The organism is Streptomyces sp. NPDC056628 (assembly GCF_042792555.1).
Lineage (GTDB): Bacteria > Actinomycetota > Actinomycetes > Streptomycetales > Streptomycetaceae > Streptomyces.
Map to the genome: position 1 here is coordinate 66469 of NZ_JBHTWG010000015.1, position 55878 is coordinate 122346.

Annotated in this window: 52 protein-coding genes and 1 pseudogene (2 of these 53 cut by a window edge); 21 read left to right on the forward strand and 32 right to left on the reverse strand. The window is 72.7% G+C overall.

The features are described 5' to 3' along the window. Positions 1-138: the final stretch of an alpha-mannosidase gene (locus tag ACFRAC_RS19825; RefSeq protein ID WP_382925299.1), read on the forward strand. Its footprint begins 2910 nt before the window's first position; only the last 138 of its 3048 coding nucleotides appear in the window; its start codon lies off the left edge, out of view; the stop codon is at positions 136-138. Between the two features lie 198 nt (positions 139-336). Here the strand turns inward: ACFRAC_RS19825 and ACFRAC_RS19830 are convergent, their stop codons facing one another. Together ACFRAC_RS19830 and ACFRAC_RS19835 are read right to left on the reverse strand one after the other, a co-directional pair. After that, positions 337-2019, reverse strand: a complete 1683-nt coding sequence (locus ACFRAC_RS19830; protein WP_382925301.1) for a carbohydrate binding domain-containing protein — start codon at positions 2017-2019, stop codon at positions 337-339. A 130-nt stretch (positions 2020-2149) separates the two neighbouring features. Beyond that, the gene (locus tag ACFRAC_RS19835) at positions 2150-3277 is read right to left on the reverse strand and encodes an ATP-grasp domain-containing protein (protein ID WP_382925302.1); all 1128 of its coding nucleotides are present in this window, start codon (positions 3275-3277) and stop codon (positions 2150-2152) included. 272 nt (positions 3278-3549) lie between these two features. Here ACFRAC_RS19835 and ACFRAC_RS19840 point away from each other — a divergent pair, with 272 nt between their 5' ends. Then, positions 3550-4422, forward strand: coding sequence for a metallophosphoesterase family protein (locus tag ACFRAC_RS19840; RefSeq protein WP_382925304.1), 873 nt, complete (start codon positions 3550-3552; stop codon positions 4420-4422). After that, the gene (locus ACFRAC_RS19845; protein WP_382925306.1) at positions 4419-5093 is read left to right on the forward strand and encodes a 4'-phosphopantetheinyl transferase; all 675 of its coding nucleotides are present in this window, start codon (positions 4419-4421) and stop codon (positions 5091-5093) included. Before ACFRAC_RS19840 ends, ACFRAC_RS19845 begins: the two co-directional genes overlap by 4 nt. A 17-nt stretch (positions 5094-5110) precedes the next feature. On the opposite strand, the gene ACFRAC_RS19850 is transcribed toward ACFRAC_RS19845, so the two are convergent. The 3 genes from ACFRAC_RS19850 to ACFRAC_RS19860 all read right to left on the reverse strand — a co-directional run bounded on the left by ACFRAC_RS19850 (position 5111) and on the right by ACFRAC_RS19860 (position 6683). Then, positions 5111-5341 carry a hypothetical protein gene (locus ACFRAC_RS19850; RefSeq protein WP_062665447.1) on the reverse strand — a complete coding sequence of 77 codons (231 nt, stop codon included), beginning with the start codon at positions 5339-5341 and terminating at the stop codon, positions 5111-5113. Between the two features lie 129 nt (positions 5342-5470). Continuing rightward, positions 5471-5995, reverse strand: coding sequence for a toxin-antitoxin system, toxin component (locus ACFRAC_RS19855; protein ID WP_382925423.1), 525 nt, complete (start codon positions 5993-5995; stop codon positions 5471-5473). 37 nt (positions 5996-6032) lie between these two features. After that, positions 6033-6683, reverse strand: coding sequence for a helix-turn-helix transcriptional regulator (locus ACFRAC_RS19860; protein ID WP_361341698.1), 651 nt, complete (start codon positions 6681-6683; stop codon positions 6033-6035). Positions 6684-6906: 223 nt separating this feature from the next. On the opposite strand from ACFRAC_RS19860, the gene ACFRAC_RS19865 reads away from it, so the two are divergent. From ACFRAC_RS19865 to ACFRAC_RS19900, 8 genes and pseudogenes are all read left to right on the forward strand, one after another. Next, entirely contained in the window at positions 6907-7569 is a 663-nt protein-coding gene (locus ACFRAC_RS19865; protein ID WP_382925308.1) for a hypothetical protein, read from the forward strand. Positions 7570-7635: 66 nt separating this feature from the next. Beyond that, positions 7636-7968: pseudogene (locus ACFRAC_RS19870) on the forward strand (FCD domain-containing protein); the annotation flags it as partial. Between the two features lie 44 nt (positions 7969-8012). After that, positions 8013-9011 carry a LacI family DNA-binding transcriptional regulator gene (locus tag ACFRAC_RS19875; RefSeq protein ID WP_382925310.1) on the forward strand — a complete coding sequence of 333 codons (999 nt, stop codon included), beginning with the start codon at positions 8013-8015 and terminating at the stop codon, positions 9009-9011. A 142-nt stretch (positions 9012-9153) separates the two neighbouring features. Further along, complete coding sequence (locus ACFRAC_RS19880; RefSeq protein WP_382925312.1) at positions 9154-10503, forward strand: ABC transporter substrate-binding protein; 1350 nt, start codon at positions 9154-9156, stop codon at positions 10501-10503. Between the two features lie 6 nt (positions 10504-10509). Beyond that, positions 10510-11466: a carbohydrate ABC transporter permease gene (locus ACFRAC_RS19885; protein ID WP_382925314.1), complete on the forward strand. Its 957-nt coding sequence runs from the start codon at positions 10510-10512 to the stop codon at positions 11464-11466. Continuing rightward, positions 11463-12323 (forward strand): carbohydrate ABC transporter permease, encoded by an 861-nt coding sequence (locus tag ACFRAC_RS19890; RefSeq protein ID WP_382925315.1) that lies wholly within the window; start codon positions 11463-11465, stop codon positions 12321-12323. The genes ACFRAC_RS19885 and ACFRAC_RS19890 overlap by 4 nt, the downstream gene beginning before the upstream one ends. A gap of 51 nt (positions 12324-12374) precedes the next feature. After that, positions 12375-13976, forward strand: a complete 1602-nt coding sequence (locus ACFRAC_RS19895; RefSeq protein WP_382925317.1) for a glycoside hydrolase family 13 protein — start codon at positions 12375-12377, stop codon at positions 13974-13976. A 45-nt stretch (positions 13977-14021) separates the two neighbouring features. After that, the gene (locus tag ACFRAC_RS19900; RefSeq protein ID WP_382925318.1) at positions 14022-16199 is read left to right on the forward strand and encodes a discoidin domain-containing protein; all 2178 of its coding nucleotides are present in this window, start codon (positions 14022-14024) and stop codon (positions 16197-16199) included. Here ACFRAC_RS19900 and ACFRAC_RS19905 read toward each other — a convergent pair. The 8 genes from ACFRAC_RS19905 to ACFRAC_RS19940 form a co-directional block, all read right to left on the reverse strand. Further along, a complete protein-coding gene (locus ACFRAC_RS19905; RefSeq protein WP_382925320.1) occupies positions 16168-16980 on the reverse strand; it encodes an ABC transporter ATP-binding protein in 813 nt (270 codons plus the stop codon). The genes ACFRAC_RS19900 and ACFRAC_RS19905 overlap by 32 nt on opposite strands. A gap of 20 nt (positions 16981-17000) precedes the next feature. Then, the gene (locus tag ACFRAC_RS19910; protein WP_382925321.1) at positions 17001-17780 is read right to left on the reverse strand and encodes an ABC transporter permease; all 780 of its coding nucleotides are present in this window, start codon (positions 17778-17780) and stop codon (positions 17001-17003) included. Beyond that, positions 17777-18550 (reverse strand): ABC transporter permease, encoded by a 774-nt coding sequence (locus tag ACFRAC_RS19915; protein ID WP_382925323.1) that lies wholly within the window; start codon positions 18548-18550, stop codon positions 17777-17779. The genes ACFRAC_RS19910 and ACFRAC_RS19915 overlap by 4 nt, the downstream gene beginning before the upstream one ends. 13 nt (positions 18551-18563) lie before the next feature. After that, positions 18564-19532, reverse strand: a complete 969-nt coding sequence (locus tag ACFRAC_RS19920; protein WP_382925324.1) for an ABC transporter substrate-binding protein — start codon at positions 19530-19532, stop codon at positions 18564-18566. A 74-nt stretch (positions 19533-19606) separates the two neighbouring features. Beyond that, on the reverse strand, positions 19607-19783 hold the full coding sequence (locus ACFRAC_RS19925) for a hypothetical protein (RefSeq protein ID WP_382925326.1): 177 nt from the start codon (positions 19781-19783) through the stop codon (positions 19607-19609). Continuing rightward, entirely contained in the window at positions 19780-20718 is a 939-nt protein-coding gene (locus ACFRAC_RS19930) for a PDR/VanB family oxidoreductase (RefSeq protein WP_382925328.1), read from the reverse strand. The genes ACFRAC_RS19925 and ACFRAC_RS19930 overlap by 4 nt, the downstream gene beginning before the upstream one ends. Further along, complete coding sequence (locus ACFRAC_RS19935; protein ID WP_382925330.1) at positions 20715-20885, reverse strand: hypothetical protein; 171 nt, start codon at positions 20883-20885, stop codon at positions 20715-20717. Before ACFRAC_RS19935 ends, ACFRAC_RS19930 begins: the two co-directional genes overlap by 4 nt. Then, complete coding sequence (locus ACFRAC_RS19940) at positions 20882-21952, reverse strand: Rieske 2Fe-2S domain-containing protein (RefSeq protein ID WP_382925332.1); 1071 nt, start codon at positions 21950-21952, stop codon at positions 20882-20884. Before ACFRAC_RS19940 ends, ACFRAC_RS19935 begins: the two co-directional genes overlap by 4 nt. A gap of 241 nt (positions 21953-22193) precedes the next feature. Here ACFRAC_RS19940 and ACFRAC_RS19945 point away from each other — a divergent pair, with 241 nt between their 5' ends. Further along, a complete protein-coding gene (locus ACFRAC_RS19945) occupies positions 22194-24245 on the forward strand; it encodes a phosphocholine-specific phospholipase C (RefSeq protein ID WP_382925334.1) in 2052 nt (683 codons plus the stop codon). Positions 24246-24256: 11 nt separating this feature from the next. Here ACFRAC_RS19945 and ACFRAC_RS19950 read toward each other — a convergent pair whose 3' ends face one another. Continuing rightward, positions 24257-25264 (reverse strand): hypothetical protein, encoded by a 1008-nt coding sequence (locus ACFRAC_RS19950; RefSeq protein WP_382925336.1) that lies wholly within the window; start codon positions 25262-25264, stop codon positions 24257-24259. Then, complete coding sequence (locus tag ACFRAC_RS19955; protein WP_382925338.1) at positions 25261-26079, reverse strand: phosphatase PAP2 family protein; 819 nt, start codon at positions 26077-26079, stop codon at positions 25261-25263. Before ACFRAC_RS19955 ends, ACFRAC_RS19950 begins: the two co-directional genes overlap by 4 nt. 233 nt (positions 26080-26312) lie before the next feature. On the opposite strand from ACFRAC_RS19955, the gene ACFRAC_RS19960 reads away from it, so the two are divergent. Further along, positions 26313-26927, forward strand: coding sequence for a TetR/AcrR family transcriptional regulator C-terminal ligand-binding domain-containing protein (locus ACFRAC_RS19960; RefSeq protein ID WP_382925340.1), 615 nt, complete (start codon positions 26313-26315; stop codon positions 26925-26927). Positions 26928-27074: 147 nt separating this feature from the next. Here the strand turns inward: ACFRAC_RS19960 and ACFRAC_RS19965 are convergent, their stop codons facing one another. Continuing rightward, entirely contained in the window at positions 27075-28025 is a 951-nt protein-coding gene (locus ACFRAC_RS19965) for a DUF2510 domain-containing protein (protein ID WP_382925342.1), read from the reverse strand. Positions 28026-28380: 355 nt separating this feature from the next. On the opposite strand from ACFRAC_RS19965, the gene ACFRAC_RS19970 reads away from it, so the two are divergent. After that, entirely contained in the window at positions 28381-31050 is a 2670-nt protein-coding gene (locus tag ACFRAC_RS19970; RefSeq protein ID WP_382925344.1) for an ATP-binding protein, read from the forward strand. A 6-nt stretch (positions 31051-31056) separates the two neighbouring features. Here ACFRAC_RS19970 and ACFRAC_RS19975 read toward each other — a convergent pair whose 3' ends face one another. Genes ACFRAC_RS19975 through ACFRAC_RS20005 form a run of 7 tightly spaced genes read right to left on the reverse strand, consistent with a single transcriptional unit; the run spans position 31057 to position 37142 of the window. Then, positions 31057-31848 (reverse strand): SDR family NAD(P)-dependent oxidoreductase, encoded by a 792-nt coding sequence (locus tag ACFRAC_RS19975; RefSeq protein WP_382925346.1) that lies wholly within the window; start codon positions 31846-31848, stop codon positions 31057-31059. Between the two features lie 48 nt (positions 31849-31896). Continuing rightward, positions 31897-33030 (reverse strand): 3-oxoadipate enol-lactonase, encoded by a 1134-nt coding sequence (pcaD, locus tag ACFRAC_RS19980; RefSeq protein WP_382925348.1) that lies wholly within the window; start codon positions 33028-33030, stop codon positions 31897-31899. Next, complete coding sequence (gene pcaB / locus ACFRAC_RS19985) at positions 33027-34325, reverse strand: 3-carboxy-cis,cis-muconate cycloisomerase (protein ID WP_382925350.1); 1299 nt, start codon at positions 34323-34325, stop codon at positions 33027-33029. Before pcaB ends, pcaD begins: the two co-directional genes overlap by 4 nt. After that, the gene (gene pcaG, locus ACFRAC_RS19990; RefSeq protein WP_382925424.1) at positions 34322-34894 is read right to left on the reverse strand and encodes a protocatechuate 3,4-dioxygenase subunit alpha; all 573 of its coding nucleotides are present in this window, start codon (positions 34892-34894) and stop codon (positions 34322-34324) included. Before pcaG ends, pcaB begins: the two co-directional genes overlap by 4 nt. A 36-nt stretch (positions 34895-34930) precedes the next feature. Next, complete coding sequence (pcaH, locus tag ACFRAC_RS19995) at positions 34931-35704, reverse strand: protocatechuate 3,4-dioxygenase subunit beta (protein WP_382925352.1); 774 nt, start codon at positions 35702-35704, stop codon at positions 34931-34933. Beyond that, positions 35701-36360: a CoA transferase subunit B gene (locus tag ACFRAC_RS20000; RefSeq protein WP_382925354.1), complete on the reverse strand. Its 660-nt coding sequence runs from the start codon at positions 36358-36360 to the stop codon at positions 35701-35703. Before ACFRAC_RS20000 ends, pcaH begins: the two co-directional genes overlap by 4 nt. Continuing rightward, on the reverse strand, positions 36360-37142 hold the full coding sequence (locus tag ACFRAC_RS20005) for a CoA transferase subunit A (RefSeq protein ID WP_382925355.1): 783 nt from the start codon (positions 37140-37142) through the stop codon (positions 36360-36362). Before ACFRAC_RS20005 ends, ACFRAC_RS20000 begins: the two co-directional genes overlap by 1 nt. Before the next feature lie 215 nt (positions 37143-37357). On the opposite strand from ACFRAC_RS20005, the gene ACFRAC_RS20010 reads away from it, so the two are divergent. After that, positions 37358-37822, forward strand: a complete 465-nt coding sequence (locus ACFRAC_RS20010) for a MarR family winged helix-turn-helix transcriptional regulator (protein ID WP_382925357.1) — start codon at positions 37358-37360, stop codon at positions 37820-37822. Between the two features lie 34 nt (positions 37823-37856). Here the strand turns inward: ACFRAC_RS20010 and ACFRAC_RS20015 are convergent, their stop codons facing one another. Continuing rightward, positions 37857-38858: a DUF3048 domain-containing protein gene (locus ACFRAC_RS20015; RefSeq protein ID WP_382925358.1), complete on the reverse strand. Its 1002-nt coding sequence runs from the start codon at positions 38856-38858 to the stop codon at positions 37857-37859. Positions 38859-39063: 205 nt separating this feature from the next. Here ACFRAC_RS20015 and ACFRAC_RS20020 point away from each other — a divergent pair, with 205 nt between their 5' ends. After that, positions 39064-40254, forward strand: a complete 1191-nt coding sequence (locus ACFRAC_RS20020) for a zinc-dependent alcohol dehydrogenase (protein WP_382925360.1) — start codon at positions 39064-39066, stop codon at positions 40252-40254. A gap of 32 nt (positions 40255-40286) precedes the next feature. On the opposite strand, the gene ACFRAC_RS20025 is transcribed toward ACFRAC_RS20020, so the two are convergent. Beyond that, positions 40287-41357, reverse strand: coding sequence for an ATP-dependent DNA ligase (locus ACFRAC_RS20025; protein WP_382925362.1), 1071 nt, complete (start codon positions 41355-41357; stop codon positions 40287-40289). Between the two features lie 74 nt (positions 41358-41431). Here ACFRAC_RS20025 and ligD point away from each other — a divergent pair, with 74 nt between their 5' ends. Further along, positions 41432-42481, forward strand: a complete 1050-nt coding sequence (gene ligD / locus ACFRAC_RS20030) for a non-homologous end-joining DNA ligase (protein ID WP_382925364.1) — start codon at positions 41432-41434, stop codon at positions 42479-42481. Here the strand turns inward: ligD and ACFRAC_RS20035 are convergent. Both ACFRAC_RS20035 and ACFRAC_RS20040 read right to left on the reverse strand, forming a co-directional pair. After that, positions 42468-44669 carry an OmpL47-type beta-barrel domain-containing protein gene (locus ACFRAC_RS20035; RefSeq protein WP_382925366.1) on the reverse strand — a complete coding sequence of 734 codons (2202 nt, stop codon included), beginning with the start codon at positions 44667-44669 and terminating at the stop codon, positions 42468-42470. The genes ligD and ACFRAC_RS20035 overlap by 14 nt on opposite strands. Next, positions 44666-47143, reverse strand: a complete 2478-nt coding sequence (locus ACFRAC_RS20040; protein WP_382925368.1) for a ThuA domain-containing protein — start codon at positions 47141-47143, stop codon at positions 44666-44668. The genes ACFRAC_RS20035 and ACFRAC_RS20040 overlap by 4 nt, the downstream gene beginning before the upstream one ends. Positions 47144-47322: 179 nt before the next feature. On the opposite strand from ACFRAC_RS20040, the gene ACFRAC_RS20045 reads away from it, so the two are divergent. Then, positions 47323-48351 (forward strand): multicopper oxidase domain-containing protein, encoded by a 1029-nt coding sequence (locus ACFRAC_RS20045; RefSeq protein WP_382925370.1) that lies wholly within the window; start codon positions 47323-47325, stop codon positions 48349-48351. A 95-nt stretch (positions 48352-48446) separates the two neighbouring features. Beyond that, the gene (locus ACFRAC_RS20050; protein WP_382925371.1) at positions 48447-49484 is read left to right on the forward strand and encodes a LacI family DNA-binding transcriptional regulator; all 1038 of its coding nucleotides are present in this window, start codon (positions 48447-48449) and stop codon (positions 49482-49484) included. A gap of 56 nt (positions 49485-49540) precedes the next feature. Here ACFRAC_RS20050 and ACFRAC_RS20055 read toward each other — a convergent pair whose 3' ends face one another. After that, positions 49541-50323 (reverse strand): VOC family protein, encoded by a 783-nt coding sequence (locus ACFRAC_RS20055; RefSeq protein ID WP_382925425.1) that lies wholly within the window; start codon positions 50321-50323, stop codon positions 49541-49543. A 226-nt stretch (positions 50324-50549) separates the two neighbouring features. Here ACFRAC_RS20055 and ACFRAC_RS20060 point away from each other — a divergent pair, with 226 nt between their 5' ends. Continuing rightward, positions 50550-50819: a WhiB family transcriptional regulator gene (locus tag ACFRAC_RS20060; RefSeq protein WP_361354930.1), complete on the forward strand. Its 270-nt coding sequence runs from the start codon at positions 50550-50552 to the stop codon at positions 50817-50819. 23 nt (positions 50820-50842) lie between these two features. On the opposite strand, the gene ACFRAC_RS20065 is transcribed toward ACFRAC_RS20060, so the two are convergent. From ACFRAC_RS20065 to ACFRAC_RS20080, 4 genes are all read right to left on the reverse strand, one after another. After that, a complete protein-coding gene (locus ACFRAC_RS20065) occupies positions 50843-51817 on the reverse strand; it encodes an acyl-ACP desaturase (RefSeq protein ID WP_382925374.1) in 975 nt (324 codons plus the stop codon). Positions 51818-52036: 219 nt separating this feature from the next. Then, complete coding sequence (locus ACFRAC_RS20070; RefSeq protein WP_382925376.1) at positions 52037-52663, reverse strand: dimethylarginine dimethylaminohydrolase family protein; 627 nt, start codon at positions 52661-52663, stop codon at positions 52037-52039. Between the two features lie 131 nt (positions 52664-52794). Next, positions 52795-54420, reverse strand: a complete 1626-nt coding sequence (locus tag ACFRAC_RS20075) for an ABC-F family ATP-binding cassette domain-containing protein (protein WP_382925378.1) — start codon at positions 54418-54420, stop codon at positions 52795-52797. Between the two features lie 317 nt (positions 54421-54737). Then, positions 54738-55154, reverse strand: coding sequence for an SsgA family sporulation/cell division regulator (locus ACFRAC_RS20080; RefSeq protein WP_382925379.1), 417 nt, complete (start codon positions 55152-55154; stop codon positions 54738-54740). Positions 55155-55403: 249 nt separating this feature from the next. On the opposite strand from ACFRAC_RS20080, the gene ACFRAC_RS20085 reads away from it, so the two are divergent. After that, positions 55404-55878: the beginning of a WD40/YVTN/BNR-like repeat-containing protein gene (locus ACFRAC_RS20085; protein WP_382925381.1), read on the forward strand. 614 nt of this gene lie beyond the right edge of the window; the window shows 475 of its 1089 coding nt (coding positions 1-475); it begins with the start codon at positions 55404-55406; its stop codon lies beyond the right edge, outside the window.

The following is a 55878-nucleotide window of genomic DNA, read 5'->3' on the forward strand; positions in this document are numbered from 1 at the left end:
TTCCCGCTGGCCGGTGCCCAGATCACCGACCTGCTGGAACGGCCGCTGGAACCGGTCGCCGCGGACGGCGGGGTGCCGGTCTCCCTGCGTCCCTTCCAGGTGCTGACCCTGCGTCTCCGGCGCGCCGAAGGGCACTGAGAACGCACCTTCGGGCCGGCCGGCAGCCACCCCCGTGACAGCGCCGGCCGACCCGAAGCCCCCGTGCTCCCCCCGTATCCCCCGTGGTTCCCCCGTACGGACCCCCCGTTGGCCTTGCTCAGTGTCATGAGCGCGCGGGGGGCCGTCTGATACACCCACGCCGGAAGATTTCTCCCCCCGGCGTGGGTGGTCGGTGTCTCAGCCGGTGAAGCCGGCCGTGATGGACGTGAACTGCCAGGTGCTCTGGCTGATGCCGGAGCAGTTGCTCGTCACACCGCCGCCCGGGCAGGACCGGTCGCGGTTGACCGACCAGAAGGCGAGCCGCGCGATGTGCCGGGAGTTCGCCCAGTCCCGGATCTGCGTCCAGGTCGCGGGCGAGGTGAGCTCCTGCTGGTCGGAGAGCCCGTTCATGCCGGAGATGCCGAGGTGCGCGTAGGCGGTGGCGTCGTCCCAGCCGAACGTGGACTTCAGCTTGGTCTTCAGCCCCTCGGCCGCGTTCACGGTGCTGCCGTACATGTCGGCTCCGCCGCCGAAGTCGAACGGCATGATCGTGAAGACGTCGATGTCCGCGTTCAGCGCCTTGGCCTGCTCGATCAGCCGGTTGCCCCAGTACGTGGGCCCGGTGGTGGAGGTGCCGAAGGTCAGGATCGTCCGCAGCCCCGGGTTGTTCGCCTTGACGATCTTCAGGGCGTTCAGGATCCGGTCCTGCACCGTCGCGTTCTCGAACTCGTCGGTGTTCTCGATGTCGACGTCGATCGCCTTCAGCCCGTAGGCGTCGATGACCTTCTGGTACGCGCCCGCCAGCGCCTCGGCGGAGGAGCAGTTCGGCCCGAGCTTGTTGCCGCTCCAGCCGCCGATGGACGGGACGATGTCACCGCCGGCGGCCCGGATCGAGTTGATGACGCTCTGGTCGTTGCCGCCGGTCAGCGCGCGCTGCCCGTCCCAGGCCGGGTTGCAGCCGCCCGAGGACAGGACGAACGCCATCGTGTACCACTTGACCCCGGTCGCGCTCATCACCGACGTCGCGCTCGGCGGATCGCCCCAGCCCAGGTACAGATAGGGCGCGGCCTGCTTGAAGCCGGTGCCGCCCCCGCCGCCCGCGTCGGTCGTGACGGAGACGGAGCCGGAGGCCGCAGAGACGTTCCCGGCCGCGTCCCGTGCCTTCACCGTGAATGTGTAGGCGGTGCTGGGCGACAGCCCGCCGACCGTCGCGCTCGTCCCGGAGACGCTGAGCACCTGGGTCGAGCCGCGGAAGACGTCGTAGCCGGTCACGCCGACGTTGTCGGTCGAGGCGTTCCAGGTCAGCGACACGCTCGTCGAGGTCTTGCCGGTGGAGCGCAGGTTGCCGGGGGCGCTCGGCGCCTGCCCGTCCGAGCCGCCGCCGGGCCCGTCGAGGCCGATGTCGTCGGCGTAGTAGGTGCCCTGCCCGTACCAGCCGTGCAGATACACCGTGGCGCTGGTCTGGGAGGCGCCGGTCGTGAAGGTGAGCGACAGCCTGGCGTACGCCGACGGCGACGACGTCCAGGTGGAGGAACCGCCGTCCACGCCGAGGTAGACGTAGGAGCCGCGCACCCAGCCGCTGAGGGAGTAGGTCGTGTTCGGCTGGACGGCGACGCTCTGCGAGCACCGGGCGTTGTCGCTCGAACTCGCCGCCCCGGCCAGCGCCCTGGACCCGCCGTGCACGGGCGAGGAGACCACGGAGCCGAGGTTGCCGGTGCAGGACCACGGGGAGAGCCCGCCCGACTCGAAGCCGGGGTTGGACAGGACGTTGGCCGCGTGAGCGGTGCCGGGCAGGGCGACGGCCCCGGCGACCGCGAGAGCCGCCGTGCCGACGAGGGCGAGGACACGGCGTCTGAGCCGTGCGAGAGGTCGGTTGCGCACGTCATCTCCCTGGAAAAGGTGGGGTGTTCGGGAGTGCATAGATGCTGAGAGGTGCGCTGACCAAGTTGGTATGGACCAATTCCCCTGTCAAGGACCGGCGCGGGGATTGGTCCATACCGCTGGTGTGTCTCTACAGGGGCAGGGCCGCCCCGGTCGTGACGGATCCGGGCTGTGCCGGTGCGGGCACCGCCGGCAGCAGGGGGGCCTCCGCCTCGGTGCGCTGCTGGGGGATCGACACCGGGCGCAGCGGGCGCGGACCCGCCACCACCGTGTAGTCCTGTCCCAGGAACGGCGGGGTCACGACGCCCGGGTCCTCACCGAGCGCCAGTTGCACGGCGAGCCAGGGCACGTTCACCCCGCACAGCGACAGCTGGTGCAGGCCGCCCGCCGGGCGGGTGTTGACGTCCATCAGCACCGGGGTGTCGCCGAACATCCGGAACTGGATGTTGGACAGGTGGTGCAGCCCGAAGCCCTCCGCGACCAGTCGCGCCGGCTCCAGCCACTGCTCCTGGAGCGTGAAGCCGCGCCGGCGCCCGTTCTTGACCCGGCCGATCGCCAGCCGGACCCGGTTGTCCGGCCCGGTGAGGCAGTCCACCGACACCTCGGGCTGCTCCAGGCGCGGCATCACCAGCCAGTCCACCGGCTCCTCGGACCGCCGCAGCGCGTCCAGGACGAGATCGAGCTGGACGTACGGCGTCGGGAAGCCGCTCAGATGCGTCAGCGAGAAGGGGGAGCGGGTGATCATCCGGAAGCCGACCCCGCCCGCGCCGGACGCCGGCTTGAAGCACGCCCGGTGCCCGCCGGCCTCCAACTCCTCGACGGCGGCGAGCAGTTCGTCCGCGTCACGGACCCGGTGCCACGGCGGCACCGGCACGCCGACCGCCTGGACGGCCTCGTACGCGATCACCTTGTCCTGGAAGACGGCCACGGCCTCGGGCGGCGGCGCCAGCAGCGCCGTGCCGATCGCCTCGAACTCCGCGCGGTGCGCGACGATCGCCGCCTGGTGCAGCCGGGGCACGAAGACGTCGATTCCGCGGCGCCGGCACTGCGCGAGGGCGTACTCGACGTACCCGGCGGGGGACAGGCCCTCGGGCTCCAGCTCCGCGGTGTCGGCGGCGGCCAGCACGGGGGAGTCGGCGTCCCCGTGCGTCGCATGGATCTCCACCGCCCGGTCGCTGGGATTTCTGCGGAGCTGATCCATGAAGAACACGTTCTCCGCGTACGTGCGGTTGAGCCAGACGCGTACGCGAGAGACCATGCAGGGCCGTCCTTTCGGGGGGGGCGGGCAGGGCGAAGCGGCCCGTGCCCGGGCAGGGAGGAGGGAGGTACACCGAACCGCCCCTGGCGAAGGGGGTCGCGGCGGTGGTGTCGGGGCGATCATACGACTTTCAAAGGGTGTCGCGTGCAACGTACGTGTTACGGATTCCCCCACCGTCCACGCGTGCGGGGGCGGTCCGGCCGGCCCGCCCTTGTCCCGGGTGCACGCTCTGTGTTCTCGTGGTGTCCTTCGGGTGATCGGAAGGGGCGAGGGTGACGTCGACGGCCGCGCGGACCGGGCGGTTGCTGGCCGTCAGCGACCTGCACATCGGGTACGACGAGAACCGCGCCCTGGTGGAGGGGATGCGCCCCGGTTCCGACGACGACTGGCTGCTCGTGGCCGGGGACGTGGCGGAGACCGTCGCCGACGTCACCTGGGCGCTCAAGACGCTCGCCGGCCGCTTCGCCAGAGTGGTCTGGGTCCCCGGCAACCACGAGCTGTGGACCCACCCCAGGGACTCCGTCACCCTGCGCGGCGCCGCCCGGTACGACCATCTGGTCGAGGTGTGCCGGGACCTCGGCGTGACCACCCCCGAGGACCCCTACCCCGTCTGGGACGGCCCCGGCGGCCCGGTCGCCGTCGCCCCGCTGTTCCTCCTGTACGACTACTCCTTCCTCCCCGAGGGATGCGCGACCAAGGAGGAGGGCCTCGCGTACGCGCACGGGACCGGCGTCGTCTGCAACGACGAGTACCTGCTGCACCCCGACCCCCACCCGACCCGCGACGCGTGGTGCGCGGCCCGGGTCGCCGCGACCGAACGCCGGCTCGCCGCCCTCCCCGAGGACCTGCCCACCGTCCTCGTCAACCACTACCCGCTGCACCGGCACCCGACGGACGTGCTCTGGTACCCCGAGTTCGCGATGTGGTGCGGCACCGCCCTGACCACCGACTGGCACCGCCGCTTCCGCGTCGAGGCCATGGTGTACGGCCACCTCCACATCCCCCGGACCACCTGGCACGAGGGCGTCCGCTTCGAGGAGGTCTCGGTCGGCTACCCCCGCGAATGGCGCCGGCGCCCGGAACCACCGGGCCGGCTGCGGCCCGTGCTGCCCCGCGACGAGGACAGGGAGGACCCGGCCCGTTGATCGAGGACCTGCTGACCCCGGCCACCGTCGGCGTCGAGGCGTACGGCGACGAGGAGCACCCGCCGCTCTACCCCGAGGAGGAGGCGGTCGTGGCCCGGGCGGTGGCCAAGCGCCGCCGCGAGTTCGCCGCCGCGCGCTCCTGCGCGCGCCGCGCCATGGAGAAACTCGGGGTGCCCCCGCGGGCCGTGCTGCCGGGTGAGCGCGGTGCCCCCGGCTGGCCGCCCGGCCTGGTCGGCAGCATGACCCACTGCGACGGGTACGCCGCCGCCGCGCTGGCCCGCACCGGCGACCTGGCCTCGCTCGGCATCGACGCCGAGACCCACCAGCCGCTCCCGGACGGGGTGCTGGCCGCCGTCGCGCTGCCCGGCGAGGCGGAGCGGCTGCGCCTGCTGGCCGCCGGGCACCCCTCGGTCCACTGGGACCGGCTCCTCTTCAGTGCCAAGGAGTCCGTCTACAAGGCGTGGTTCCCCCTCACCGGGAAGTGGCTGGACTTCTCCGAGGCCGACATCGACGTCCTCGCCGGGGACGGCGATCCGCGCGGCGGCCGGTTCAGCGCCAGGCTCCTCGTGCCCGGCCCGCTGGTCGGCGGACGCCGGCTCGACCGGTTCGAGGGGCGCTGGACGGTCGGGCGGGGGCTGGTGGCGACAGCGGTGAGCGTGCCGCACGCCTGACCCCCGCGCCTGCGGCGTCAGGGCTCGGCCGGGCACCAGGTGCGCAGCAGGTGGAAGAACTCCTCCTCGTGGCCCGTCAGTCCCGCGTCGGCCAGGGCCTGTTCGGCCTCGGCGAGGACGGCGGGCGGCACGACGGGTGGTCGGCCCGGTCCGGAGGCACCGTCGAACGCGGCTCGCACGGTGTGCAGGAGCCGCAGGTAGGCCTGGACGGCGGTGCGCTCGCGGTCGGTCAGTACGGCGGTGGGCATCGGTCGGCTCTCCCCGGGTCGGTGTCGTCGCGCCCCGCACGGCGTGGCGCCACCCACCAGCTTGCCGTCCGCCACTGACAACGGGTCCGGCCCGGCCGTCCGTTCGCCCGGCCGGCGCGGGTCAGGGGGTCAGTTCTGCGGACCCAGGTAGCCAAGCGACGCCTCGATGCGGCCCGCCAGATGGTCCCGCTGCCCTCGCGCCGAGGAAACCGCCAGCCAGGTGCGGCACTTGCTGGCCAGCAGCAGGCCGAAGCTCTCGGCCTCCTTCTCCTCCGCCTGGTCGAAGTGGTTGCGGGCGGCGACCTTCAGGACCGCCGAGCGCAGATCCGCCTCGCTGCCGAGCAGCCGGGCCGCCACGGAGGCGCCCTCGATGCTGTGGCGGCAGTGGCCGGCCTTCATGTGCCACAGCTCGTGGCCGAGGATCACCAGCTGGTGGTCGGGCGCGGTGCGCTCCTCGATCACCACGAGGTCCTGGTCGGCCATGTCGAGCCACAGCCCGCTCGCGGTGCCCGGCGGGAAGGCGGCCGTACGGAAGTGGACGGGGCGGCCCCGGCGTCTGCCCATCGCGTCGCACAGCGCGCCGTACAGCCTCTCGGGCGCCGCGGGTGCGGGAAGCGACAGCTCCGCGACCAACTCGCCGCACAGGCGGCGCATTTCCCTACCGATGCCCAATGGTCTCCCGTTCCTCCGGTCACGACTCGGGCCGCTTGACGCTCTCCAGGAGCATGTCCAGCCACTCGGCGACCTTGTCGCGGTGCTGGTCGGTGGGGAGCTGGGCGGCCCGCCAGGCGATGCCGCGCACACCGTGGTCCTGCAGGAGCCGCTCCAGAGGGTCCTCGGCGGCCTGGGCCGCCTCGCGCTCCGCGAGTCTCTGCAGCAGGTCCTGCTCGGTGCGCTGGAGCGCGCCGGCCAGCGCCTCGGGGTCCTCGGCGGTCAGGAAGCCGGCGTGCACCCGGAAGAAGCGCTGGATGGCGTCGCAGTGCTCCATGGTGGGCCGCCGGTCGCCGTTGATGAGCGCGCCCGCCTGCTGGCGGGACATGCCGGCGCCGTCGGCGATCTCCTGCTGGGTGTACCTGCGGCCGTTGGGCTTCAGGCGGGTGCGCCGCAGGAGGTCGAGCCGCTGGAGGAACCGGGCCTGCACATCGGGCTCACCCGCGGGCCGGCCGCTCAGCAGGGCCTTGACCACCGGCTCCGGGACGCCGGAGGCGACGGACAGCCGGCCGGTGTCGAAGACCTCCGTGTGCGGCACGTCGAGCCGGTCGGCGAGCGCGGCGACGCGGGCGACGACGGCGGGCAGCGCGGCCGTCACCGTGGCGCCAGGGCCCTCGAAGCCATCCGTCACCGACAGATCTCCTACGTCTCTCACAGGCTTCTCACAACCTGTTGCCGTGAACTCGACGAAGATTACCGGGTGGTTCGAACGCGCATCCAGGTTCCGCCACAACTGTGGCCAATTTCAGCCGTCAACCGGCGGGGAATGCCACGATAGTTGACATGGCTCGGGCGCGGGCACCAGGATCGGGACGCCGCGTGAAGGCCGCATAGGCAAGAGGGGTGACCTCCCGATGGCATATCAGGCAGGTGGGCAGCGGTTCGTACCGCGGCCCGTCCCCGACCGGCCCGAGGCCCAGGCGTATCTCCGGGACTACGCCGTCCTCGTGGAGGCCGTGCCCTTCCCGTCCGTCGTCGTGGACCACCGCTGGGACGTCGTCCTGGCGAACAGCGCTTTCGCGTCACTTTTCAGCGCCGTGGGCCCCCACCCCAGCGCGATGCCGCACGAGAACCTCCTGCGGTTCGTCCTCTTCCACCCGGACGCCGCCGCCGTCCTCGGCGACCACGAGTCCAGCTGGTGCCTGCCGATGCTGGCCCACTTCACCGACGCCCTGGAGCGGCACGGCCACGACCACGCGCTCCAGGCCGTCCGCCGGGACATCGCCCAGGACCCCCTCATGGAGGCCGCCTACCGGCAGGGCCTGCCGCACTGGATCCGCGCGGTGGGGGAGCGGGCCGTCGAGGAGGACGGCGCGGTGCGCCCGCTCCACCACCCCGACCCGCGCTGGGGCGCCACCGAGTGCCGGGTGGTCGACGAGACACCCGCGACCCTGCGGGAGCTGGGGTACACGCGGCTGACGCTGGTGCTGCGCGAGGCGCGCCGCGAGCGGGTCAGGGCCCGCGGGGCGCGTCGTGACGCCTCGTATCTCCGTGTGGTGCGCGCGCCCGAGGACTGATCGGGGCACCGTCGGCGTTCAGGTCGCCGACGGCGCCCCGTCAGCACACCCCGCCCCGGGGCCGCCGGGCTGGTCGACACGGTGCCCGACAAGGGGTTCCGGGTCACCGCGGTGTGCGAGAAGCAGCTCGACGAGTACACGCACGTCCGCGCGCTCATCGAGATCCCGACGGTCGTGGAGCTGGCCGCCACCGCCGACGCGGTGTCCCTGGAGGCGCTGCGGCCCGCCGCCCGGGAGCTCGTCCGGGCGGCGGTCGCCGGTGACCTCATCGCGCACGTGGAGGCCGACACGCGCCTCCACCTCGGTCTGCTCGCCCTCGCCGGGAACGCCCACCTCGCCGAGGTCGTCCGGCACCTGGGCCACGTCCGCGGCCTGTGGGCGGCGCGCGACGAGGAGTGACCCGTACGCAAGCAGTTTGCAATTCTTGCGCTATTCTTGCGTCCATGACGCGACGACTTGCTGAAGTGGCGAAGAAGGTCGGGGTCAGCGAGGCCACGGTCAGCCGGGTGCTCAACGACAAGCCCGGTGTCTCGGAGGCCACCCGGCAGGCGGTGCTCTCCGCCCTGGACGTGCTCGGCTACGAGCGCCCCACCCAGCTGCGCGGGGAACGCGCGCGTCTGGTCGGCCTGGTGCTGCCCGAGCTGCAGAACCCGATCTTCCCGGCGTTCGCCGAGGTGATCGGCGGGGCGCTGGCCCAGCTGGGACTCACCCCCGTGCTGTGCACGCAGACCAAGGGCGGTGTCTCCGAGGCCGACTACGTCACGCTGCTGCTGCAGCAGCAGGTCTCCGGGGTGGTCTTCGCCGGCGGCCTGTACGCGCAGGCGGACGCGCCGCACGACCACTACAAGGAACTCGCCGACCGCAACATCCCGGTGGTGCTGGTCAACGCGGCCATCGAGCACCTGGGCTTCCCGGCCGTCTCCTGCGACGACGCCGTGGCGGTGGAGCAGGCGTGGCGGCACCTGGCCTCGCTGGGCCACGAGCGCATCGGGCTGGTGCTGGGCCCGGGCGACCACGTGCCGTCGGCGCGCAAGCTGGCGGCCGCCCGGGGGATCGCCGCCGAGCTGCCCGAGGAGCACGTGGCGCGGGCGATCTTCTCGATCGAGGGCGGGCACGCGGCCGCCTCCCGGCTGATCGACCGGGGCGTCACCGGCATCATCTGCGCGAGCGACCCGCTGGCCCTCGGCGCTGTACGGGCCGCGCGGCGCAAGGGACTCGGCGTCCCGTCGGAGATCTCGGTCGTCGGCTACGACGACTCGGCGTTCATGAACTGCACCGAGCCCCCCCTTACCACCGTCCGCCAGCCGATCGAGGCCATGGGCCGGGCGGCCGTCGAGCTGCTGAACGCCCAGATCGCGGGCACTCCCGTCCCGGCGGAGGAGCTGCTCTTCGAGCCCGAGCTGGTGGTGCGCGGCTCCACGGCGCAAGCGCCCCGCCGCTGACCTGCGGCCCCGCGCGAAAGGACGTCATCGGCAACCGAGGTGCTGTCTAAAAATTGCAAATCTCGCGCGACATCTTGCGCATGGATGTCGACGGTGCTTGAGTGTGCGGCGCCCACCGCTCCATGCCCAGAGGGGTCCACCGATGAGAAGCACCGGGTTCCGCCGTACCTTTGCCGCGCTGAGCGTCTGTTCGCTCGCCCTCGCCGCGTCCGCCTGCGGTTCGGGCGGCGACGACTCGGCGAGCGGCAAGACCCGCATCACGGTCAACTGCATGCCGCCCAAGAGCGCCAAGGTCGACCGCAGGTTCTTCGAGCAGGACGTCGCCGACTTCGAGCGGCAGAACCCGGACATCGACGTCGTGCCCCACGACGCGTTCCCCTGCCAGGACCCGAAGACGTTCGACGCCAAGCTCGCCGGCGGGCAGATGGAGGACGTCTTCTACACGTACTTCACCGACGCCCGCCACGTGGTCGACATCGACCAGGCGGCCGACATCACGCCGTATGTCAAGGAACTCAAGAGCTACGACACCATCCAGCAGCAACTGCGTGACATCTACACCGTCGACGGCAAGGTCTACGGCGTCCCGCGCACCGGCTACTCGATGGGCCTGATCTACAACAAGGCGCTCTTCGCGAAGGCGGGCCTCGACCCCGACAAGCCCCCGGCCACCTGGGACGAGGTCCGCACCGCGGCCAAGAGGATCGCCGGCCTCGGCGGCGGCACCGTCGGCTACGCCGACTACAGCGCCCAGAACCAGGGCGGCTGGCACTTCACCGCCGAGCTGTACTCGCAGGGCGGCGACGTCGTCAGCCCCGACGGCAAGAAGGCCACCGTCGACTCGCCCGAGGGCCGCGCCGTCCTGCGGGCCCTCCACGACATGCGGTGGAAGGACGAGTCGATGGGCAGCAAGCAGCTGCTCGTCATCAACGACGTCCAGCAGATGATGGGTTCCGGCAAGCTCGGCATGTACCTCGCCGCCCCCGACAACATCCCGATCCTCGTCAAGGAGAAGGGCGGGAACTACAAGGACCTCGCCCTCGCCCCCATGCCCGGCGGCAAGGGCACCCTCATCGGCGGCGACGGCTACATGTTCAGCAAGAAGGCCAGCCCCGAGCAGATCCGCGCCGGCCTGAAGTGGCTCGACCACATGTTCCTCACCCCCGGCGACGGCTTCCTCGGCGACTACGCCCGCGCCAAGAAGAACGACGCGCCCGTGGGCCTGCCCGAACCCCGCCTGTTCACCGGCGCCGCCGACGCCAAGGACCAGGAGGTCAAGAAGGCCAACGCCAACGTCCCGGTGGAGAACTACCAGGCGTTCCTCGACGGCAACCAGAACCTGGACATGAAGATCGAGCCGCCGAGCGCCCAGCAGATCTACTCGGTCCTCGACGGTGTCGTCTCCGCCGTCCTCACCAAGGAGGACGCCGACATCGACCAGCTCCTGGAGGACGCGTCCGGCAAGATCGACGGAATCCTGGACCGGGGCTGACGCACCATGACCGACACGGCTCAGCGACGGACCGTCGCGAAGGTCGCGGTACGCCCCGTGCAGGCGCCGCCCCCGGCAGGGGACCGGAGGCGGCGCCGCCTCGCCGACCAGGCCCGCGCCTACGGCTTCCTCGTCGGCGGCCTCGTCTGCTTCGCCCTGTTCTCCTGGTACCCGGCGATCCGCGCGGTCGTGATCGCCTTCCAGAAGTACACGCCCGGCGGCGAGCCCGAGTGGGTCGGCACCGCCAACTTCACCCGCGTCTTCAACGACCCGGAGTTCACAGCGGCCTGGCGCAACACGCTCACCTTCACCGTGCTCGCCCTGCTGATCGGCTTCGCGATCCCCTTCGTGCTCGCCCTGGTCCTCAACGAACTCCGGCACGCCAAGGCGTTCTTCCGGGTCGTGGTCTACCTGCCGGTGATGATCCCGCCGGTGGTCAGCGCCCTGCTGTGGAAGTGGTTCTACGACCCGGGCACCGGCCTCGCCAACGAGGCGCTGCGCTTTGCGCACCTGCCGACCTCGAACTGGTCCAACGGCGCCGACACCGCGCTGGTCTCCCTGGTCATCGTCGCCACCTGGGCCAACATGGGCGGCACCGTGCTCATCTATCTCGCGGCGCTCCAGTCCATCCCCGGAGAGCTGTACGAGGCCGCCGAGCTCGACGGCGCGAACCTGCTGCAACGCGTCCGGCACGTCACGATCCCGCAGACCCGGTTCGTGATCCTGATGCTGATGCTGCTTCAGATCATCGCCACCATGCAGGTGTTCACCGAACCGTTCGTGATCACCGGCGGCGGCCCGGAGAACGCCACGGTCACCGTCCTCTACCTGATCTACAAGTACGCGTTCCTCTACAACGACTTCGGCGGCGCCTGCGCCCTGAGCGTGATGCTCCTCGTGCTCCTCGGCGCCTTCTCCGCCGTGTACCTGCGACTGACCCGCACCGAAGGGGAGAGCGCATGAGCACCCGGACCCTCCTCTCGCCGGCCGCCCTGGCCCGGCCGCGCGGCAAGGCCGCCTACTGGACCGTGTTCACCGGCACCGTCCTGCTGTTCGTGATCGCGTTCCTGTTCCCCGTCTACTGGATGGTCACGGGCGCGATGAAGTCGGCGGACGAGGTCGCCAGGACCCCGCCGACCCTGGTCCCGGAACGCTGGCACGTCAGCGGCTACACCGACGCCTGGGACCTGATGCAGCTGCCCACCCATCTGTGGAACACCGTCGTCCAGGCCGCCGGCGCCTGGCTGTGCCAGCTGGTGTTCTGCACGGCCGCCGCCTACGCGCTGTCCAAGCTGCGGCCCGCCTTCGGCAAGGTGATCCTCGGCGGCATCCTCGCCACCCTCATGGTCCCCGCCCAGGCGCTCGTCGTGCCGAAGTACCTGACCGTGGCCGACCTCGGGCTGCTCAACGACCCCGTGGCGATCTGGCTGCCGGCCGTCGCCAACGCCTTCAACCTCTACCTGCTCAAGCGGTTCTTCGACCAGCTCCCGCGCGATGTGCTGGAGGCCGCCGAGATGGACGGCGCCGGCCGGCTGCGCACCCTGTGGTCGATCGTGCTGCCGATGTCCCGGCCGGTCCTCGGCGTGGTCTCGATCTTCGCCCTGGTCGCCGTCTGGCAGGACTTCCTCTGGCCGCTGATGGTGTTCTCCGACACCGACAAGCAGCCCATCAGCGTCGCACTCGTCCAGCTGTCGCAGAACATCCCGCTGACCGTGCTCATCGCCGCGATGGTCATCGCGAGCATCCCCATGGTCGCGATGTTCCTCGCCTTCCAGCGGCACATCATCGCGGGGATCGGCGCGGGCAGCACCAAGGGCTGACGTCCCCCACCCCCGGACGCCCTGCCCCCTCCCGACAGAAAGGGCCACACCGTGGCACAGTCCCGTCCTGCCGCCGCACCGTGGTGGCACTCCGCCGTCATCTACCAGGTCTACGTCCGCAGCTTCGCGGACGGCGACGGCGACGGCACCGGCGACCTCGCGGGCGTCCGCGCCCGGCTGCCGTACCTCGCCGAACTCGGCGTGGACGCCCTGTGGTTCACGCCCTGGTACGTCTCCCCGCTGAAGGACGGCGGCTACGACGTCGCCGACTACCGGGCCATCGACCCGGCCTTCGGCACCCTCGCCGAGGCGGAGAAGCTCATCGCCGAGGCCGGTGAGCTCGGCATCCGCACGATCGTCGACATCGTGCCCAACCACGTCTCCGACCAGCACCCCTGGTTCCGTGCCGCGCGTGAGGCCGGACCCGGCAGCCCCGAGCGCGAGCTGTTCCACTTCCGGCCCGGACGCGGCCCCGACGGCGCCCTCCCGCCCAACGACTGGCCGTCGGAGTTCGTCGGCTCGACCGACCCCGTCTGGACGAGGCTGCCCGACGGCGAGTGGTACCTGCACCTGTTCACCCCCGAACAGCCCGACCTCAACTGGGCCCACCCGGCGGTCCGGCAGGAACACGAGGACATCCTGCGGTTCTGGTTCGAGCGGGGGGTGGCCGGCGTCCGCATCGACTCCGCCGCACTGCTCGCCAAGGACCCGGAGCTGCCCGACCTCGCCTGCGCCCCCGACCCGCACCCCTACGTCGACCGCGACGAGCTCCACGACATCTACCGCTCCTGGCGCGCCGTCGCCGACGCGTACGACGGCGTCTTCGTCGGCGAGGTCTGGCTGCCCGACCCCGAACGCTTCGCCCGCTATCTGCGCCCCGACGAACTGCACACCGCCTTCAACTTCTCCTTCCTGTCCTGCCCGTGGGACGCGGAGCGGCTGCGGACCTCGATCGACACCACCCTCGCCGAGCACGCCCCGGTGGGCGCCCCCGCCACCTGGGTGCTGTGCAACCACGACGTCACCCGCACGGTCACCCGGTACGGCCGCGCCGACACCGGCTTCGACTTCGCCACCAAGGCGTTCGGCACCCCCACCGACCTCGCCCTCGGCACCCGCCGCGCCCGCGCCGGCGCGCTGCTGTCCCTGGCCCTGCCCGGCTCCGTCTACCTCTACCAGGGCGAGGAACTGGGCCTGCCCGAGGCGGACATCCCGCTCGACCGGATCGAGGACCCGATGCACGCCCGCTCCGGCGGCACCGACCCGGGCCGGGACGGCTGCCGCGTGCCGCTGCCCTGGGCGGCCGGGGAGCCGTACGCGGGCTTCGGCGCCCAGGCGGAGCCGTGGCTGCCGCAGCCCGAGGGCTGGGCCGCGTACGCCGCCGACCGCCAGGCCGCCGACCCGGGCTCCATGCTCACCCTGTACCGCCGGGCCATCGCCCTGCGCCCGGAGCTCGGCGACGGACCGCTGACCTGGCTGCCGTCGCCCGACGGTGTGCTCGCCTTCACCCGGACCCCCGGCACCCTGTGCGTGGTCAACCTGTCGGACACCCCCGCCGACCTGCCCGCGCACCGCGAACTCCTGCTGAGCAGCGGCCCGCTGGACCCCGACGGCCGGCTGCCCCAGGACACCGCGGTCTGGCTGCGCGCCTGAGCCCGCGTCCCGCTGTCCCGCACCCCCCCACGAAGGGATCAGCCCATGCACCCCACCCGCACGAGTGTCAGGCTCATGCCAGTGGCGGTGGCCGTCGCGCTCGCCGCCGGCCTGGTCACCGCCACCGCCCCCGCCGCCCACGCGGCGGCCGGCGCCGACCTCCCGTTCACCTCCGTCGAGGCCGAGTCCGCCACCACGACCGGCACCACGATCGGCCCGGACGTCACTCAGGGCACACTCGCCTCCGAGGCGTCCGGACGCAGGGCCGTACGCCTCGGCGCCGGCCAGCGCGTCGAGTTCACCGTCCCGCGCGCGGCCAACGCCGTGAACGTCGCCTACAGCGTCCCCGACGGCCAGTCCGGGACGCTCGACGTCTACGTCAACGGCCAGAAACTCTCCCGCACCCTCGCGGTCACGTCGACGTACTCGTACGTCGACACCGGCTGGATCACCGGCTCGAAGACGCACCACTTCTACGACAACGCGCGGCTGCCGCTCGGCCGGGACGTGCAGGCCGGCGACAAGGTGGCCTTCCAGGCCACCGGCGTCCAGGTCACCGTCGACGTCGCCGACTTCGAGCAGGTCGCCGGCGCGGCGGGACAGCCCGCCGGATCGGTCTCCGTCGTCTCCAAGGGGGCCGACCCCAGCGGCCAGGGCGACTCCACCCGGGCCTTCCGGGACGCCATCGCCGCCGCCCAGGGCGGGGTGGTGTGGATCCCGCCGGGGGAGTACCGGCTGACGTCGTCGCTCAGCGGCGTGCAGAACGTGACCCTCCAGGGGGCCGGGCACTGGCACTCGATCGTGCGCTCGTCCCGCTTCATCGACCAGACCGGCTCCTCCGGGAACGTCCACATCAAGAACTTCGCCGTGATCGGCGAGGTCACCGAGCGCGTCGACGCCAACCCCGACAACTTCGTCAACGGCTCGCTCGGCCCGAACAGCTCCGTGTCCGGCATGTGGCTCCAGCACCTCAAGGTGGGCCTCTGGCTGACCGGCACCAACGACAACCTCGTCGTGGAGAACAACCGCTTCCTCGACATGACCGCCGACGGCCTCAACCTCAACGGCAACGCCCGCGGCGTGAAGGTCCGCAACAACTTCCTGCGCAACCAGGGCGACGACGCGCTCGCCATGTGGTCGCTGAACGCGCCGGACGTCGGCAGCAGCTTCGAGAACAACACCATCACCCAGCCGAACCTCGCCAACGGCATCGCCATCTACGGCGGCACCGACCTCACGGTCCGCGGCAACCTGATCTCCGACACCAACGCGCTCGGCAGCGGCATCGCCCTCTCCAACCAGAAGTTCCTCGACCCCTTCCACCCGCTGTCCGGCACCATCACCATCGACGGCAACACCCTGGTCCGCACCGGCGCCATGAACCCCAACTGGAACCATCCGATGGGCGCCCTGCGGGTCGACTCCTACGACAGCGCCGTCGACGCCCAGGTGCGCATCACGAACACCACCATTACCGACAGCCCGTACAGCGCCTTCGAGTTCGTCTCCGGCGGCGGCCGCGGGCTCGCGGCGAGGAACATCACCGTCGACGGGGCGACCGTCCGCAACACCGGCACGGTCGTGGTCCAGGCCGAGACGCCGGGCGCCGCCACCTTCCGCAACGTCACGGCGACCGGCGTCGGCGCCGCCGGTGTCTACAACTGCCCCTACCCGGCCAGCTCCGGCACCTTCACCCTCACCGACGGCGGCGGCAACTCCGGCTGGAGCAGCACCTGGTCGGACTGCTCGGCCTGGCCGCGGCCCGGCCAGGGCAACCCCGACCCGGACCCCGGCCAGTCCGGCAACCTCGCCAAGGGGCGCCCCGTCACCGCCACCGGGTCCCAGGACGTCTACACGCCCGGCAAGGCCGTCGACGGTGACGCCGCCACCTACTGGGAGTCCGCCAACCACGCCTTCCCGCAGGCCCTGACGGTCGACCTCGGCTCGGTCCGGACGGTCCGCCGGGTGGTGCTGAATCTGCCCCCGTCCGCGGCCTGGGAGGCCCGCACCCAGACCGTCACCGTGCTGGGCAGCTCGGACGGCTCGGCGTACTCCACGGTCGTCGGCGCCGCCGGTCACCGCTTCGATCCGGCCACCGGCAACACCGTCACCGTCCCCCTGCCCGCCGGCACCACCCTGCGCCATCTGCGGCTCTCCGTCAGCGCCAACACCGGCTGGCCGGCGGCCCAGTTCAGCGAGGTGGAGGCGTACTCGACTTCGTGAGCGCGTCCGGGACGTCCCCGCGCTTCGCCGCCTGGATCTGCTCGTACACCCGGGTGCGCAGGCCGGCGAAGCGCGGGTCCACGCGGGTGTGCAACTGGTCGCGCCCGGCGGGCAGATCGACCGTGAGCTGCTCACGGACGACGGTCGGGGAGGCGGACAGCACGATCACCCGCTCACCGAGGTAGACGGCCTCGTCGATGTCATGGGTGACGAAGAGGATCGTCATGCCGCGCTCCCGCCACAGCCCTCGCACCAGGTCCTCCAGATCGGCCCTGGTCTGCGCGTCCACGGCGGCGAACGGCTCGTCCATCAGCAGCACCCGGGGCTCGTACGCCAGCGCCCGCGCGATCGCGACCCGCTGCTGCATCCCACCCGACAACTGCCACGGGTAGGCGCCGGCCGCGTCCGCGAGCCCCACCGACTCCAGGGCGTCCCGCACCAGCGCCCGGCGCCGGACCTTGCCCAGATCCTTCTGCCGCAACGGCAGTTCGACGTTCTCCCCGACCCGCATCCACGGGAACAGGCTGCGCCCGTACTCCTGGAAGACGAACGCCATCCCGGGCGGCGGCCCGTCGACCCGCCGCCCCTCCAGAAGCACCTCGCCGCCGGTCGGCGTGAGCAGCCCGGCCACGCACTTCAGCAGGGTGGTCTTGCCGCAGCCCGACGGGCCGACGAGACAGACCAGTTCGCCCGGATCGACGGTGAAGGTCAGGTCGCGTACCGCCTCCACCCGCCGTCCCGAGCCCTCGTAGACCTTCCGCAGACCCCGTACGTCCAGCATGGAACGCCCTTTCTGGAGGTTCACGGCGACCGCCGGGCCGAGGCGCGCAGACCGTGGTACCAGCCGAGCACCCGCCGCTCGACCAGCCGGAAGAGCATCGACAGCACGACGCCCAGCATCCCGAGCACGAGGATGCCGGTCCACATGTCGGGGATCGCGAAACCCCGCTGGAACTGGACGACGGTGAACCCGAGCCCGTTGCTGGCGGCGAACATCTCGCTGATCACCATGAGGATGATGCCGATCGACAGGGCCTGGCGCAGCCCCGCGAAGATCTGCGGGCTCGCCGACGGCAGCACCAGGCTCCGCAGCCGGGCCACCCCCGTGATCCCGTACGACCGCGCCACCTCCGCCGTCACCGGGTCCACCGCGCGTACGCCCTCGACGGTGTTCAGCAGGACCGGCCAGACGCAGCCGCTCGCGATCACCGCGACCTTCATCGTGTCGCCGATCCCCGCGAACAGCATGATGACCGGCACCAGCACGGGCGGCGGCACCGCGCGCAGGAACTCCAGGACCGGTTCGCACACCGCCCGCACCCGCCGGTGGGAGCCGACGAGCGTGCCGAGCGCCACCCCGGCGACCGCCGCCAGGGCGTAACCAGCCGCCAGCCGCCAGACGCTGGGCAGCACGTCGCCGCGCAGCCGGTCCGGCGTCCACACGTCCGGGAACGCCGTGAGGATCGTCCGCAGCGGCGGCCAGTACACGTCCGTGCTGCCCGCGGACGCCACCCACCACACGGTGAGCAGCACGACGGGCAGCGCGCACGCCAGGACGACCCGCAGCAGCACGCGTCTCACACCGCCACCTCCCCGCGCACCGACGGGTGCCAGGCCAGCGCCCGGCGCTCCACCGCACGCGCCCCCACGTTGATCACGAGCCCCAGCAGCCCCGTCACCACGACCAGCGCGTACATCTCGGGCACCGCCTGCGAGGTCTGCGCCACCCCGATGCGCCGGCCGAGCCCTGGCGCCCCGATGACGAGTTCGGCGGTGACGGCGAGGATCAGCGCGACGGCGGCGGCGAGCCGCACGCCGGTCATCACGTACGGCAGCGCGGACGGCCACAGCACGTACCGGATCCGTGCCCAGGTGCCCAGGCCGTACGACCGTGCCGTCTCCTCGGCGACCGGGTCGACGTCCTGGACGCCGTACAGGACCTGGATCAGGACCTGCCAGAAGGACGCGTAGACGACGAGCAGGAGCACCGAGCGCAGTTCGGAGCCGTAGAGCAGGACCGCCAGCGGGATGAGGGCGACCGAGGGGATGGGCCGCAGGAACTCGACCGTGGAGGCCGTGGCCTGCCGCAGATACGGCACGACCGACAGGACGACACCGGCCACGACACCCGCGCAGGACGCGATCGCGAGGCCCAGCGCCCAGCCGGTGAGCGTGTCGCCGAGCGCGGTCCAGAACGCGGGGTCGGCGGCCTCGTCCCCGAGCGCGACGGCGATCCGGCCGGCGGGCGGGAGGTACTCCTCGTCCACCAGGCCGAGCCGCGGCACCGCCTCGGCCAGGGCCAGGAAGCCGGCGAGCCCCGCCGCGCCGAGTGCGGCGTTCGTCGCCCTCACCGGTCGGTGTCCCTCACGGCAGCAGCTCGTCGAGGTCCGGCGGGTTCTTGAACAGGCCGTCCGACTGGCCGAGCTTCATCAGGGCCTCGACGGAGGACCGGTTCGCCTCGGCCGGCCACTTCGGCAGGGTGACCTTCGCCAGCACGTCCGCCGGGATCTTCGTGTACGTCGTGATGATCTCGCGCGCCTCGTCCGGGTGGGCGTCGGCGTAGGCCAGGGACTGCGCGGCCGCCTTCTGGAACTTCTTCACGACCTCGGGGTTGCTCTCCGCGTACCGCGCCGAGGTGAAGTAGAGGGCCACGGTGAGGTCGGGCGCCACGTCGACCAGCGGCGAGGCGATCTCGACGCCGTCCTGGTTCCTGATGGTGGCGGTCGCCGGCTCCACCACCATGGCGGCGTCGATCCGCCCCTTGTCCAGGGCGGCCGGCATCTGGTCGAAGGGCAGCTCGACGAACTCCACCTCGTCGGGGTCGCCGCCCGCGTCGCGCACCGAGGCGCGCACGGCCGTCTCGTTGATGTTCTTCAACGTGTTGATGGCGACCTTCCTGCCCTCCAGCTCCTTCGGGGACTTCAGCGGGCTGCCCTTCCTGACCATCAGGGCCCCGAAGTCCTCGCCCTCCTCGCCGGTCGAGGCGATGCCGTTGGCGACCGCCCGCACGGGAACGCCGTTGGACTGCGCGACCATCAGGGAGGTCACATTGCTGAACCCGAACTGGAACTGACCGCTCGCCACCCCCGGCACGATCGCGGCGCCGCCCTGGGCCGTGGTGAACTCCAGCTTCAGGCCATGCTTCTCGAAGAAGCCCTTCTTCTGGCCGAGGTACAGCGGGGCGACGTCGACGATGGGGATGAGCCCGACCTTCACGGTGGTGACCCCGCCGGACGATCCGCCCCCTTTCGACGATGCGTCGCCCGACGAGCCGCAGGCCGTCGCGACGAGCAGCAGGGCGCCGGCGGCGAGACCGGCGGACAGACGACGCATGGCTCCTCCTGTACAGACAACGGTGCAACGGTGTTCCGACAGGTTGTGCGCACCGCGCACAGTAGTGCGCGACCTCACCCAGCGGGAAGGTGGAAGCTTCTACCAGTGCGGCTGGACAGGCAGGAGCAGCCGAGTTCCAGCACGCGCGGGGTGAGCCGGAAGTGACGGCCGCCCCGGTGGACGTGGCCGGGGTCGGCGAGGGTCAGCTGTGGCCGGCGGGCGCGGGTGGGGCCGCTGGTCGGGGCGTTCACAGATCGAGGAGCAGCCGCCGTCCCCGGCACCGCGACACACAGATCATCATCGTCTCGCCGCTCGCCTGCTCCTCGGGGGTCAGCACGGAGTCCCGGTGGTCGGGCGTGCCGTCGAGGACGTCGGTCTCGCAGGTGCCGCAGGTGCCCTCGGTGCAGGAGTACAGCACCTCGACACCCGCGGCCCGCACCGCGTCCAGCACGGAGACGCCGGGCCCGACCGTGACCGTCAGGCCGCTGCGGGCCAGTTCCACCTCGAACTCCGCGTCCCCCGACGAGGGTTGCTCCCGCGGCTGGAACCGCTCGACGCGCAGGGCGCTCGCCGGGCAGCGCTCCTCGACGGCGTCCAGCAGGGGACCGGGACCGCAGCAGTAGACGAGGGTGCCCTCGGTGAGGCCGTCCAGCACCGAGCCGAGGTCCAGCGGACCGCCCTCGTCCTGCGGCGCCAGGGTGACCCGCCCGCCGTACGGCGCCAGCTCCGCCGTGAACGCCATGGACCGGCGGGTGCGGCCGCCGTACAGCAGGATCCAGTCGGCGCCCGCCGTCTCGGCCGCGGCCAGCATGGGCAGGATCGGGGTGATGCCGATGCCGCCCGCGACGAACCGGTAGGCGCGCGCGGGTTCCAGCCGGAAGTGGTTGCGCGGACCGCGCACCCGCACCTTGTCGCCCGCCCCCAGCCGCTCGTGCACCTGGACGGACCCGCCGCGCCCGGCGGGCTCGCGCAGGACCGCGATGCGCCAGCGCGTCCGGTCCGCCGGGTCGCCGCACAGCGAGTACTGCCGCTCCAGCCCCGGCCCGAGCAGCAGGTCGATATGGGCGCCGGGCTCCCAGGCGGGCAGCGGCCCGCCCGACGGGTCGCGCAGGAGGAGGGCGAGCACCCCGTCGGCCGCGGGCTCCGCCTGCTCGACGACGAGTTCGGCCTCGTACACCTCCGTCACGAGTCGTCCTCCGGCACCCGGTGCCCCCGCGGGTGGGCGAGCATCCACTCCCACATCCGCACCGGGTCCTCGGCGCGGTGCTCCCGTCCGCAGTGGCAGGTCCCGTGCAGCAGGTCGGTGCCCGGCACCCAGTCGACCCGGTACACCTCCCCGGTACCGCCGCTCACCGCACCTTCTCCTCGGGCTTGGCGCCCTCCTCGACCAGCCGGGCGAGGATGCGGCGCGCGGCCAGCCCGCCGGTGTCGATGTTGATGCTGAGCTCCTGGTAGCCGTGCCGCTCGGTGCCGAGGGTGCGCTGGAGCAGGTTGAGGGCGTCCACGTCCTGCATCACCACGGTGTGGTTGCTGGCGCGCAGGAACTCGGTCACCTCGGCGTCCTCGGTCGCCCAGTCCCGGGACACCGCCCAGAAGTCGTACACCGTCCCGTCCCCGGAGGGCGTGATGGCGTAGGTGACCTCGGTGTGGAAGGCGTCCGGGTCGCTGCCGTCCGGCCGGGGCAGCACGCCGACCGGCGCGACCCGGCTGTGCAGCACGTAGAGGCACGGGGCGTGGTACTCGATGTCCTGCCAGCGGGCGATGCGGCCCTCGATCCCGGTCGAACGGGCGTAGAACGGCGGGCACTCGGCATCGTCCATGTGCCGGCTCACCCGCACGATGCCCGCCCCCTCGTCGACCTCGGTGGTGATCGGCGTCTCGGCGACCTCGGGGGTGCCGATGTAGCCGCCGTGCAGATAGGTCTCGTGGGAGAGGTCGAGGAGGTTGTCGACCAGCAGGCCGTGGTCGCAGCCGATGGGCTCCATCCCTCGCACGGTGACCCAGCCCGGCGCGTCCAGGTGCCGGGCGCGCGGGATGCCGGCCGGGTCGGCCAGTTCCGGGTCGCCGATCCACACCCAGATCAGCGAGTCCTGCTCGACCACCGGGTACGAGGCCACACGGGCCGTGCGCGGCACGCGCTTCTGCCCGGGCACGTACACGCACGTCCCGGTCGTGTCGTACGTGAACCCGTGGTACCCGCACACGATGCGGTCCCCGTCGAGCCGCGTCGGCGCCTCGGACAGCGGATACCGGCGGTGCACACACCGGTCGTGCAGCACGACCGGCGTCCCCTCGTCCTCGGTGCGGTAGAGCACGAGCGTCTCCCCGCAGACACTCCGCCCGAGCAACTCCCGCCCCACCTCGTGGCTGTGGGCGGCGACGTACCACTGGTTCCTGGCGAACGCGGTCATGTGCGGCATGGCAGCGGCTCCCGTCTAGGTGTCGTGGCGACATCGTCGGGAAGGGGCCCCGGCGGGGGCAACAGGGCTTCCGCCTCACGGAAGCGGACAGGGAGGAGCCGCCGCACCCCGCGTACCCGTGACCTTCACACGCGTGCCATCGCACCCTTCCCCGCCGTTCGGTGCCCCTGGAACACTCCTGTCGCGCGCGTTGTCACCGATCGGCCGGATCACCCTCACGATGGGAAGAGGTCTTCCACCCATGCCCGAAGTCAACCGGCGCAGATTCCTCCAGATCGCGGGCGCCACCACGGCGTTCAGCGCTCTGTCGAGCAGCATCCAGCGGGCCGCCGCGCTCCCGGCGCACCATCGCACGGGCTCCCTGGAGGACGTCGAGCACATCGTCGTCCTGATGCAGGAGAACCGTTCCTTCGATCACTACTTCGGCACCCTGCGCGGTGTCCGCGGCTTCGGCGACCCCCGCCCGGTGCGGCGGGACGACGGCAAGCCCATCTGGCACCAGTCGGACGGCGTCAAGGACGTCCTGCCGTTCCACCCGGACGCCGACGACCTCGGCATGCGGTTCCTGGAGGGCCTGCCACACGGCTGGTCCGACGGGCACCAGGCGTACAACGGCGGCAAGTACGACCGGTGGGTCCCCGCCAAGGGCACCACGACGATGGCCTACCTGACCCGCGAGGACATCCCCTTCCACTACGCCCTCGCCGACGCGTTCACCGTCTGCGACGCCTACCACTGCTCGTTCATCGGCTCGACCGACCCCAACCGCTACTACCTGTGGAGCGGCCACACGGGCAACGACGGCACCGGTGGCGGCCCGGTCCTCGGCAACGACGAGCTCGGCTACGGCTGGACGACGTACCCCGAGCGGCTGGAGCGGGCCGGGGTGTCCTGGAAGATCTACCAGGACATCGGCGACGGCCTCGACGCGGCCGGCTCCTGGGGCTGGATCGACGACGCCTACCGCGGCAACTACGGCGACAACTCCCTGCTGTACTTCACCAAGTACCGCGAGGCCCGGCCCGGCGACCCCTGGTACGACAAGGCCCGCACGGGCACGGACGCCAAGGCCGGCGACGGCTACTTCGACCGGCTGCGCGCCGACGTCGAGGCCGGCACCCTGCCGCAGGTCTCCTGGATCGCCGCCCCGGAGGCGTTCTCCGAGCACTCCAACTGGCCCTCGAACTACGGCGCCTGGTACATCGCGCGCGTCCTCGACGCGCTCACCTCGAACCCGGAGGTCTGGTCGAAGACGGCCCTGTTCATCACCTACGACGAGAACGACGGCTTCTTCGACCACGTCGTGCCGCCGCTGCCCCCGCAGGACGCCTCCCGGGGCCGCTCGACGGCCGACGTCTCGCTGGACGTCTACGCCGGCGACGCCGGCCGGACGGCCGGGCCCTACGGCCTCGGCCCGCGGGTGCCGATGCTGGTCGTCTCGCCGTGGAGCAAGGGCGGCTACGTCTGCTCCGAGACCTTCGACCACACCTCGATCCTGCGGTTCATGGAGCGCCGCTTCGGTGTCGAGGAGCCGCAGATCTCACCGTGGCGGCGGGCCGTCTGCGGCGACCTGACCTCGGCGTTCGACTTCTCCCGCAAGGACAGCCGCCCCGCCGGGCTGCCGGGGACGGACGCCTACGAGCCGCCGGACCGGTTGCGGCACCCCGACTACCGCCCGACGCCCCCCGCCGAGGCGGGCATGCCCCGGCAGGAGCGCGGGCTGCGGCCCACCCGGCCGCTGAAGTACGCCCCGCACGTGGACGGCCGCGTCGACGCGGCGGCCGGCACGTTCGGGCTGGCGTTCGCCTCCGGCGCCAGGGCGGGCGCCGCCTTCCACGTCACCTCGGGCAACCGCACCGACGGCCCGTGGACGTACACCACCGAGGCCGGCAAGAGCATCACGGGCACCTGGGACTCGGCGGCCTCGAACGGCTCGTACGACCTCACCGTGCACGGCCCGGCCGGGTTCTTCCGCGCCTTCCGGGGCGCGAACGTGGTGGCCGGTCCCGAGGTCACCGCCCGCCACCACGGCGACGGCGTCGAGCTGACCTTCACCAACGCGGGCTGGTCCGGCGTCCGGCTGCGGATCGCCGACGGGTACGGCGGCCGTACCGTCACGGTGACCGTGCGGCCCGGCGCCACCGTGCGCCGCACGTTCGGTCTCGCGGCGAGCCGCCGCTGGTACGACCTGACCGTCACGGCCGAGGGTGAGCGCGCGTTCCTGAGGCGCCTCGCCGGGCACGTCGAGAACGGGCGGCCGGGCGTGAGCGACCCCGCGACGCTCACCGCGTAGCCGGGTCCGGCTCACAGGGGGGTGAGGTGCCCCGGACCGGGCTGCCGGGGCACCACCACCCGCTCCCGGGCCGCCGACTCGGGCTCCAGGGCCAGGACGGCGGCCACGGGGTGCGCCTCGTCCGCGGATCCCGTCGCGGCCGGGACGGGCACGGGGTGTGCCTTGTCGGCGGATTCCGTCGTGGTCGCGGGGCCGGCCGGTGTGGGCGCGGCGCGGGTGAGCAGCACCACACCCCAGGACGCCAGGCCCGCCCCGGCCAGCGCGGCCAGCACACCGGCCGGGCCGCCCCGCAGCCGTTCGCCGAGCAGGACGAGGCCGATCACGGCCGCCGCGAGCGGGTTGGCGAGTGTGACCACCGCGAGCGGAGCGCCGAGACCGCCCTGGTAGGCGGTCTGCGACAGCAGCAGTCCGCCCGCCGCGAGCGAGGCCACCAGCACGGCCACGCCCGTGACCTGGAGGCTGAGCAGCGGGGCGGAGTGGTCGGTGGCGGCCACCGTCACCGTCTGGGTGAGCGCCGAGGCGACCCCGGAGGCGAAGCCGGACGCGGTCGCGTGCCGCAGGCCCGGCCGGGCACCCGGCCACGCCAGCAGACCGGTCAGGGTCACGGTGACCGCCGCGACCCCGATCGCCTCGGGGGTGCTCAGCACGTCGTCGGGCGCGGACCCGGACGCCGTCACGAGGATCGCGGCCAGTCCGGTCAGCGTCAGAGCCGTACCGCGCCACTCGACGGCGCCGACCCGGCGGCCCGCCAGCCGCGCGCCGAGCGGCACCGCGGCCACCAGCGTGAGCGCGCCGAGCGGCTGCACGACCGTCAGCGGGCCGTACTTGAGGGCTATGACGTGCAGGAGCGCACCCGTGGCGTTGAGCAGCACCGTCCCCCACCAGGCGCCCGAGCCCAGCAGCCGCACCAGGCCGGAGCCGGCGCTGCGGGCGGCCAGCCGCTCCTGGGCGACGGCGGCGGTGGCGTAGGCGACGGCGGAGACCAGGGACAGCGCGACGGCGAGCGCGGTGGCGGTCATCGTCCCGCTCCCACGAGGACGGCGTCCCGGCCGGCGGCCTCGCCCCGGCGGGGTGCCGGCAGGAGCCGTCCGGCGCCCCGGCCGGCCGTGGTGGCCGTGCGGCCGGGGCGGGGGAGCAGCGCGAACGCGAGGCCCAGCAGGGCCGTCGCCGCGAGCGCGTCGAGCCAGTAGTGGTTGGCCGTGCCCACGATGACCAGCAGGGTCAGCGCGGGATGCAGCAGCCACAGCAGGCGCCAGCGCGACCGGGTGACCGCGATCAGGCCGAGCGCCACCATCAGGGCCCAGCCGAAGTGCAGCGACGGCATCGCCGCGAACTGGTTGGAGAGCCGGTCGCTCTGCGGCGGGCCGTACACGGAGGGGCCGTAGCGGCGGGCGGTGTCCAGCAGCCCGGTCGCGGCGAGCATGCGCGGCGGGGCGAGGGGGAACGCCAGGTGCAGCAGCAGGGCGGCGCCGGTGACGGCCGTCAGGACCCGGCGGGCCCAGACGTAGTGCGCCGGGCGCCGCAGGTACAGCCAGACCAGGAAGGCCAGGGTGGCCGGGAAGTGGACGGTCGCGTAGTAGGTGTTGGCCACCCGCACGAGGGTGTCGCCGTGCAGCAGGAGGTGCTGCACCGCGCCCTCGCCGGGCAGGTGGACGGCGCGTTCCAGGTCCCACAGCCGGTCCGCGTTGCGGAAGGCCTCGACGGTGTGGCCGGTCGCCAGTCGGCGGCCGGCCTTGTAGGCGAGGAAGAACCCCGCCACGAGCAGGAGTTCGCGGACCAGCGGTGGCCGCGGTGGTGCGGCCTTCTCCTGGGAAGGCTCGGTGCGGGCATTCATCCCCCGGCCCCTTCGCTGACGTAGGTGGTGCTGGGTGAGCTTGTCGGGCTGGGGACTGCTCCGGCTCGGCACACTCATCGGTACGTGCCCGTTCCGAAACGGGCCTGTACCGATACGCCACTGTACCGATACGCCAGCGTTCCGGTACAGTGGCGTTTCGATAGATGTGCGACACACTGGAGGGCGGGCCCCTCCGACGGTGGGCGCCGCACCCGGAGCGAAGGGACGAGCAGATGACGTCGCAGGCCGCGGACGGACCGGACACGGTCGCCGCCACGCGCCGCTCCAAGCTCACGCGGGAGCGTGAGCAGGAGTTCTTCGACGCCGTCCTCGACCAGATCCGCGCCTGCGGCTACGACTCCGTCACGATGGAGGGCGTCGCCGCCAGCACCCGGTGCAGCAAGGCCACGCTCTACCGGCAGTGGCGGACCAAGCCGCAGTTCGTCGCGGCCGCCCTGCGGGCCAGCCGGCGGACCCGCTTCGACGGGATCGACACCGGCACCCTCGCCGACGACCTGCGGGAGGCCGCCCGCGCGGCGGGCGCCTGGTCGGCCAAGGACACCCGGCTGCTGCAAGCCCTCGGCCACGCCGTCACCCAGGACCCGGAGCTCAGGACGGCGCTGCGCGAGGCGCTCATCGACCCCGAGATCGACGCGCTCAAGCAGATCCTGCGGCGCGGGGTCGAGCGGGGCGAGGTGCCCGCCGGCCATCCGGCGCTCGACTACATCCCCGCCCAGATCTTCGGCGTGCTGCGGGCCCGTCCCGTCCTGGAGGGCAAGGACGCCGACCCCGAGTACATCGTCCGGTTCGTGGAGGCCGCGGTGCTGCCCACGCTCGGACTCACCTGAGACCCAGGCCGCCGTCCGCGGGATGACTGGACGGCGACCTGCGGCGCCGCACCGTGGGGACGGGGGCGGCGCGCACCACCCGGCCGGGTGGGGTGCCCCTTGAGCGGAGGGGCCGCCCCACCCGGCCGTGTCACGTCCGGGCCGCGCTCACACGTCCTGGCCGGGGCCGCCGCCCGAGGAGACCTCGATGCCCTGGGTGATCTCGTCCAGGACACCGAGGCCCTCGCCGACGTCGACCCCGAGACGGACGACCGCGATCTCCTTGCCGTCGGAGGCCGGCGACGGGAAGGCGAGCGACTCGACGTAGCCGTCCGAGCCCTCACTGGTGACCGCCTGCCAGCGGACCAGGTAGCCCTTGCGCCCGGCCACGGTCACCGCCTCGGAGGCCAGCACCTTGTGCGAGGTGATCTTTCCGTAGCCCTTGCCGTAGGACTCCTCCGCGTTCGCCGCGATGTCCGCCTTGGCGACCTCCTCGGGGGTGTCGCCCGCGGTGCGGAGCACGAGCGCGGGAGCCGAGTAGGCGCCGCCCTTCATGCAGGTCTCGGACTTCTGCGCGGGGCACGGGTAGGTGTTTTTCGAGGCCACCTGCGCGCCGGTGCGGATCTGCTGCCCGTACCAGCCGTCCGGCACGGGGAGGCTGATCCCGTTCAGCGGGTCGGTGACCGAACCGCTCTCCACCTTCGGCGGCCCGGACTCCTCCGGGTCCTGCGATGGGCCGCCCGAGCCCCCGCCGGGACCTCCGGGCAGGTCCGGACGGTCCGGGGCCTGCCGGGAGCCCGCGGCCGTGCCGCCCGGGCCGTCCTCGGCCGTCAGCGCGTACACGCCGACGCCGATGCAGGCGAGGACCACCGCCGCCACTCCGACGGCTATCCCGGTCCGCAGCCCGCGCCGGCCGCCGGGCTGCACCTGGCCGGGATAGCCCGGGTGCGCTGGATACGCCGGATACGCCCCGCCGGCCGGCGGGCCCGCCTGGGCGTCGGTCCCCGTGGGGCGGACCTGGTCCGTCCACGCGCTGCCGTCCCACCAGCGCTCGGTGGGCGGGCCGTCACTGTGCCGGCCTGGGTCGGGGTACCAGCCGGGAGGAGTCACCTGCGTCATACGCCCACCGTATGAGGTGCGGGTGAAAGCGGGATGAGAGGGCCGGTCCCGGGGGCGGCCCCCGGCCGGGGAACGGGTGCGCGAGGGGGTGCCCGCCCGGCCGGAAGACGGACTGGGCAGCCACCGGGCCGGCTCGGGCACGCGATCCCCGGCGGAACCACCGACTGCCCTCTCCTGGCTGGAATTTGACTGTCATTCAGTCGACAAGGGCCATGTCGCGGCCCCTTCCCGTCGCCTGCCCGCACCGCCCGTCACCCATCGCGGCAACAGGTGCCCCGACCGCTCTCCATTCCGTCCGCCGGAGGGCTACGCTCGGGATCTGTACGTCGTCCGGGCGACTTGGGGAGGTAGCGGGATGACGGAGGTACGGCCCACGCGGGCCGCCTCGGCCTCCCTCTGGGAGCGCGACGAGGAAGTCGCCGCCATCGGGCGGGCCCTGGACCGGCTGTGCGCGGACGAGTCCTCCGCCGGCAGCCTGCTGGTGCTCCGGGCCGAGGCGGGACTGGGCAAGACCACCCTGTTGGCCGAAACCCGCCGTATCGCGGAGGCCTGCGGCTGCACCGTCTGGTCCGCCCGCGGCGGCGAGACCCTCAGCTCCGTCCCGTTCAACGTCGTACGGCAGTTGCTCCAGCCGGCGCTGCTGTCGCTGATGCCGGAGGAGGCCCGCGAGTACCTCGGCGACTGGTACGACATCGCCGGCCCCGCTCTGGGCATCACGGACCCCGGTGAGCGGCAGGCCGACCCGCAGGGCGTCTGCGACGGACTGGTCGCCGCCGTCCGCCGGCTCGCCCGGCGCGAGTGGCCGCTGGTGCTGCTGATCGACGACGCCCACTGGGCCGACCAGGAGACCCTGCGCTGGCTCGCCGCCTTCAGCGAACGCCTCGACGAGCAGAACGTCCTGGTCGTCGTGGCCCGCCGCCCCGGCGAGGTCAGCGGCGACAGCGCCCGCCACCTCGACGCCATCGCCGCCGCCGGCACCTCCGTCGCCACCCTCAGCGCCCTCACCCCCGAGGCCACCGCCGGACTCACCCGCGCCACCCTCGGCACCCACGCCGACGCCGCGTTCTGCCGCGAGGTCTGGGCCGTCACCGGCGGCAACCCGTACGAGACCGTCGAACTCCTCGCCAAGGTCCAGGAGAACGAGTTCGAGCCGACCGAGGCGACGGCCGGCGAGCTGCGCGCCCTGAACCGCGCCGCGCGCGGCGGCGGCCTCGTCGCCCGCCTGGAGACACTCGGTATCGAGGCCACCCGGTTCGCCTGGGCCGCCGCCATCCTCGGCACCGGCATCACCGTCGACCTGGTGGCCGAGCTGGCCACGATGAGCGTCGCCGACGCCGTGCGCTGCGCCGAACTCCTGCGCAGCTCCCGCATCCTCACCGAACTCGACCCGGCCGGGGTGCACCCCGACGACGGCGAGTTCCAGTTCGTCCACCCGCTGATCGCCACCGCCGTCTACAACTCCATCCCGGACGCCCTGCGCACCGCCATGCACGGCATCGCCGCCCGCGTCGTCACCGACAACGGCCGGGGCGCCGCGGTCGCCGCCCGCCACCTCCTGGAGGTCCACCCCGACAGCGACGAGGAACTCGTCGAGCAGCTGCGCGAAGCCGCCCGCGAGCACCTGGCCGTCGGCGCCCCCGACGCGGCCCGCCGCTGTCTGGAGCGCGCCCTGGTGGAGCCGCCCCGCCCCGAGATCCACGCCCATGTGCTGCACGAACTCGGCTGCGCCACCCTGCTGACCGCGCCCGCCGTCACCATCGACCACCTCCAGCGGGCCCTCGCACTGCCCGGCCTGGACGGCGACGACCGCGTCGACGCCGTCTACCGCCTGTCCCAGGCCCTGCTCCACAACGACCAGCTGGAGGAGGCCGTGCGCACCGTCGAGGCGGAGGCCGCCCGGCAGAGCGGACCCACCCGGCTGCGGCTCCAGGCCGTGCAGTTCATGTGGGAGGGCATCCACGGCGAGGCCGCCTCACCCGGGCGCTCCGCCCGCCTCGCCGAGCTGGCCGCCACGTGCACCGGCCGGGACAACTCCGAGCGTGCCCTGTTCATCCTGCGCGGCTTCGACGCCATGGCCCGCGGCGAGAACGCCGAGGAGGTCGTCGAGGTGTGCGACCGCGCCCTCGTCAACGGCCGCCTCGCCCCCGGCCTCGGCTGGACCGACCCCGAGTGGGGCCTGGAGCTGCCGATGATGCTGGCCAGCGCCTACGCCTTCACGGACCGCCTCGACCGCGCCGAGACCCTGTACAACGAGGCCCTGCGGGCCTACGAGTCGGTCGGCTGGAGCGGCGGCCATCTCGCCCTGGCCCATGCCTACGTCGGCCTCGGGCACCGCAGGCGCGGCCGGCTCCCGGAGGCCGAGGCGTCGCTGCGCCAGTCGCTGGCGCTCGCCGAGCGCGTCGGCCGGCGGCTGCCCCTGCACTGGTCCGCGACCTGCAACCTCGTCGACACGCTGCTCGCCCGCGGCCATGTCGAGGAGGCGTGGGACATCGCCGAGCGGTACGGCTTCGCCCCGCCCTATCCGTCCACCATCGTCCTGCCGGACCCGCGCGCGGTCCGCGGCCGGCTGCTGCTCGCCGTCGGCCGGACCAAGGAGGGCGTCAACGAACTGGAGGCCGCCGAGAAGGCGGCCGCCGTCCGCGGCCACCACAACCCCGTCCTCGTCCCCTGGGCCGTGGACCTCGCCCGCGCCCTCGCCAACGAGGACCCCGCGCGGGCCGCACGGCTGGCCGCCGAGGTCCGCCGGCGCGCCGAACGCCTGGGCACCGACACCGCGATCGGCGAGGCTCTGCGCTGCGCGGCCGCACTGGAGACCGGGCAGCGGGCCGTCCGCCTCGCCGAGCGGGCCGTCACCTATCTGGAGGCGTCGCCCTGCCAGTACGAGCACGCCGTCGCCCGCGTCGAGTACGGACTGGCCGCCCGCTCCGCCGTGGAGCTGCGGCGCGGACTGACGCTGGCCCGCTCGTGCGGCGCGGACGGTCTGGTGCACCAGGCCGAGACGGCGCTGGCCACCGGCCTGCTCTGAGCCCGGTCACAGCCTCAGCAGCTGCTCCGTGACGGCGGTCAGCCGCGCACGGGTGGCGGGGTCGTAGGCGGCCGGGTGGGCCCGGGCGGGCGACGTGCCGTCGAAGTAGCCGCCCGAGCCCAGGTCCCGGGTGGCGAGCGCCAGGACGCCGGGGGCGCCGTCGGCGACCGTGCGCCGGGGGGTGAGGCCGCTGTCGCGGACCATCGCCGTGTCCATGTGCGTCGCCGGGTGCACCACGTTCACCGAGACGCCCGTTTCGGCCAGCTCCCCGGCGAGGACGAACGTATGGACCGCCAGAGCGAACTTGCTGCGGCAGTACGCCGCCACGCCCTCGTAGCCGCGGGTCATCTCGGGGTCACCCGGGTCCAGCGGCTCCTGGCCCGCGGAGCCGACGTTCACGATCCGGGCCGGCGCGTTCGCGCGCAGCACCGGCAGCAGCGCCCGGGTCAGCACCACCGGCGCCAGGTAGTTCACCGCGAGCCGCAGTTCGTGCCCGTCGGCGCTCAGCTCCCGGCGGGTGCGGTCCGGTCCGCCGCCGACCGCCGCGTTGTTGACCAGGACGTCCAGCTCGGGGTGGTCGCCCGCGACGTGCGCCGCCAGCTCCCGCACCTGGCCGAGCGACGCCAGGTCGGCCACGTATCCGTCGGCCTCCCCGACGGCCCGCAACTCCTCGACCAGCCGTTCCGTGCGGCCGGCGTCCCGCCCGTGGGCGAGCACCCGGTGCCCGGCGCGGACCAGTTCGAAGGCGAGGTGGCGGCCGAGCCCCGAGGTGGCGCCGGTGAGCAGCAGCGTGGACATGCCCTCACCGTAGGCACGCACGACGGCTCGTGCGCGCCGCCGCCCGGGTCATCCGGCGGTGCCGGAGTCCGCGTCGGACTTCTCGGTGAGCACCCGCTGGGCGACGGCGAACGCGGCGTTCGCCGCCGGCACCCCGCAGTACACGGCCGTCTGGAGCAGTACGGCCCCGATCTCGTCCGGCGTCAGCCCGTTGCGCCGGGCCGCCCTGACGTGCATCGCCAGCTCCTCGTGATGCCCGTGCGCGACCAGCGCCGTCAGGGTGATCAGGCTGCGTTCGCGCCTGCTGAGCGTCGGGTCGGTCCAGACCTCCCCCCAGGCGTAGCGCGTGATGAAGTCCTGGAAGCGCGCGGTGAACGCGTTCTGGCGGGCCTGCGCCCGGTCCACGTGGGCGTCGCCCAGCACCTCGCGACGCACCGCCATGCCCCGCGGGCCGTCGCCGCCCAGATGGGCGCGCAGCGCGGTGAGCACGGCCTCCGGGCGCTCCGCCGGGGCCAGGTGCGAGGCGCCCGGGATCTCGACGAGCGTGGCCCCCGGCACGGCGTCCGCGATCTCCCGCAGATGGGCGGGCGGCGTCGCCGGGTCCTCCCGCCCCGCGACCAGCAGGGTGGGCGCGGTGACGCGGTCCACCCGGTCCCGCAGGTCGAACGCGGCCAGGGCGTCGCAGCACGCGGCGTAGGCGCCGGGGTCCGCCTCCCGGTGGTCGCGGACCAGCCGCGGCACGGTGAAGCCGGGGGTGAACCAGCGGGCGTCCGCGCTGTCGGCGAGCCCGGCCAGCCCTTCGCGCCGTACCCGCGCGGCCCGCTCCTCCCACGGCGTGGCGCCGCCGAAGTGCGCCGAGGAGCAGATCACCGCCAGCGAGTCGACCCGCCGGGGGTGGTGGACCGCGAGGTGCAGCCCGACGGCACCGCCGAGCGAGACACCCGCGTACGCGAACCGCTCGACGCCGAGGGAGTCGGCGAGGGCGAGCACCAGGCCCGCCAGGTCACCGACCGTCGCCCCGGCGCCGATCAGACCGGCCGGTGAGCGGCCGTGGCCGGGCAGGTCCCAGCGGATCACCCGGTGGGTGGCGGACAGCTCGGGCGCCACCGCGTCCCACAGCGCGTACGACGTGCCGAGCGAGGGGCCGAGCAGCAGCGGGGGCGCGGAGGCGGGGCCTTCGGTGCGATGGTGGAGAAGGGTCAACGTCGCTCCAGTGCACGGTCGGTGAGGGCTCCCGCGGAGCCGGTGTAGTGCGTCGGGTCGAGGTCGGCGCCGGCCAGCTCGGGTGCCTCGGCGAGCGGCCGTCCCTCGGCGGCCAGCCGGGTCAGCAGGTCCTTGGCGCGGGCGCGGCCCAGCTCCGCGGCGAGTTCGGCGGCCAGCCGCTCCGAGACGACCGCCCCGCCGGTGAGGTCCAGGTGCGCGCGCATCACGTCCGGCCGCACCCGCAGCCCCTCCGCCAGCTCGGCGGCGTCGCGGGCCGCCCCGCCCACCAGGCGCAGCAGGTCCCGCAGCGGCTCCCACTCCGCGTGCCAGGCGCCGGCCGGCCGTTCGTCCTCGGCGACCAGGGACCCGTAGAGGGTGGCCGCGAGCTGCGGGGCCCGCCGGGCGGCGGCGGCGATCAGGGTGGATCGGACGGGGTTGGACTTGTGCGGCATGGCGGAGGACCCGCCGCCGCTGCCCTCGGCGACCTCGGCGATCTCGGTGCGCGACAGGGTCAGCACGTCCACGGCGGCCTTTCCGAGCGCCCCCGCCGTGAAGGCGAGGCACCCCGCGAGGTCGGCGACGGGTGTGCGCAGGGTGTGCCACGGCAACTCGGGTGCGCGCAGACCGAGTTCACGGGCGTACGCCGCCGGGAGCGCGGTCGGGTCGCTCGCCCCGAACGCCCCGAACGCCGCCAGCGTTCCCGCGGCGCCGCCGAGTTGGGCGGGCAGCGTGTCCCGTACGGCCGTCGTCCGGTCCCGCGCGTCCAGGACCAGCGCCCGCCAGCCGGCCGCCTTCAGCCCGAACGTCGTCGGGACGGCGTGCTGGGTGAGGGTGCGCCCCGGCAGCGCGGTGTCGCGGTGCGCGGCGGCCAGCCGGGCGAACGCCCGCTCGGTGCGCTCCAGGTCGGCGAGGACCGGGCCGAGGGCGCGCACGGCCACCAGCATCAGCGCGGTGTCCATGATGTCCTGGCTGGTGGCGCCCCGGTGCACGTAGGGGCCGTGCTCCTCGCCGACGGCCCGGGTCAGCGCGCCGACCAGAGGGATGACGGGGTTGCCGCCCGCGCGCGCCTGTTCGGCCAGCGCCCGCGTGTCGAAGCGGCGCGCGTCCGCCGCGCCGGTCACCGCACGAGCCGCCTCCTCCGGGGCGAGACCCAGGGCCGCCTGGGCGCGGGTGAGGGCGGCCTCCGCGTCCAGCAGGGCCTGCAGGAACGCCACGTCGCCGGTCGCGCGGGCCGCGCCCGAGCCCGTCCAGCCGGGGGCGAGCAGTCCGCTGTCGCCGGATTCGGCAGAAGTCACTGGTACTCCAGGAAGACCGTCTCGCCTTCGCCCTGAAGGCGGATGTCGAAACGGTACGTGGCACGGCCCTCGTCGCGCGCGACCAGCGTGGCGCGTCGCTCCGCGTCCAGCCCCGCGAGCAGCGGGTCCGAGGCGTGCGCGGCCGTGTCCTGCGGCAGATAGATCCGGGTGAACAGGTGCACCAGCAGCCCGCGCGCGAACACGCACACGCTCAGGTACGGAGCGCTCGGCCCGCGGGCGCCGGGACGCAGGGTGCGCGTGTACCAGTGCCCGTCCGTGTCGGTCTGCGCCCGGCCCCAGCCGGTGAACTCCACGCCGTTGCGGCCCAGATGCCCGCCGCTCGCCGGATCGCGACGCATCGAGCCGTCGACGGCGGGGACGTTCCCGTCGGGGTCGGCGCCCCACACCTCGAGGAACGCGTCGGGCAGCGGAGCGCCCGCGCCGTCCAGGACGTACCCGTGCACGGTGATGGTGTCCGGGTGCCCCAGCGGCGCGATCTCCTCGCCGCCGCGGAACGGCAGCGCGTAGCCGTAGAAGGGGCCCACCGTGTGGGAAGGGGTGGGCGCCATGCCGCCCGGTCCGTTCGTGCCGGTCGTCGTCACGGCTCAGCGCCCTTCTTCCAGCCGGGTGGCCTGCGGTCCGTCCAGCACGATGTCCCAGCGGTAGCCCATCGAGAACTCCGGCACGGACAGGTCGTGGTCGTACGTGGCGACGAGCCGCTGCCGGGCGGCGTCGTCGGTCACGGACTGGATGATCGGGTCGTAGGGGAACAGCGGATCGGCCGGGAAGTACATCTGGGTGACCAGACGCTGGGTGAAGGCCGTGCCGAACATCGAGAAGTGGATGTGGGCGGGCCGCCAGGCGTTGAGGTGGTTGCGCCACGGGTAGGGGCCCGGCTGGATCGTCGTGAAGTGGTACCGGCCGTCGGCGTCCGTGAGGGTGCGGCCCACACCGGTGAAGTTCGGGTCCAGCGGGGCGTCGTGCTGCTCGCGCTGATGGGCGTACCGGCCGGCCGCGTTGGCCTGCCAGATCTCGATGAGCTGGCCGCGCACCGGGCGCCCGTCGCGGTCCAGGAGCCGCCCGGAGACGGTGATCCGCTCGCCGAGGGGCTCACCGGTGTGCTGCCGGGTGAGGTCGTTGTCGATCCCGGTGACGTCCCGTTCGCCGAAGGCGGGGGAGTGCAGCTCGACCAGCTCCGGATCCCTGGTCGCGTCGATGGCGACCGGCGGCTGCTTCGGATGGCGCAGGAGGGACGACCGGTACGGCGCGTAGTCCCGGCGCGGATGGTGCTCGACCGGCGCGCCGTCGGCGATCCGCTGGCGGTACGCGGCGCGCTCGGCGGCGATCTCCTGGTCGATGGCGTGCTGGGTGAGGGTCATGGGGTGGTTCCTCGGTGGTCGTGGGCGTCCGTGATCAGCCCGGCACCGGTGCGGGCGGCGATCTCCCCGGCGTTCACGCCGGGCGCGGTCTCGACGAGCCGCAGCCCGTCCGGCGTCACGTCCAGGACGCCGAGGTCGGTGACGATCCGGTCCACGCACGCCGTGCCGGTGAGCGGCAGGGTGCACTCCCGCAGGATCTTCGGGGAGCCGTCCTTGGCGGTGTGGGTCATCACCACGATGACCGTGCGGGCCCCGTGCACCAGGTCCATGGCCCCGCCGATCCCGGTGATCATCGTGCCCGGGACGGCCCAGTTCGCCAGGTCGCCGCGCTCCGACACCTGCATGGCGCCGAGCACGGCCACGTCGATGTGCCCGCCCCGGATCATCGAGAACGACAGCGCCGAGTCGAAGAAGGAGGCGCCCGGCAGGACGGTCACGGTCTCCTTCCCGGCGTTGATCAGATCGGGGTCGACCTGGTCCTCCGCCGGGTAGGGGCCCGTGCCGAGGATGCCGTTCTCGGACTCCAGGACCACCTCGACGTCCGGCGGCAGATGGTTCGGGATCAGCGTGGGGAGCCCGATGCCGAGGTTGACGTACTGCCCGTCCCGCAGCTCGCGGGCGGCCCGCGCGGCCATCTCCTCCCGGGTCCACGCCATCAGCCGCTCACCGTTCCGTGCGCCGCGGGCGAGGAGACCGTGCGCCGCTCGACGCGCTTGTCCGCCGCCTGCTCCGGGGTGAGCGCCACGACCCGCTGCACGAAGATCCCCGGCAGATGCACCGCGTCGGGGTCGATGCCGCCGGGCTCGACGAGCTCCTCGACCTCGGCGATCGTGACCCGCCCGGCCATCGCGGCCAGCGGGTTGAAGTTCCGGGCGGACTTGGAGAACACCAGGTTGCCGTGCCGGTCGCCGCGGGCGGCCCGCACGAGTGCGAAGTCGGTGCGGATGCCGCGCTCCAGCACGTATGCGGTGCCGTCGAACTCGCGCACCTCCTTCGGCGGCGAGGCGAGCGCGACCCCGCCGGAACCGTCGTAGCGCCAGGGCAGCCCGCCGTCGGCGACCTGGGTCCCGACGCCCGCCGGGGTGTAGAACGCGGGGATGCCGGCGCCCCCGGCGCGCAGCCGCTCGGCCAGGGTGCCCTGCGGGATCATCTCCACCTCCAGCTCCCCGGAGAGGTACTGCCGGGCGAACTCCTTGTTCGCGCCGATGTAGGAGCCGGTGACGCGGGCGATTCGCCCCGCCGACAGCAGGACGGCCAGCCCGGACTCCATCGCGCCGCAGTTGTTGGAGACGACCGCGAGCCGGGACACCCCGCGCTCGTACACCGCCTGGATCAGCACGTTGGGCACACCGCTCAGGCCGAAGCCCCCCACGGCGAGCGACGCCCCGTCGCCCACGTCGGCCACCGCCTCCAGGGCCGTGGCGACCACCTTGTCCATCCGAGATTCCTCATCTCTTCCGAGCGCGGGACGCCGCGAAATGGTCAGCGCACTGAGCATCCGCGCGAGGTGCGTCTCACGCTGCCACCGGCTGGGAGAACAAGTCAATACCCGGTGAGGGCGCCGGTTTCCGAGCTGTTCGCGCCGGGGGCGGCTGTGCCGGAATCCGGTATCGTTCAGTGCACCGACGAAAAACGCCCACACAGGGAGCGCGCATGGCCGCCGTGGACCTCGGCACCCACCCCGGGCATCTGGCCCGGCGGCTCCAGCAGGCGCACCACCTGCTGTGGAACACGATGGTCTCCGAGGAGATCACCTCGCCTCAGTTCGCCGTCCTCAACACCCTCGTCGCCGAGCCCGGCCTCGACCAGCGGACGGTGGGGGAGCGCGTCGGGCTCGACCGGTCCACCATCGCCGAGGTGGTCACCCGGCTCGGGCGCCGCGGGCTGCTCGACAAGGTGCGCGACCCGCAGGACGGGCGCCGCTCCCTGCTGCGCCTCACCGACGACGGGCTGCGCACGCACAAGCGGCTGACCGTGCGCACCGCGCGGATGAACCAGGTCTTCCTCGCTCCGCTCTCCGGCGAGGAGCAGACGCTGTTCCTCGACCTGATCCGGCGGGTCGCGGACGCGGCGGAGGGGCTGCGCAACCCGGGGGAACCGCTCGCGCGGCAGCCCTGAGGCGCCCGGACGCCGCTCGGGTGGCCGCGCGCCGTCAGGGCGCCTTCGTGAAGAGGACCCAGACCTGGCCCCGCCGGAAGGGCACGGGCTTGCCGTCCTCCGTGGTGAACGTCGTGCCGTCCGTGGCCTTCGGGCGCTTCCACCGCACGTCGTAGGCGCGCCCGTCCCGCAGCACCCGCGCCTTCCCCGAGCCCACCGTCTCGGTGAACGGCGTCTTGTTGCCGAGGAAGTCGTGATACACGGACTCGCGCACCTTCACCTCCTGCACGACGACCGTCGCCGCCGCCATCCGGCCCCCGTCCGTCGTCACGGCGGCCTTGCCGTCCATGGCGATCAGCCAGCGCTCCCGGCCGGGGGACCAGGTGAAGGTGTACCGGGCGGCGGGATACCGCACCGTCTGCGAGGCCGTCGCCCGGCCGCCCTCGGGGGCGGCACCGAAACGGAAACCGGTCGTCAGGGCGTCCGCACCCGGCGCCGAGGACAGCAGCCGCTCGGGCCGCAGGTACAGGTTGTGCGGGGCGGGCCGGTCCGGGTTGCGGACGTACGCGTCGGACGCCGTGCCGGGCGGCCGGGCGCGCACCGCCGCCTTGTCGATCACCGGCAGGAGCTTGCTCTGCGCCCCGGAGAACGCGAACGTCGGCCGGTCGAACTGCGCCAGCAGCTCCAGATCGCTCTCTCGCGCGCTGCGCACCGGTCCGACGGTCTTCGGCAGCCGCGTCGCGTACACCGCCATCAGGCGGCTCAGGCCACCCTCGACCTGCTCGACGTACACGACGTCCGCGGCGTCCAGCCCGGTCTGGGGCCGGGCGGCGGGGACGTTGTCGATCTTCACCGCGAGGACCGACGACGCCCGGGCGCTCCCGGCCGCTGACTCCGGACGGGCCCGGCCGTCGTCCTGCCCGGACGCGCAGCCCGCCGCGAGGGAGGCCGTCAGGGCGGCGGCCAGCAGCGCCGCCACGCTCGTGGCGCGCCTGCCGCGTGCCCCTCGCCGTCTGCCCACGGTCGTCACCCGTGCCCGCACGCCCTGTCCATGCATCCATTTTTACGCTTGTCGGCTCATAGGGCCCGTGCTCGATCGGTGGGCACCCCCGGGCCGGGCCCGGACGGGAGGGCGGGCGGTCCGGCCGGGTGACGGGCGGTCGACGGACGGACGCACACGGTAGGGCCGGTTCGGCGGGGGAGCCACGGGTACCCGGGCGCCACGCACGGACGCGCACAGGCGACGGAGGGAGCACGGGGCGATGAGGGCAGTGACCTGGCAGGGCAAGCGGGACGTGCGCGTGGAGAACGTGCCCGATCCCAGGATCGAGGAACCCACCGACGCGATCATCCGCATCACCTCGTCCGGGCTGTGCGGCTCCGATCTGCACCTGTACGAGGTGCTGACGCCGTTCATGACACCCGGCGACATCCTCGGTCACGAGCCGATGGGCATCGTCGAGGAGGTCGGCGCCGGAGTGCCGGACCTCCAGGTGGGCGACCGGGTCGTGGTGCCGTTCCAGATCGCCTGCGGCGACTGCTGGATGTGCCTGACCGGCCTTCCGACCCAGTGCGAGACCACCCAGGTCAGCAGTGAGGGCATGGGCGCGGCCCTGTTCGGCTACACCCGGCTGTACGGGGCGGTGCCAGGCGCCCAGGCCGAGTACCTGCGCGTCCCGCAGGCCCAGTTCGGCCCCATCAAGATCCCCGAAGGGCCCGCCGACGACCGCTTCGTCTACCTCTCCGACGTGCTGCCGACCGCCTGGCAGGCGGTCAAGTACGCGGGCGTCCCCCAGGGCGGCAGCGTCGCGGTGCTCGGCCTCGGCCCCATCGGCGACATGGCCTGCCGGGTCGCCCAGCTCCAGGGCGCCGGCCAGGTGTTCGGCGTCGACCTGGTGCCCGAGCGGCTGAAGCGGGTCCGCGACCGGGGCGTCGAGACCTACGACCTGCGCAGCTTCGACAACGAGAAGGAACTCGTCGCCGCCATCCGCGACGCCACCGACGGCCGTGGGCCGGACGCCGTGATCGACGCGGTGGGCACCGAGGCCCACGGCAGCGCCGTCGCCAAGCTCGCGCAGTCCGCCGCCGCGATCCTGCCCCGCAAGATCAGCGGCCCGTTCGCCGAGCGCTTCAGCGTCGACCGGCTGGCCGCCCTGTACACCGCGATCGACCTGGTCCGGCGCGGCGGCACGATCTCGCTGTCCGGCGTCTACGGCGGCATGGCCGACCCCATCCCGCTGCTCACCCTGTTCGACAAGCAGATCCAGGTGCGGATGGGCCAGGCCAACGTGCGCCGCTGGGCCGACGAGATCCTGCCGTACCTCACGGACGAGGACCCGCTCGGCGTCGACGACTTCGCCACCCACCGGGTACCGCTGAGCGACGCCCCGCACGCCTACGAGATGTTCCAGCGCAAGCAGGAAGGCGCGGTCAAGGTGCTGATGAAGCCCTGACCGGCCCGCGCACGGGCTGAGCCGGTGCCCGGTCACGCCGGAGGCGCGAAGATCTCCGCGAGGTCGTAGCGCACCGGCTCCTCCAGTTGCTCGTACGTGCAGCTCTCGGGGGTGCGGTCCGGGCGCCAGCGGCGGAAGCGGGCCGTGTGCCGGAAGCGGGCGCCGTTCTCCATGTGGTCGTACGCCACCTCGGCCACCCGCTCCGGCCGCAGCGGCACCCAGGACAGGTCCTTCTTGCCCGACCAGCGGCTCGGCGCCCCCGGCAGCCGGGCCGACTCGTGGGCCTCCTCCTCGGCCCAGGCGGCCCACGGGTGCCCGGAGACGTCGTCCATGCGCAGCGGCTCCAGCTCGTCGATCAGCTCGGCCCGCCGCTTCATCGAGAACGCCGCGGACACCCCCACGTGCTGGAGGGCGCCCCGGTCGTCGTACAGGCCGAGCAGGAGCGATCCGACGACCGGGCCGCTCTTGTGCAGCCGGTAGCCCGCGACGACGACGTCCGCCGTCCGCTCGTGCTTGATCTTGAACATCGCCCGTTCGTCCGGGAGGTAGCGCAGCGCGAGCGGCTTGGCGACCACACCGTCGAGACCGGCCCCCTCGTACTGCTCGAACCACCCCTGGGCCGTCCCGACGTCGGTCGTCGCCGGCGCCACGTGCACCGGTGCCGTCACCCCGGACAGCGCCGACGTCAGCAGCGCCCGACGGTCCGTCAGCGGGGCCCGCATCAGGGACTCGTCCGCCAGCGCCAGCAGATCGAACGCCACGAACGACGCCGGGGTCCGCTCCGCCAGCGTGCGCACCCGCGAGTCCGCCGGGTGGATGCGCTCGGTGAGGGCGTCGAAGTCCAGCCGCCCCTCCCGGGCGATCACGATCTCCCCGTCCACCACGCACCGCTCCGGAAGGCGCTCCTTCAGCGCCGCCACCAGCTCGGGGAAGTACCTGGTCAGCGACTTGGTGGTTCGGCTGGCCAGCTCCACCTCGTCCCCGTCGCGGAACACGAGCGCCCGGAAGCCGTCCCACTTCGCCTCGTACTGCATGCCCGGCGGGATCTTCGCCACCGACTTGGCGAGCATCGGCTTCACGGGCGGCATCACCGGCAGGTCCATGGTCCGATTCTGCGGGGCGCCGGCCGGACCCGCCCGATGTGCGAGGCGTCCGTGCGACGCCTACCGTGACGGCCATGGGCGACGCGGTGGAACTTCAGGCGGGCGGGCGGACCGTACGGCTGTCCAGCCCGGGCAAGGTCTTCTTCCCGGAGCGCGGCTTCACCAAGCTGGACCTCGCCCAGTACTACGCCGCCGTCGGCCCCGGCATCCTGCGCGCCCTGCGCGACCGGCCCACCACCCTGGAGCGCTACCCCGACGGGGTGACCGGCGAGTGGTTCTACCAGAAGCGGGCCCCCAAGAACATGCCCGACTGGATCCCGACCGCCCACATCACGTTCCCCAGCGGCCGCAGCGCCGACGAGATGTGCCCCACCGAGGAGGCGGCCGTCGTCTGGGCCGCCCAGTACGGCACGCTCACCTTCCACCCCTGGCCGGTCCGCCGCGACGACGTCGACCACCCCGACGAACTGCGCATCGACCTCGACCCGCAGCCCGGCACCGACTACGACGACGCGGTGCGCGCCGCCCACGAACTGCGGTCCGTGCTGGACGACTTCGGGGGTCTGCGCGGCTGGCCCAAGACGTCCGGCGGGCGCGGGCTGCACGTCTTCGTGCCGATCGAGCCGCGCTGGACCTTCACCCAGGTCAGGCGGGCCGCCATCGCGGTCGGACGGGAGATGGAGCGCCGGATGCCGGACCGGGTCACGATCAAGTGGTGGAAGGAGGAGCGGGGCGAGCGCATCTTCATCGACTACAACCAGACCGCCCGGGACCGCACCATCGCCTCCGCCTACTCCGTGCGGGCCCGGCCGCACGCCCCCGTCTCCGCGCCGCTGCGCTGGGAGGAGGTGGGCGCCGCCCACCCGCGGGACTTCGACATCGCCACCATGCCGGCCCGCTTCGCCGAACTCGGCGACGTGCACGCCGACATGGACGACCACCGCTATGCGCTGGACGCGCTGCTGGACCTCGCGAACAAGGACGAGCGCGACCACGGGCTCGGCGATCTGCCGTACCCGCCCGAGTATCCGAAGATGCCGGGCGAACCCAAGCGGGTACAGCCGAGCCGGGCCAGGAAGGCGGCGCCTCACGAGGAGACGCCGCCGGAGCCTACAGCTCCTTGATCCGGACGTCCCGGTACGAGACCACGTCCGTCGTGCTGTGCGCCTGGAGCCCGATGTAGCCGGAGGCGAACCGCCGCCCGTCCGTGCCCGGGTCGTCCGAGCGCGGCGGGGTGAAGTCCTGGCCGCCGATGTTGTCGAACTCGTTGATCAGCACGCCGTTGCGGTAGACCGAGTAGTGCTGGTCGACCACCCGGATCTCGTAGTCGTTCCACGTGCCCTTCTGGGTGACGCCCGCACCGGCGAGCCCCACCCGGTCGAAGCCGTAGACCGACCCGGTCTTGTACATGTCGCCGGTGGGCGAGTCGAACACCTGGACCTCGTGCCCGTACTTGATGGCGACCCACTCCGGGCGTGACTCCTCCGGGTGGTCGTGGACCCACGGGAAGCGCACCAGCACACCGGAGTTGGCGTTGCCCGTGCCCGGCGCGTCGTCACGCCACTGGAGCTTCAGCGAGAAGTCGCCGTACTTGCGCTCCGGGAACCACAGCATGCCCAGGCCGGACCGGCTGGTGCCGCTGGTGATCGACCCGTCGCCGTTCGGCGCGAACGAACCGCCGCCCACCTGCTGCCACTTGGCGAACGACTCCGGGCTGCCGTCGAGGATCGTGCGGTACCCCTCGGTCTGGCCCGGCTCGCCGATCCCGGACTGACGGGCCGCCTTGCGGATCGCCTTGTACTCGCGCTGGTCGACGACCCCCTCCTTCAGGAGCCGGTCCAGGACCGAGGTCACGTGCTTGACGAACAGCGCGTGCGACGTCCACTCCTTCTCGTCCTCGATCAGCTCGTTGATCCGGCACCGGCTGTTGGTGAGCCGGTTCGGGACGCCCGAGTCGACCGTGCCCACGATCACCGTCAGCCGCTCGTCGAACTCCGGGCAGTTGGGCGCGGGGACCTGGCCGGCGACCACCGTGAAGGTGACCGTGCGGGCGGCGGAGGTGTTGCCCGCCTTGTCCGTCGCCCGGTAGGCCAGCGTGTGGGTGCCCGCCCGGTCCACGACGACCGGCGCGGTGTACGCCAGGTAGGGCCCGCGGTCGATGGAGTACTCGATCCGGTCGACGCCCGAGCCGTGGTGCTCGTCGGTCGCCGTGACCGTCACCTTGGCGTTGCCGACGTACGCGCCGGACGAGTTCTTCGTGCCCTCGACCGTCACGCCCGTCACCGGTGCCGTCGTGTCGTCCTCGGGGGCCGGCACGACCGTGAAGCGCACGTCCTTGGCGGGCGCCACGTTGCCCGCCTTGTCGGTGGCCCGGTAGCGCACGGTGTGGCTGCCCGGCTCGTGGACCATCACCGGCGCGGTGTACGGCTGCCAGGCGCCGTCGCCGAGCGCGAACTCGACGCCGTTGACACCGGAACCGGTGTCGGACGCGGAGACCGTGACGGTCGCCATGCCGATGTACGCCCCGTCGGCGTCCTTGTCGCCGCTGACCGTCGCCGACGTCTCGGGCGGGGTCGTGTCGTCGGACTGCGGCGCCACCACGGTGAACGTGACGCTCTTCTCGGCCGAGACGTTGCCCGCCTTGTCGAGCGCCCGGTAGCGGACCGTGTGGTCGCCGACCCGGTCGACCACGACCGGCGCGGTGTACGGCTGCCAGGCGCCGTCGCCGAGCGCGTACTCGACGCGGTCCACCCCGGAGCCGCCCGCCTCGTCGGTGGCGTGGACCGCCACGCTCGCCGAACCGACGTACTGCCCCTGGGCGTTCTGCGTCCCGCTGACGTGGGCCGTCGCCTCGGGAGCCGTCGTGTCCTCGCCCGTGCCCTCGGTGACGATCAGGATGCCCTGCATCTGCCCGTGGCCGGGGATCGTGCAGTGGTAGCGGTAGCGGCCGGGGGTGAGCGTGACCTCCGCCGTGTGCCGGCCGCCCTGGTCGTCGTTCGGGTTCGCCAGGATGTTGAGCTGCACGTCGTCGTTGAACTCGACGTCCGAGGTGTCGAAGGTCAGCGTGTGCGGCATCCCGGTGGTGTTGCCGGTCGCCACGCTGTTCTCGAACACGATCGTCGCCGGGCCCGCCACGGCCGTCGTGGGCGCCGAGGCGTACTTCGTGATGTCGTCGCCCGCGGTCCAGGTGAGGACCTGGGCGGCGGCCGCCTCCGCTTCCGCCCGGGGCTGTCCCGTCGCGGGCAGGGCCTGGAGCCCGAGCACCACCAGCAGCGCGGCCAGCAGGGTCGCCCATGCTCTTCGTCGTGTCACTGCGTCCCCCTCGCCAGTCGACCGGCGGCCGGGGTGGGCCCGCCGCCCGTGTAGGTGACCCGCCACAGAGCCGACTTGCCGTCCGAGGTGAAGAAGCCACGGCCGTAGTCGAGCACGTACAGCGCGCCGTCCGGACCGAACTTCCAGTCCATGAGGTTCTTGATGCCGTCGTTGCCGACCGGCACGATCTTCTTCAACGACTCCGAGTGGACCGGCAGACCGCCCTCCCCGTGGGTCTTCGGGTCGGTGATCACCGCGTTGCGCGGCTGGTCGGCGTCGTAGAAGTCGCCGACGAACCACTTGCCGTCCCAGTACGCCGGCCACTTCGTCGCGCTCGTGCCCGCCGCGTCGTAGCGGTACACCGGCCCGTTCATCGCGGCCTGCCCGCCGCCCTTCAGCCACGGCAGCGCGTAGGTGCCCTCCTCCTGCTTGTACGACGGCACGCCGTTCGCGTCCCGGGGGAAGTCCGGGGCGCCGCCCTGCGGGGAGTACCAGATGTTGTTCCCGGTCACCGGCGGCAGGTTGACCAGGCCGTCGTTGTTCGGCGACTCGTTCTTCGGGTGGTCGCAGTCGTACCAGCCCAGCGGCTTGCTCGGGTCGGGCAGATTGCGGTCCCGGTAGGGCTGCTTGTTGCCCATGCAGTACGGCCAGCCGCGGTTGCTCGCCTTGGTGATGACCGCGAAGGTGTCGTACTTGGCCGGACCCCAGGTCGTCGACGGCGCCCCGGCGTCCGGACCCACCCAGCCCGCGTACAGCACGTCGGTCTGCCGGTCGACGGAGATGCGCGCCGGGTTGCGGACGCCCATCACATAGATCTCGCCTCGGGTCTTGCCGCCGCCCTCGGCGGTCTCCTTGCCGGTGAAGAGGTTGCCCTCCGGCAGGGTGTAGGTGCCGTCCGGCTCCGGGTGGATGCGCAGGATCTTGCCGTTGAGGTTGTTGGTGTTGCCGGCGGTGCGGCGCGCGTCGGCGAAGGACACGCCCTTGTAGTTGGGCTCGGGGTTGTTGCCCGAGTAACCGCCGCTGAACCCGCTGGAGTTGTTGTCGCCGGTCGCGATGTACAGGTTGCCCTTGGAGTCCCAGGCCATCCCGCCACCCGCGTGACAGCAGCTGTGGATCTGCACCGGCCACTTCAGCAGCACCTTCTCGCTGCCCAGGTCCAGCTTGTTCGTCGCCAGGTCGAGCGTGAAGCGGGAGACCCGCCGCTCGGCCATCCGCTTGTCGCGGTCGATCCGGGCGTGCGGGGTGTAGTGCAGGTACACCCAGCCGTTGTCCTCGAAGCGCGGATCGAGCTCGATGCCGAGGAGCCCCTCCTCGACCTTGGTCAGCTCGTCCCCGCCGCCCTTGTTGCCGAAGACCGTGAGCGCCCCCGCGAGGGTGACCTTCTTGGTCGTCGGGTCGTAGACGTGGATCTCTCCCTTGCCCTTCCCGACGTCCGGGTTGTTCCAGTCCGTGATGACGGGCTGCGAGGAGTCCGCGCCGCCGCGGCCGATGTAGAGCACCCTGCCGTCGGGAGCCGTGACCAGGCCGTGCGGTTCGCCGATCTGGTCGTTCCGGCCCGGCTGGTTGGGCTGGGTCAGCCGCTCCGCCTTGTAGTTGCCGGTGATGGTGGCCTTGCAGTCGGCCTGCACCAGCCGCGTCGTCCACAGCAGGGCGCCGCGCAGATGGGAGCGGAAGTCCGTCTCGTCGTAGGAGGAGACCGTGCCGCCCATCCCGGTGTAGAAGGACCGGCCGCCGTCGTAGTCACGGCACCAGCTCACCGGGTGGTCCCAGCCGTTGGCGCCCGCTCCGGGCTGGTACGACGACTCACGCACCCGGGCGACCGTGTGCACCTCGCCGGACGGGTTCTTCACCCAGTTCAGCCACTTGTCCGGGCGCTTCCACTGCAGCGGCAACTCCTTGGTGGCCGGGTGCCGCCGGTCGCCCACCTCGACGACCGCGCGCTGCGCGGTCGCCGGGCTCGCACCCGCGGGACGCGCCCCGATCAGGCCGGTGAACCAGTCCGAGTACGGCTCGGCGCGCGCCGCGTCATGGATGCCGACGAAACCGCCGCCCGCCTCCATGTACGCCTCCAGACCCGCCTCCTGCTCGGGGTCGAGGACGTCGCCGCCGCCGGTGAGGAAGACGATCGCGTTGAAGCGGCTCAGCTTGGTCTCGTTGGTGAAGACCGAGGCGTCCTTCGTGGCCGTGACAGCGAAGCGCTGCTCCGCCGGTCCCGACAGGCCGATCTTCTCGACGGCCTCGATGCCGGCGTTCACCAGGGGCGACTCCTCGCCGGCCGCCGCGGACCCGTGGAAGATGAGCACCCGCACATTCGCGCCGCCGGGCGGCGACTTGATGGACATCGTTGTCAGGGGTGGATCCGGCGCGGGGCGCGCGGTCGCCGCCGGTGCGGACATCAGCCCGGCGGCGACGACCCCCGCGGCCACACCGGCCACCCAGGTACGTCTTCTCGTGCTCAACCCTCGTAAGTGCATGGGCACCTCCACGGTCACAGCAACAGCGACTAGGAAGGTAGACCCCTTTGAGCGGCTCGCCAATACCTATGACCGGACTCGGACGAACTTTGTCCTGAGTGTGGATAAACTCCGGGGCGGCCGGTACGGTCACTGCGGTTCACCCCCGTAAATTTCCGTACCGCCGTGGGGAGTTCGGCATGGACAGACGCAGCTTCAACCGACGGGTACTGCTCGGCGGCGCGACCGTCGCGACATCGTTGTCCCTCGCGTCCGTACCCGAGGCGGCGGGCGCGGCCGCACCGGCGCGGACCGCCCCGGCCGGAGGCGAGGTCCGCCATCTCAAGCTCTACATCGAGAAACTGGCCGACGGACAGCTCGGCTACGGCTTCGAGAAGGGCAAGGCGACGATCCCCGGCCCGCTGATCGAGCTCAACGAGGGCGACACCGCTCACATCGAGGTCGAGAACACCCTGGACGTCCCGGCGAGTCTGCACGTCCACGGCCTCGACTACGAGATCACCAGCGACGGCACCAAGCTCAACAGGAGCGACGTCGAGCCTGGCGGCACCCGCACCTACACCTGGCGCACCCATGCCCCGGGCCGCCGCGCGGACGGGACCTGGCGGGCGGGCAGCGCGGGCTACTGGCACTACCACGACCACGTCGTCGGCACCGAACACGGCACGGGCGGCATCCGCAAGGGCCTCTACGGGCCGGTCGTCGTCCGGCGCAAGGGCGACGTCCTGCCGGACGCGACGCACACGATCGTCTTCAACGACATGCTCATCAACAACAAGCCGGCGCACAGCGGCCCGGACTTCGAGGCCACGGTGGGCGACCGCGTCGAGTTCGTGGTGATCACGCACGGCGAGTACTACCACACCTTCCATATGCACGGGCACCGCTGGGCCGACAACCGCACCGGCCTGCTGACCGGCCCCGACGACCCGAGTCAGGTGATCGACAACAAGATCGTCGGCCCGGCGGACTCGTTCGGCTTCCAGGTGATCGCGGGCGAGGGCGTCGGCGCGGGCGCCTGGATGTACCACTGCCATGTGCAGAGCCACTCCGACATGGGCATGGTCGGGCTGTTCCTGGTCAAGAAGAAGGACGGGACGATCTCCGGCTACGACCCGCACGACCACGGGCACGCCTCCTCGTCCACGGACTCGTCCTCCACCGACTCGTCGGCCAAGGGGACTTCGGGGGCGGCGCACGAGCACTGAGCGTGCCCGGCGGGGGAGGCGGCGGCGAGAGCGCTCTCACAAACGGCCCCGGCCATGGCTATCCTGATCGGCAACCGCCGACGAGGAGCCGTGAAGTGACCGAAACCGCCCCGCGCCCCACGCTGGAGGCCGTGGCCGCCCGGGCCGGGGTCTCACGGGCCACCGTGTCCCGTGTGGTCAACGGCGGCGACGGCGTCCGTGAACGCCTCGTCGAACGGGTCCGCAAGGCGGTCGACGAACTCGGCTACGTCCCCAACCAGGCCGCGCGCAGCCTGGTGACCCGCCGGCACGACGCGGTCGCGGTCGTCGTCGCCGAACCGGAGTCCCGCGTCTTCGCCGACCCGTTCTTCGCGCTCCAGCTGCGCGGCATCAGCAAGGAGCTGGCCGCCCACGACAACCAGCTCGTGCTGCTGCTCACCGAGGGGCGCGACGACCACGCCCGTGTCGCCCGCTACCTCGCCGGAGGGCATGTCGACGGGGCGCTCGTCTTCTCCCTGCACCTCGACGACCCGCTGCCCGGCCTGATCCAGCGCGCCGGGGTGCCGACCGTGTTCGGCGGCCGGCCCGGCTGGAGCGGCGAGACCCGCGGCGTCGTCTACGTCGACGTCGACAACCGGGGCGGCGCACGCGACGCGGTGCGCCATCTCGCCGGCCTGGGCCGCACCCGGATCGCGCACATCGCGGGCGCCCTCGACCAGACGTCGGCGGTGGACCGGCTGGACGGGTACCGGGACGTCATGGTCGACGCCGACCCGCGGCTCATCGCCGAGGGCGACTTCACCCCGGCCGGCGGTGAGCGCGCGATGCGGGAACTGCTGGAGCGCCGCCCCGACGTGGACGCCGTGTTCGCCGCCAACGACCTGACTGCGGCCGGCGCGCTGCGCGTGCTGCGGGAGGCCGGGCGGCGGGTGCCGGACGACGTGGCCGTGATCGGGTTCGACGACATGCTGCCGGTGGCCGAACAGACCGATCCGGCCCTCACCACGGTCCGTCAGGACATAGAGGAGATGGGCCGGCTGATGGCCCGGCTGCTGCTGCGCGAGCTCGACCGGCGCCCCGCCGACGAGCCCGTCGCCTCCGCCCCGTCCAGCGTGGTCCTGCCGACCACCCTGGTCCGGCGCGCGTCGGCCTAGGGTGGCTCGCCGATCACGCCGGGCTCCGGCCTGACGACGAGCCATCTCCTGGCCGGTCAGTCCACGCTCCGGATCACCGCGAAGCGGGCGCCGTAGGGGTCGGCCAGCTTGGCGATCCGGCCGACCTCCGGGAGGTCCGTGGCCGGCATCCGCACGGTGCCGCCGCCCTCCCGCGCCTTCTCGACGGCCGCGTCCGTGTCGGTGACCTCGAAGTACGGCAGCCAGTGCGACGGGCTCTGCGCCTCCGCCGGATCGTCGGCCTTGTCGACCACCCCGCCGAACACGCCGTCCTCGCCCTGCCCGCCCGGGCTGAGGGCCGTGTAGGTGCCGCCGTAGAAGTCCAGGGCGAAGGTCTCCATGCCGAGCGTGGCGTTGTAGAAGCCCGCCGCCGCCGGCACGTCCGTCGTGTACAGCTCCAGCCAGCGCAGGGAGCCCGGCTCACGCACGACGTCGAGGCCCTGGTTCGCGCGGGGCTGCCAGACCCCGAAGGACGCCCCCGACTTGTCGGCGAGGAGCGCCATGCGGCCCTGGTCCAGCACGTCCATCGGCTGCATCAGCACCGAGCCGTGCGCCTTTTCGGCGGCCTCCGCGGTGGCCTGCGCGTCCGGGGTCTGGAAGTACACCGTCCAGGAGGGCGGCCCCTGCTCCTCGGAGGTCCGCATCCCGGCGGCCGCCGTCCTGCCGTCGAGCTGGAAGAAGCCGTATCCGCCGGTCTCCGGTCCGCCCGGCCGGAGCCGCCAGCCGAACAGGCCGCCGTAGAAGGCAGCGGCACCGTCGAGGTCGGGCGTGCCGAGGTCGATCCAGTTCGGCGCTCCGGTGACGTAGCGGGTGGTGAGCATCATCGCCCTCCTCGGAAGGGTCCCGGTGTCTGCACCGCCGAGTCTTCCACCGCGCCCCGGCGGGCGCTGCCGGAACACCGCCGTCTGCCGGGGTGGTCGTCCACTTCCGCGCGCCGCCGTGCGCGGGGACAGGGGGAGCGGCACGATCGAGGCGGCCCGGGGCCGGCGAGGCGGCGTTGATCGCGCGTTGATCGAACGTTTTTCGCGGCCGGGCACGATCCTGCCCATGCACATCGACACGATCACAGCGGGCACGCCGGTCACCCCGGCCGACCTGGCCTGGCAGGAAGAGGCGCTGTGCGCACAGACCGGGGCGGACTTCTTCTTCCCTGAGCCGGGCAGCTCCGTCCGGGAGGCGAAGCGGATCTGCGGGCTGTGCCCGATCCGCTCCGCCTGCCTGGACTACGCGCTCGACCACGACGAGCGCTTCGGTGTCTGGGGCGGCCTGTCCGAGAAGGAGCGCCTGGAGATCAGGCGCACCTCGCGCCGGGCCTGAGCCCGGCCGGTCCCGCGCCCGGGTCAGCCGGCGGCGCGGGCCGCCATGCGGGCCTTGCGCGCCGCCAGCTTCTCGTCGAACTTCGCCGCCTCGGCGTCCAGGCCGCCCATGAACAGCCCCAGTTCCTCCTGCGCCTGCTTCCCCTCCGGGCCGAGGCCGTCGATCTCCATGATCTTCAGGAAGCGCAGCACCGGCTGGATCACGTCGTCGTGGTGGATGCGCAGGTTGTAGACCTCGCCGATGGCCATCTGGGCGGCGGCGCGCTCGAAGCCGGGGATGCCGTGGCCGGGCATGCGGAAGTTCACGACGACGTCGCGGACCGCCTGCATGGTGAGGTCGGGCGCGAGTTCGAAGGCGGCCTTCAGCAGGTTGCGGTAGAAGACCATGTGGAGGTTCTCGTCGGTCGCGATGCGGGCCAGCATGCGGTCGCAGACCGGGTCGCCGGACTGGTGGCCGGTGTTGCGGTGCGAGATGCGGGTGGCCAGCTCCTGGAAGGCGACGTAGGCGATCGAGTGCAGCATCGAGTGGCGGTTGTCCGACTCGAAGCCCTCGCTCATGTGGGACATGCGGAACTGCTCCAGCTTGTCCGGGTCCACCGCGCGCGAGGTCAGCAGGTAGTCGCGCATCACGATGCCGTGCCGGCCCTCCTCGGCGGTCCAGCGGTGCACCCAGGTGCCCCAGGCGCCGTCACGGCCGAAGATCGAGGCGATCTCGTGGTGGTAGCTGGGGAGGTTGTCCTCGGTCAGCAGGTTCACCACCAGCGCGATCCGGCCGATCTCGGTGACCTTGGACTGCTCCTTGTCCCAGGCCTCGCCGTCCTCGAACAGGCCGGGGAAGTTGCGGCCGTCCGTCCACGGGACGTACTCGTGCGGCATCCAGTCCTTGGCGATACCCAGATGCCGGTTGAGTTCCTTCTCGACCACTTCCTCCAGGGCGTACAGCAGGCGGGCGTCGGTCCAGACGGCGGGGCTGCCGAGGTGCGGGGAGGTGATCGTCACGGGAACTCCAGGGGGACGGGACTGCGTGAGCGGTGGGACCGGCGAGCGGTGCCGGCAACTTACGGAATCGTAGGCTACGAATCCGTAGGTTACGAAGCCGTAGGTTAAGGGCGTCGTAAAGACCGCTGATCAGCCACTGCTCCGCCGGAACCGCGCCGGTACGCGCGAAGCCCCGCGACACGCAGGTCGCGGTATCGGACGAGTGACGTGCTCAGCTGGTCAGGCGTACAGCTCCCGCATCCGCACCGAGAGGCATGTCACACAGCCCTCCAGCTTCTCGAACTCACTGATGTCGACGGCGACCGGCTCATGGCCGAGGATGGTCCCGTCGGGCAGCGCGGTGATCGCCGACTTCAGGTGCAGCACCTTGCTGACCGGTACGGCGATGACGCGCGCCCCGAGCGGTTCGAAGGCGGCCCGCAGTTGCTGCACCCCGGCCGCGTTGGTGCGGCCGCCCCGGCCGACGTAGACCGTGTCGCCGACCTTCAGGACGTCGCCGCCGTCCAGCGTGCCCGGCTCCCAGATCCAGTTCACCGAGCAGCCCAGCGAGGCGACGGCCTCCTCCACGCCCTCGGTCTCGGGCCGGCGGGACTCGGCGCCGGGCCGGGCGATCAGGGCGACGTTGCGGTACATCACGACCGTGTCCTCGACGAACACCGAGTCGGGGCAGTCGTCGGCCGGGTCCACCTCGATGGTCTCCCAGTCGTGTGCGCGAAGGGCCCCCGCGTACGCCTCCCACTGATCGAGCGCGAGGTCGACGTCGACCTCCGTCCGCTCGACGTGCGTGACCAGCCCCTCGGCGAGACGCGGACCGGGGCGGCGGACGAGGGCCTTCTTGCTGGGCACGACGGGATCTTTCGGATCGGTGGCAGGACCGGGACCCCTGATGAAGGGGGGCACCGGACGGCCATCATGCAGGGGCTACCCGTCCGTAGGAAACCCCTGCGCCCAGGCCGCGGCTTCTGATGGCGGTGATGTCAGGCGGGATACCCGACCGCTTCCGCGGTGGTTTCCCTCAGCTCTCCCTCCTCGATCGTCAGCCAGCGCGTGATGCCGACCGACTCCAGGAACGGCAGGTCGTGGCTGGCCACGATCAGCGCCCCCTCGTACGAGTCCAGCGCCGAGGTGAGCTGCCGTGCGCTCGCCATGTCCAGGTTGTTCGTCGGCTCGTCCAGCATCAGCAGCTGCGGCGCCGGCTCGGCCAGCATCAGCGCGGCCAGGGCAGCCCGGAACCGCTCGCCGCCCGAGAGCGTCGCCGCGAGCTGGTCGGCGCGGGCGCCCCGGAACAGGAAGCGGGCCAGCTGCGCCCGGATCCGGTTGTTGCCGGCACCCGGCGCGAACCGGGCGACGTTCTCCACGACGGACGCCTCGTCGTCGAGGACGTCGAGGCGCTGCGGCAGGAAGCGCAGCGGGACGTGCGCCGTCACCTCGCCCGCCACCGGGGCCAGTTCCCCGGCGATGGTCCGCAGCAACGTCGTCTTGCCCGAGCCGTTGCGCCCGACCAGCGCGATCCGCTCCGGGCCGTGCAGATCCAGGCCGCCGGGCACCCGTGCCCCGTACCTCACCTCCAGTTCCCGCAGCGCGAGCACGCTGCGGCCCGGAGGGACGGCCGTGTACGGCAGGTCGACGCGGATCTCGTCGTCGTCCCGTACGGCGTCCACCGCGTCGTCCAGGCGCTCCCTGGCCTCGGCGAGCTTCTCCTCGTGCATGATGCGGTGCTTGCCCGCGGACTCCTGTGCCGCCCGCTTGCGGGCACCCATGACGATCTTCGGCTCGCGCTTCTGGTCCCACATCTTCTGGCCGTACCGCTTGCGGCGGGCCAGCTTGACCTGGGCGTCGACCAGTTCACGCTTCTGCTTCTTCAGGTCGGCCTCGGCGACCCGCACCATGCGCTCGGCCGCCTCCTGCTCGGTGGCGAGAGCCACCTCGTAGGCCGAGTAGTTGCCGCCGTACCAGCTGATCGTGCCGGAGCGCAGATCGGCGATCTGGTCGACCAGGTCGAGGAGTTCACGGTCGTGGCTGACCACGACCATCACCCCCGGCCAGGACTCGACGGCCGTGTACAGCCGCCGGCGGGCGTACAGGTCGAGGTTGTTGGTGGGCTCGTCGAGGAGCAGGACGTCCGGCCGGCGCAGCAGCAGCGCGGCCAGCCGCAGCAGCACCGACTCGCCGCCCGACACCTCGCCGATCGTGCGGTCCAACGCGACGTGGCCGAGGCCGAGTTCGCCGAGGGTGGCGAGGGCACGCTCCTCCACGTCCCAGTCGTCGCCGACGGTCTCGAAGTGCTCCTCGGCCACGTCGCCCGCCTCGATGGCGTGCAGCGCGGCCCGCTTCGCGTCGATGCCGAGCGCCTGGTCGACGCGCAGCGCGGTGTCGAGCGTGACGTTCTGCGGCAGGTAGCCGATCTCGCCCGCGACGCGCACGGCGCCGTCGGCCGGGGCGAGTTCACCGGCGATGAGCTTCAACAGGGTGGATTTTCCCGATCCGTTGACGCCGACGAGCCCGGTCCTGCCGGGACCGAACGCGACGTCCAGGCCTTCGAAGACGGAGGATCCGTCGGGCCAGGAGAAGGACAGGGAGGTACAGCTGATGGAAGTTGACATGAGGGGGCGCCTCCGCGGTTGCTCGGACGAACAGGGGCAAACGCGTATCGAGACACCGGCGACCGGCGGGCGGTGAGAGGCCCTGGGCATGAGAAAAGCCCTGTTCCGTGAGGACGGCTGGGACGGCTCGGACGCCGAGGTCGCACGCGGCGTGCACACACGGGTGGTGTGACGCGGTGTCTCAGGACCTCAGACGAGCAACGTCCTTCTCCAATCGACGGCAACAGGACCGTTGTACAACGTAGGAGGGGGTGCGGACGGTGTCAACCGGATTACGGCCCGGCGCTGGGCCCCGTGGGAAGCCCGGCGGCGGAGCGTCAGCAGGCGTCCCGCATGAGCTCCGCCAGGTCGCGGTCCATGTCGAGCTGGAGGTGTTCCAGGCCGAGGGGGACCAGTTCGCTCGTGGAGCGCAGGAACCGGCGCACCTCGCCCGAGCGGATGTGCACCACCGCGGTGCCCTCCGGGGCGTGGAACTCCAGCACCGTACGGTCGTACCCGTACGGCCGCACCCGGACGTCGCCGTCGCCCTGGGGTTCCTCCAGGCCGGCCAGCAGCAGCTCGCGGCTGAAGGTCCAGCAGACCTCGACGCCCTCCAGGGTGGCCGGGGCGGGGAAGGTCATCCGGACGGCGAACGGGTCGCGCCGGTCGTAGTGCAGGGTCGCGGGGATGCGCTGCATGCGCGGCGCGGCGGCGACCAGGCGGGCCTCTACGGGCTGCTCGATGACGGTGGACAACGCCTTGCTCCCTTGTGACGGCGGGACGGAGTTCCGGGCGGGCGGGACGGGTACTTGTAGAGACGACGGAATCAGCCATTCCGTGCACCCCGCGGCCGAGTGACCTCTGTCACCGCCTTCATGCACCCACCTGCCGCCTTCGCCCTCCCGTGCCCGGAAGGTCGTCTGTGCCCGATGAGGCCGTCTGGACGCCGGGGTGACGGTGGACTAGCTTCGCGCGCCATGAGGCGTTCGGGGAGCAGGCGACGGATGGGACGGACCTCCTGGGCGGTAGCCGCGACGGTGGTGTGCGGGGCGGTCCTGGCCGCGCTGACGGCCGCGCCCGCCCAGGCCCGGGAGCCGCAGGGCCGGGCAGCGCACCCGGCGCCGCACTGGGCGCCGAAGGACAGCGGCGCTCCCGAGGTGCGCTTCAGGGGCCTGTCGGCCGTCAGCCGGAGCACCGCCTGGCTGGCGGGCACCGCGGGCACCGTGCTGCGCACCACCGACGGCGGGGCGAGCTGGCGGGACGTGTCGCCGCCCGGCGCCGCCGAACTGCAGTTCCGGGACGTCGAGGCGTTCGACGCGCGGCGGGCCGTGGCGCTGTCCATCGGGGAGGGCGAGGCGTCCCGGGTGTACCGCACCGACGACGGCGGCGCGACCTGGACGGAGACCTTCCGCAACACCGACGCACGGGCCTTCTACGACTGCGTGGCCTTCTTCGACCACCGCCACGGCCTGGCCATGA

Excerpts from the sequence above, each read along its gene's own strand:
- ACFRAC_RS19835 (WP_382925302.1), bottom strand. The coding sequence starts at position 3,277 with ATGGTCTCTCGCGTACGCGTCTGGCTCAACCGCACGTACGCGGAGAAC.
- ACFRAC_RS19850 (WP_062665447.1), bottom strand. The coding sequence starts at position 5,341 with ATGCCCACCGCCGTACTGACCGACCGCGAGCGCACCGCCGTCCAGGCC.
- ACFRAC_RS19855 (WP_382925423.1), bottom strand. The coding sequence starts at position 5,995 with ATGCGCCGCCTGTGCGGCGAGTTGGTCGCGGAGCTGTCGCTTCCCGCA.
- ACFRAC_RS19865 (WP_382925308.1), top strand. The coding sequence starts at position 6,907 with ATGGCATATCAGGCAGGTGGGCAGCGGTTCGTACCGCGGCCCGTCCCC.
- ACFRAC_RS19875 (WP_382925310.1), top strand. The coding sequence starts at position 8,013 with ATGACGCGACGACTTGCTGAAGTGGCGAAGAAGGTCGGGGTCAGCGAG.
- ACFRAC_RS19880 (WP_382925312.1), top strand. The coding sequence starts at position 9,154 with ATGAGAAGCACCGGGTTCCGCCGTACCTTTGCCGCGCTGAGCGTCTGT.
- ACFRAC_RS19885 (WP_382925314.1), top strand. The coding sequence starts at position 10,510 with ATGACCGACACGGCTCAGCGACGGACCGTCGCGAAGGTCGCGGTACGC.
- ACFRAC_RS19890 (WP_382925315.1), top strand. The coding sequence starts at position 11,463 with ATGAGCACCCGGACCCTCCTCTCGCCGGCCGCCCTGGCCCGGCCGCGC.
- ACFRAC_RS19900 (WP_382925318.1), top strand. The coding sequence starts at position 14,022 with ATGCACCCCACCCGCACGAGTGTCAGGCTCATGCCAGTGGCGGTGGCC.
- ACFRAC_RS19905 (WP_382925320.1), bottom strand. The coding sequence starts at position 16,980 with ATGCTGGACGTACGGGGTCTGCGGAAGGTCTACGAGGGCTCGGGACGG.
- ACFRAC_RS19920 (WP_382925324.1), bottom strand. The coding sequence starts at position 19,532 with ATGCGTCGTCTGTCCGCCGGTCTCGCCGCCGGCGCCCTGCTGCTCGTC.
- ACFRAC_RS19940 (WP_382925332.1), bottom strand. The coding sequence starts at position 21,952 with ATGCCGCACATGACCGCGTTCGCCAGGAACCAGTGGTACGTCGCCGCC.
- ACFRAC_RS19945 (WP_382925334.1), top strand. The coding sequence starts at position 22,194 with ATGCCCGAAGTCAACCGGCGCAGATTCCTCCAGATCGCGGGCGCCACC.
- ACFRAC_RS19950 (WP_382925336.1), bottom strand. The coding sequence starts at position 25,264 with ATGACCGCCACCGCGCTCGCCGTCGCGCTGTCCCTGGTCTCCGCCGTC.
- ACFRAC_RS19955 (WP_382925338.1), bottom strand. The coding sequence starts at position 26,079 with ATGAATGCCCGCACCGAGCCTTCCCAGGAGAAGGCCGCACCACCGCGG.
- ACFRAC_RS19960 (WP_382925340.1), top strand. The coding sequence starts at position 26,313 with ATGACGTCGCAGGCCGCGGACGGACCGGACACGGTCGCCGCCACGCGC.
- ACFRAC_RS19965 (WP_382925342.1), bottom strand. The coding sequence starts at position 28,025 with ATGACGCAGGTGACTCCTCCCGGCTGGTACCCCGACCCAGGCCGGCAC.
- ACFRAC_RS19970 (WP_382925344.1), top strand. The coding sequence starts at position 28,381 with ATGACGGAGGTACGGCCCACGCGGGCCGCCTCGGCCTCCCTCTGGGAG.
- ACFRAC_RS19975 (WP_382925346.1), bottom strand. The coding sequence starts at position 31,848 with ATGTCCACGCTGCTGCTCACCGGCGCCACCTCGGGGCTCGGCCGCCAC.
- pcaG (WP_382925424.1), bottom strand. The coding sequence starts at position 34,894 with ATGGCGCCCACCCCTTCCCACACGGTGGGCCCCTTCTACGGCTACGCG.
- pcaH (WP_382925352.1), bottom strand. The coding sequence starts at position 35,704 with ATGACCCTCACCCAGCACGCCATCGACCAGGAGATCGCCGCCGAGCGC.
- ACFRAC_RS20000 (WP_382925354.1), bottom strand. The coding sequence starts at position 36,360 with ATGGCGTGGACCCGGGAGGAGATGGCCGCGCGGGCCGCCCGCGAGCTG.
- ACFRAC_RS20005 (WP_382925355.1), bottom strand. The coding sequence starts at position 37,142 with ATGGACAAGGTGGTCGCCACGGCCCTGGAGGCGGTGGCCGACGTGGGC.
- ACFRAC_RS20010 (WP_382925357.1), top strand. The coding sequence starts at position 37,358 with ATGGCCGCCGTGGACCTCGGCACCCACCCCGGGCATCTGGCCCGGCGG.
- ACFRAC_RS20015 (WP_382925358.1), bottom strand. The coding sequence starts at position 38,858 with ATGCATGGACAGGGCGTGCGGGCACGGGTGACGACCGTGGGCAGACGG.
- ACFRAC_RS20020 (WP_382925360.1), top strand. The coding sequence starts at position 39,064 with ATGAGGGCAGTGACCTGGCAGGGCAAGCGGGACGTGCGCGTGGAGAAC.
- ACFRAC_RS20025 (WP_382925362.1), bottom strand. The coding sequence starts at position 41,357 with ATGGACCTGCCGGTGATGCCGCCCGTGAAGCCGATGCTCGCCAAGTCG.
- ligD (WP_382925364.1), top strand. The coding sequence starts at position 41,432 with ATGGGCGACGCGGTGGAACTTCAGGCGGGCGGGCGGACCGTACGGCTG.
- ACFRAC_RS20040 (WP_382925368.1), bottom strand. The coding sequence starts at position 47,143 with ATGCACTTACGAGGGTTGAGCACGAGAAGACGTACCTGGGTGGCCGGT.
- ACFRAC_RS20045 (WP_382925370.1), top strand. The coding sequence starts at position 47,323 with ATGGACAGACGCAGCTTCAACCGACGGGTACTGCTCGGCGGCGCGACC.
- ACFRAC_RS20055 (WP_382925425.1), bottom strand. The coding sequence starts at position 50,323 with ATGCTCACCACCCGCTACGTCACCGGAGCGCCGAACTGGATCGACCTC.
- ACFRAC_RS20060 (WP_361354930.1), top strand. The coding sequence starts at position 50,550 with ATGCACATCGACACGATCACAGCGGGCACGCCGGTCACCCCGGCCGAC.
- ACFRAC_RS20075 (WP_382925378.1), bottom strand. The coding sequence starts at position 54,420 with ATGTCAACTTCCATCAGCTGTACCTCCCTGTCCTTCTCCTGGCCCGAC.